Here is a 57,277-nt window from a genome sequence, read left to right as displayed (position 1 = left end):
AAACGTATTTATCAACGAGTAGTGAAAAAATCTAGATAGTTGTATTAATATTGTACAACTATCTTCAAAAAAGAAAACAGTATTTACTTTGTTAATAAAAATGTTGATGTACAACTTTGTTTTAATTGTTATTAATAAGGATATTAAATGATGGGGTTTAGGGAAATGTTTAGTGTACAACTTTGTTTTAACAACACAATAGTTAAAAGCATGACAGTATACTGTCATGCTTTTTTATTAGAACTTGGCTGCAATAAAAATAATACTAAACCAATAAAAATAACGGTAATTCCTAGTCCTTGTTGTAAAGAAATGGTCTCATGTAATATAAAGTACGCTAGTATACAAGTGCCAATTGTTTCACCTAAAATACTCATTGAAATTACAGTAGCACTTATCCATTTTAATAACCAATTAAAAATGGTTTGTCCTAAAATTGTAGCAATGAAAGCTAATCCAATAAAGCACAACCAAGTTTGTGTAGAGTAATGGATGAAAGATTCTTGTTGCGTGAAAGCAAATATGCCAAGAAAGCCAGCACTACTTCCATAACTAATTACTGAATAGGGTATAAGTGACAAATCTTTACGAACGTGTTGGCTAATGAAAAAATAAGCAGTAATGATACCGGCAGCAATAAATGCTAAAATATCTCCATATAAAGCTTCTCCACTAATTTGGAAATCTTGCCAGCCAATGATGATACTACCTGAAATAGCGATGAGGCAACCAATAACTGCTCCTTTCGTAAATCTCTCCTTAAATAAAAAATAACCACCAATCATTGAGAACAAAGGTTGTAACGTTACGATAACTGTAGAGCTTGCTACAGAAGTATATTGTAATGATTCAAACCATAGTACATAATGTGCAGCTAAAAATAGCCCAGATACGAATCCAAGTGCCCATTGTTTTTTCGTTAAAGTTTTTAGCTCATTTCGACTATTTTTATTAAATAGTAATAACGGTAACAGAATTAGTGTGGCAAAGAATAATCTGTAAAAAGCAATGATTGTCGCAGGAGCATCTGCCAATTTTACAAAAATAGCTGAAGTTGATAAGGCGAATACACCAAAAAATAAGATGCAATATGAAAGAATAGGTGATTTCAAAGTTTGTCCCTCCGATAGAATGTTTATTATAATGAACTTAATACGATATAATGTACAAAGGTAAGTATATAAGTCCCGGAGATAATAGGAAAGGATTATTTGCCTTTGTTTAGTATGTCAGCACAAAGACAATGAAATATGCATTATGATGGATGAAAGGAAGTTTTACTATGATACATGATAGGCTTGGACAAACAGTATTAAGTTATCGTAAGAAAAATAATATGACAATTCGTGAATTCGCTGATTATGCAGGAATTAGTACATCACTAATTAGCCAAATTGAAAGAGGACATGCTAATCCTTCTTTAAATGTTTTGGAGTTAATTGCAAAAGCATTAAATGTACCGCTGTTTACACTTTTTATTAACGATATCGATACAGATTCGCTCATTTCTAAGAAAAAAGATCGAAAAAAAGTATATCGGGAAAACAATGATCACATTGTATATGATGTATTAACACCTGATTTTATGAAAGCACGTATTGAAATGTTAATGATGGATTTAAATAAACAAGCAAACACAACAGAAAGCCATTATTCCCATGAAGATAAGGAAGAGATTGCTGTTATTATGAAAGGGGAAGTGTATGTGGAATTGGAGGGGAAAGAATATTTTTTAGAAGAAGGCGATGTTGTACGTATTCCACCAAATGTGAAGCATCGATTTTTGAATAAAAGTGATGAATCGAATCACATTTTATTTGTACTGACACCATCTTTAGGATGAAAATATAGTGATTTTTAATAGGGGAGAAAGAAAATGGAAAAAAGTATTTTGAAAGGCGGTCTTTCAATTATTTCTCAATGTAAAAAAGAAACAAATGATATTTGGCATGCACATTTTGGAGCAGCTGCAATTGCTAGTTATTTTTTTATGAAAGATAATAATATTGATGAAGAAACAGCTCGTAATATGTATTCGCAAACAAGGATGATGCTGAACAAGAAAAAAATTGGTGAGATGATTGATGATAAAAAAGAAATAGATTTTAAAATTGCGGAAAATATGATTATAAAATCTTTAGAACAAACGATTGATGAGCTTCATTGGGTGGGGCATAACGTCATTTATGCGTCATTAAGTTTATTAGCTATGAAAGAGCTACAAAAATGGGGTGATAATCAAGCAATTGAAGGGATTACTACTCTTATTTTATCATTTCGAAAAACAATTCCAGGTAGATCGTGGATTGGTTATACGACGAAAGAAGTAAAACAATTAAGTTTTGAAGAGGAGATACAAAGTGAATTGAGTAATCCAACACAAGTATCTCAGTTCATTTTAAATGAGTTATCGAAATTTAATAGTATTTATCGAGCGGAATCACATCATGATTTAATTGGGCATTTGCTTACATACTCCCACGCAATTAATATAATGTACGATTTAGGACATATAGATATATTTCAACGAGGGATACGTCCGCTGTTAAAACTAGTATACGTACTAAGAGCTAGCCAAAAGCTCAAGCTGAATACGGAAATAACTTTACACTCACCTATAGATCGATTACCTTTAATTCAATCTAAACGTGCAAATATTTTACCAACTGAAAATATATTTTGGATAAAAGACTATAGTGAATTCGATTGGGATTTTGGTCATGTATTTAAATTCTCGTATAGTTATTTTAATCATATACAGAGAGCTCCAAATTATAAAGATATCACATTAGAAAAATTCCGTTATGTTATTCATTCTTAATGAACGTTAATGATCTGTAAAAGGATGTTTAATCTAGTTTCTTTTTTTGTTAGTAGTATATTATTTTTTCAAATATGTAAGATTTTACATGCGTATTTTACTTTTACTAATTATGTAAGTAGGCTATACTGAAATACATACATTTTATTTTTGGAGAGATGTAAAACGACATGGAACTAGCGAAATTGGAAAAAGTAATTGAAATAAAAAAAGAAGAACTTTTATATTTAGTATCGGATTATGGAATTCAACATGAAAAAGTATTGGCATTGAGTCAAGAACTAGACAAATTAATCAATTACTTTATGTTTTTAAAATAAAGAGAACTATGACGGGGTTTGTAAATGTTATAGTTCTTTTTTATTAGGTAATTTGAAAATATATTAAAATATATTGTCTAATTTCTTACAGAATGCGCAACTTGCTAGTCGAATATAAGGACTTTTGGTTATAATAAAAAGGAATTATTAATTGTATCGGTTAGGAGCGCAGCACATATGAAAACAGTTGTTGTTATCGGTGGAGGTATAACGGGACTTTCTACTATGTTTTATTTAGAAAAATTAAAAAAGGATTATAATATCGATTTAAATTTAATTCTTATTGAGAAAGAAGAGTATTTAGGTGGTAAAATCCATAGTGTGGAAGAAAAGGATTTCATTATGGAGTCAGGGGCGGATTCAATCGTTGCTCGTAATGAACACGTTATGCCACTTGTAAAAGATTTAAATTTAGAAGATGAAATGGTATATAATGAAACAGGTATTTCTTACATATATTCTGAAAATATGTTACATCCGATTCCTTCTGATACTATATTTGGGATACCGATGAGCGCCCAGTCGTTGTTTAGCAGTACGCTAGTCTCAACGAAGGGGAAAATCGTAGCTTTAAAAGATTTCATAACGAAAAATAAAGAGTTTACGAAAGATACATCACTTGCTTTATTTTTAGAAAGCTTTTTAGGGAAAGAGTTAGTGGAAAGACAAATTGCTCCTGTGCTTTCAGGTGTATATTCTGGTAAATTGAATGAGCTTACAATGGCATCTACATTACCGTATTTACTGGATTATAAAAATAAGTATGGAAGTATTATTAAAGGTTTTGAAGAGAATAAAAAACAATTTCAATCAGCAGGAAATAAAAAATTCGTATCATTTAAAGGTGGACTATCTACGATAATCAATCGCTTAGAAGAAGTGCTGACTGAAACTGTCGTAAAAAAAGGTGCTATAACGACGGCTGTAAGTAAACAAGAAGATCGATATGAGATTTCTTTTGCAAATCATGAAACAATACAAGCTGATTATGTTGTTTTAGCAGCTCCACATGATATTGCACAAACTTTATTACAGTCTAATGAGTTAAATGAGCAGTTTAATACATTTAAAAACTCATCTCTTATAAGTATTTATTTAGGATTTGACATACTAGATGAACAACTACCAGCTGATGGTACGGGGTTTATTGTAACGGAAAACAGTGATTTACATTGTGATGCTTGTACATGGACAAGTCGAAAGTGGAAACATACTTCGGGTAAACAAAAATTATTAGTTAGAATGTTTTATAAGAGTACCAATCCGGTATATGAAACAATCAAGGATTACAGTGAAGAAGAATTAGTACGAGTCGCTTTATATGATATTGAAAAGAGTCTCGGAATTAAAGGTGAACCAGAAGTAGTTGAAGTTACAAATTGGAAAGATTTAATGCCGAAATATCATTTAGAACATAATCAAGCGGTTCAAGCATTGCAAGAAAAAATGACAAATCTTTATCCAAATGTATATTTAGCTGGTGCCTCATATTACGGTGTTGGAATTGGTGCGTGTATTGGAAATGGAAAGAATATTGCCAATGAAATAATGGCTACATTAAATAAATAATACTGTAGAATAAATAAAAACTGTTCCTTCAGCAAAATGGAGGAACAGTTTTTATTTATTTTATTTGAATGGAAATTGTATTGTTTTTTACATTGTTTTCTTTTATTGTTAATATTATTTCTCCAGACTCTTTAAATGAATACGGTGATAGTTGATAAATATCTTTTATATCAAGTTTTTCTTGTAATTTATTTACCGGTATTGATACGATATTTGGCTTCCATGTTTCTTGTTTTCCTGAAGGATATTCTATAAGTATTACCGGATTTTTTAACTTTATTGTTTTCCAAGAGACGAAATATAGTTGTACTTCTGTATCTTTTTTTAATAATTCTTCGGAGAAATAACCGAATTCGCCTACATTACCGAAAACAGTATAGTTTTGATTTTTTAATTTAATATCTAAATAACTAGGTTGATATGTTACTGCATGATAAGTTCCATATGAAAGTGAGAGTATGGCAGCGATTAAAATACCGATTGAAAATGTCTTAAAGCTATTGCCTTTAAAGCTAGTCATCATGAATGAGTTTGGTGTGAATTTTTTTGCGAATAAAAAATAAGTAATATGAGTAAGAGGGATAAGCCGATGAATATATACATAGATTTTTACACCTCCATAGCGTAAAATGGATTAACTATATTTTACCATAAATGTATGGGCTAGGGTGGTTGTTTAGAAGGAAAAAATGAAGGAACAAATTCTTTACAGTTCTTGATAATTTAAAATTTGATTTATGGAAATTATAGCGTCATGTTTGAGTCGCAATCAGAAGGTATCCAATTCGTGTATATAGAATAAAGAGGGAATGCGCCATTAGAAATGTTTGACTTATGGAACAATAAGGACTTTACTAATTATACATATTTTTTCTGATATAATGAATGAGTAGAGAGAAAGGAGTGATCCTATGGCATTTCCTATATTAGAAACAGAACGCTTACGTTTAGTTGAAATAGAACAATCTTATTGTCAAAAAATATATGAAATCTTTTCATTGGATGAAGTGACGTGTTATTACGGTATGAATTCTTTTACGGAGTTTGGACAAGCTTCACGTATGATCGAATCTTTTTCAAAAAATTACTTTGAGAAAAAGGCAATACGATGGGGAATTGTGTTAAAAGAAACGAACGTTTTAATAGGAACAATTGGACTAAACAATTTACAATTATGGAGTAAACGATCTGAGATTGGATATGATCTGCATCCTCGTTATTGGGGAAATGGTTACGCTTCGGAAGCAGCTCGAGAAATTATTGATTATGGATTTAAAGATTTAGGTTTGTTTAGAATTGGAGCTATTACATATCCTGAAAATGATACTTCTTGTAGAATGTTATCTAAAATTGGCTTCCAAAAGGAAGGTCTATTGCGTGGATATATTCATCAAGGAAATAAGCAACACGATGCATTATTGTATTCTATAGTACGAACTGATATTGAGGACATAAATTTATAATAAAAAAAACCTCTTAATTAAAAGAGGTTTTTTTTATTATAAATTAACCTAATTTAGGTAATAAACGTTCTCCGCTTTTCATGCTACTTTTACATAAAGGGCATTTAGGCTCTTCTTCAAATGAAAAGTTCTTTCTCATCCATCCTAAACAATCCTCTGATTCACATTCCCAAACAGGGGTTTGTTCTGGTGGTACTTCTGCTACATCGTTCTTTCGATTGCGATACATGTAACCACTCCTTTTATGTAAAAAATTTTAGTTATATATTAAAAAGGTTGTTAACCTTGCTGGTAACAACCTTTTTATTGTTTGAATTATAGCTTTACAACGTTTTTAGCTTGAGGTCCGCGGTTACCTTCTTCAACTTCGAAGCTAACTTCTTGACCTTCGTCAAGAGACTTGAAGCCGTCGCCAGTGATAGCTGAGAAGTGAACGAATACGTCGTTACCGTCTGCAACTTCGATGAAACCGAAACCTTTTTCGCTGTTAAACCATTTTACTTTACCTGTTAATGTCATGGTAATGCCTCCTAAAAGTAGAAAAATTACAATATGATCGGCCTTATTTGAATGAAAATAAAAGTTCACATATTATCAAAAATCCATAAGGAGTACAAAATGTCCCTGATTGATACTTGATAATATGCAAAGAAAATATAGTGTTAAATTGACCTTAATTACTATCTTACAACAAATGGTTGGAAATAGCAAGTGCTGGTAATACCACTGAGTAATCTGGGTGATAATAGTAAAGGCACAAAGGCACCTCTTTTATTTATATATTATTCCTAATTTGGATTTATGCAAAATCATGTAAGAAAAACTTAGAGTAAATATTAATATTGTATTTTTTATGGTAAAATATGGTTGTTGGCTGGTAGTAGTTAAATATTATAAAAGGAGAAAAGAAAGTGAAAAATAATTCATTTATAATAATTGAAGCAGCAAAAGCAGGGAGAAAAAAGGTGCATCCAGTCTTTGCTGTAATATTAGCCATTATATTTTTGACTTTAGGTGAACTTTTTATGTTATTTATGTTATTTTTACCAAAAGCTGAAACGATATTCATGAAAGGTATTTATGACAATGTTAGAATGGTGTTAACGTTTGGCGGAGCTATATTTATTTTATTTATATGGGTTCGTTTTGTAGAAAAAAGACCTTTTTCATCCATTGGCTTTTGGAAAGAGAAATGGATGAGAAAGTATTTAAAAGGTGCGTTAATAGGGTTTGTATTTATTTCAACGCCAGTTATTCTACTATTATTAATGGGGAGTGTGAAATTGCAAGTACAACATATTACCTCAACAGTAATAGTAGGAATAGTAGGATCTCTAGTTGCATTTTTAATACAAGGGGCAACGGAAGAAATTATTGTACGAGGTTGGTTATTCCCGGTTCTTTCTGTTAGAAGTCGTATATGGGTTGGGATTGTTGTGACGTCTTTCTTATTTGGTTTTCTTCATTTACTTAATCCAGGTATTACAATTCTTTCAATATCGAATATAATATTAGTTGGTGTATTTGCAGCTTTTTACGTTTTAAAAGACAGTAGTCTGTGGGGGATTTGCGCATGGCATTCCATTTGGAATTGGGCACAATATAACGTCTACGGTTTTGCAGTTAGCGGGATGACCATATATTCAACTCCGCTATTTAAACCTGCAACAAATGGCCCTGAATTCCTTCATGGAGGCACGTTCGGAATTGAAGGTAGTATCATTACAACAATCATGCTCACTATCGCTTCAATTGTTTTATGGAGAAAGTTATGGGGAAGAAAAGCGAACCAACGAAATTTTAGTTAATGAAAGAGGGGGAAACTATGGGGATAATAGCATTTGAGGGAGCAAGCGCTGTTGGTAAAAGTACCACGTGCCGTGAATTAGAAAAGAATTATGGTGCTTATATAATAGCTGAAGTGAATTCTTTATTTGAAAGGCCAAAAAATGAACATAGAACATGGTATTTTGAAAAACAAGTTGAGCGCTGGAATATAGCTGTTCAGAAGTCAGAGCAATATGAATTAGTAATACTCGATGGGGATATATATCAACCACTTAGTTATAATTGGTGCTTTCATTTTGATATATTTAATCAGCCATTATCTTTAATAGAAAATTTTTATAAAGAAAAGATGATAAATAGGGAAATTGGTTTTCCGGATCAATATTTTTATTTATATACGAACGATGAAGAACTTAGAAAGCGGAAAGTATCTGATGAGACGAAAAGAAGAAGAAACTTTGAAAAACATTTACATATATCAAAATCGTTTCAGCGTTATTATGAAAATTTAAATACTGTTACAGATGGGTATTGTAAATTAATTGAGGCGAAAAGTGTAAGAAATAATGAATTAGAAATAGTGAGAAACTCAAAAAATTTGAACGTGTGTGAAGAAAGACGTTTTGATGTTTCGAGGTTAGATGCGATTACGAAGTGGTTAAAAGAAAATCGTGCATAAAGTAAAAACAACGAGTGTTGTAGAACGCGCTCGTTGTTTTTTTGTTTCTTTATAAATATAAAGGGAAAATTTGTAGAATATTTTCATTATTTAACAGAATAATCTTTCAATTTTAAAGGAAAAGAAATACAATATGAGCAAGTATATATAAATAATATGATAGGGGATGCGATATTTTGAATGAAGTAACAGTTTTTATATAAGAAATAATTAGGTAGTCAGAACAGAGATATTTGGGAGGAAACAAGTGAGATGAAAACATTTTTGAAAATAATAGGTGTTATAGCTGGTATGGCGGTAATCGGAGTAGGTTTAACATATGGTATGCTGCATTATTTAAATAATAGTAAACCAACTGCGAAAAAGGCATCACCAGCTGCTCCAGCAGTAGAAGTATTAGCTGATAGTAACGTAAAAGCAGAAGATGCAAAGCTTTTAGAGAATGGCAATTATTCATTGCCAAATAGTGGTTTTAATAAAAATTTTAAATGGACAGATGAGAACATACAGACAGCATTACATGAAATGGCACATCAAAAAGCGAAAGCTGATCAAAAGTGGGGCTATATTTTTATTACACAAGAGCGGATTGAAAGCTTAATTGATATTGTAAAGAGTAATGATCTTGTGCAGGGAAGTACATATGTAGAAATTTTAGAACGATGGAAACAAGGGAAATATGAAAAGGTTGATGGGGATCACAATAAGATTTGGAAATTACAAAGTGGGAATTTAGGAGAAGGAAAAGGAGTAATGTCGGAAGCTGAGCAAAAAGAATTAATTAATCAATTGTTTATGAACAAAGGTACATATTCAGGTAGTAAATTAATTGCAGGTGGCGGACAGACTAATAAATAATATACTAATTAATGTAAGAGAGTAATTGCTTATTAGGCAATTACTCTTTTTAAATGTACTTCTTAATATCTTAATCTCGTTCAAGTAAGGAAAGAAACGACTGTAACACCGGGGAAATCCATCTAGATTTATGATAGATTACATGACTTTGAATAACTGTTGGAGTTTCGATAGGCTGAAAACATAGTTGTTCTTTTTGACAACTTTCTTGTACAACGATATAAGGAAGAATTGAAATGCCTAACTCACACATAACGGATTGTTTAATGACTTCAACATTGGAAGTTTCAAATGTTTTATCTGGAATATTCCCGCTTTGACGTAAAAAACGATCTACCATTGGCCTATAGCCGCAGCTTTGTTCTGTAAAAATGAACTGGGTGTCCTGTAATAACTGGAATGGATTTGTATGCGCAGAGGAATAAGCTGGTAAAATCCATCCAAATGTTTCATTACTAAAAGTACGCGTAATAAAATCATTATGTTCTATACTTTCTCCAATTATAAAGACAACGTCTGTTTCTCCTTCACGTAATTTTTGTAATGCTTGTTCATTTGTGTTCGTTTCAAGCATGATATTTACTTTCGGATTTTTCTGTTTATAAGTACGTAATAATTGTGGTAATCGGTATACCGCTAATGATTCATTAGATGTAATACTTAATGTACCTTCTAAATAATCTGTATTTTGGGGGATTTCTTGCGCTTTTTCATATATTGAAAGTAATTCTAATGCATAAGGATGAAATTGATGACCGGCTTTTGTAAGTAGCACTTTTTTCCCTAACCGATCGAAAAGAGGAATATGTAAATCGTTCTCTAAAGCTTTCATATGTGCTGTAACAGTAGATTGCGCATAACCTAGCGCGTGCGCAGCTTTAGAAAAATTACCATACTTCACAATGGCGCAAAATGTTTTAACATGTCTCATTTCCATAAGCGATCCCTCTTTTATTATCATGATTTGTGAATGATTATATCATGTATTTTAATTTTCCAAATGATTAAATTCTGTATAAAATGAAATTGTAGAAATATTCATTCAGGTGATATTGGAGGAGAAAAGATGATCAAAAAGGGCTATCATGTAGCTGTTGTTGGGGCTACAGGTGCGGTAGGGCAAAAAATTATTGAACTTGTTAGAGAATGAAATGAAGTTTAATATAGTTGAAGTTACATTGCTTTCGTCAAAACGATCCGCTGGTAAGAAAGTAAGATTCAAAGGACGAGAGATAATTATACAAGAGGCAAAAACAACTAGCTTTGAAGGTGTAGATATTGCCTTTTTTAGCGCTGGGGGAGAAGTATCTAGACAATTTGTAACTCATGCAGTTTCTAGTGGTGCGATTGTAATTGATAACACAAGTGAGTACCGAATGGCACAAGGTGTACCGCTCGTTGTTCCGGAAGTGAATGCGCACACTTTAAAACAGCATAAAGGTATCATTGCAGTTCCAAATTGTTCAGCACTACAGATGGTAACAGCACTTCAGCCGATTCGAAAATCATTTGGTTTAGAAAGAATTATCGTTTCAACATATCAAGCTGTATCGGGTTCTGGCATTCATGCGATTCATGAATTACGAGAGCAGGCTAAGTCTATACTTGCAGGTGAAGAAGTGAAGAGTGATATATTACCGGTGAAAAAAGATAAAAAACATTATCCAATAGCATTTAATGTACTGCCTCAAGTAGATATATTTACAGACAATGATTTTACTTTTGAAGAAGTCAAAATGATTCAAGAAACGAAGAAAATATTAGAAGATGAAAACTTGAAAATGGCAGCTACTTGTGTACGTGTTCCAGTTGTATCGGGGCATTCAGAATCGGTTTATATAGAACTGGAAAAAGAAGCAAGCGTTGCGGAAATCAAGGGAATACTAATGGATGCACCAGGTGTTATTTTGCAGGATAACCCTAGTGAACAGCTGTATCCAATGCCATTATATGCAGAAGGGAAAATAGATACATTTGTCGGAAGAATACGTAAAGATCCTGATACGCCAAACGGATTCCACCTCTGGATTGTTTCCGATAACCTATTAAAAGGTGCGGCTTGGAATTCAGTTCAAATTGCAGAGACTTTAGTGGAAAAGGGGATACTTTAATATAGTTTAAAAAACTGGGGAATCGTTAATGACTCCCCAGTTTGTATTTCATAATTGTTTTCTTTATTTCGGCCGACTTTAATTAAAATTAGTCGTTATTGAATTTTTATAAATGTCTACTTTATGTGCAGTGAAGCGTAAGGTTTTGGATTCTGCATGAATTGTAAGATTAATAATAATCGATAACGGCATTTCGACCGTTTTCACAATATCTTCTATAGCAATATACTCATTTTTTGCTTCCTTATAATAAACAACAGAACGAATTACGGCCTCGTCACCTTCAATATCAATTTCACACATCATAGGGAATTTTTCACCATTATGTAAGAATAATTCGCCTAGTACGATTGAACCGTTTAATTCTTCTGTAAAATTAGTAGTTGCCGCTGGTTTTACCCATGTTTCGTCATGTTCTTCGTTTTCCTCTTCATCTATTACCCATTCCCAAATGGGGTTTTGTTTTAGGTCCTCAATAGTTAATTTATCAATTGGTTTGCAACTACTCATACATAAATTCTCCTTTTATTTTGATAAATAAGTTTTTTGATTTCATGAATTAGATGATTGCTTATAAGTGGGTTTAACAAAGTATTTTGCTCATTTGATATCCAAACTACTTTATTTTGAAATAAAGCTATTACAGCAATATTAACAAAACTTTAATTGTCTAGTAAATAATTATTAGTGGAGATATTAAAATGGGATGGTGTTAAAGAAAGATAGTAAAAAACATCAAGGATGAATGAAATCCATTTGGTACGATATGGATATATCCAATGTGAGGGGGAGTTTGATGTATCAAGTAAAGGGGAATTTTTCATCATTAAAAGGAAGTTATTATGAGATTGGAAAGCAACAAGGGGAATTCGTGAAACAAAATCCGTATCTCATCCCGCAATTTATACACGAAGAAAATGTAATATCTAATAACCATTGGACAGAATCGAGAAATATACTAAACAAACATTGTCCAGGCATAAATGAAGAAATTGAGGGGTTTTGTGAAGTGTTAAAAATTCCTTCAAAAAATATGATGTATTACTATCAAACACTATTGAAAGCAGGTTGTAGTCATTGTGCAGTATTACCTAAAAAGACCGATTTAGAGCACACATATGTATTAAGGAATTATGATTTGTCACCAGTAATAGATGATATGCGTTTTTGTTCAACTCATGTTGAAGGTGCGTATGCACATAGTGGCTTTTCTACTCAATATTTTGGCCGAACGGAAGGGGTTAACGAGCATGGATTAGCTGTTACATTTTCAGCATGTGGTCAACCAGTAGGAAATATTGCAGGTTTAAGAAAGCCAATGGTGAGTGGTTTACAATGTTTTGCGGTAATTCGATTGTTGTTGGAGAAATGTAAAAATGTGCAGGAAGCTAAGTTACTAATAGAAGAAATCCCAATTGCTAGTAATATTAATTTAATAATAGCTGATCCTTTAAATGCAGCATATATTGAAATATTGGACGGTCATAAATCCACAATAACGATTGATGATGAAAAACAAGCTTTTATTGTATCAACAAACCATGCAGTTAGTTCATCAATTCAGAAATTAAATAATAGGAAATTAGAACAATCAACAAAGAGATATTACCTTTTACATGAGCATTTAAATAGATGTGAACAAGTAAGCATAGAGTCTTTAAAAAAGTTAGTAGAAGAAGAATATCCTGCTGGACTTACTGTGCATAACTATGAAGAATGGTTTGGAACTTTACATTCTGTATTATTCGATTTACATGATCGTACAATGAAGATTTGTTTCGGATCACCACTTTTAAACGACTGGTATTCATTGAAAGTTGGAGGAAGTATGCCGTTTTCTGAGGTGAACGTGAACTTTAAAAATAAAACTTATACTGACTTTTGGAAGGAAGATAAGAATGAATTGATACCTAAAAGATAAATGGGATAAGATGGTGATGTAAAGAGTGCATTTACACTGGAGGGATTACCAATGCTGAAAGTTATGTTACCATTTGTCCTTATCTTTTTTCTTATTATTGCGATGTATATTGCTTATCAAAAGAGAAAAAAATCTGGGATAAAAGGATTGAAAAGTGCGTTAACTTCTATTTGCTTCTTTTCACTTGCAATCTTAAATATGTTTGCATATTGGTTTCATTTTGGCGGTGCTTTTACTTGGTTATTTTCAATTGTATTATTGCTAGTTGGTGCATATTTTACAAAATATATTCCAATATCTAAAAAGGTACATTAAAGTTTATAAGAGTTAAATATAATGTTTACTTTGTTTTGAAAAGAGATTATTCTACTAGATCGTTGTGAAACGGTTTCATAGGATAATCTCTTTTGTTTAGTTTTGGAAAGAACGTACTGTGATTTTTAGTTGCTCAATAAATTTTCGAGTTGCAGCACACATATATTTATCTTTTCTATAAATTAGCCCTATTTCAATTGTTGGAGTAGGGGTTTCTATTTTAATAGATTGAATGTTTTTATTTTGTAAAAAGTCTATATATGGTTTGGGTAACACTGTAATTCCCATTCCTTTGGAAACCATTTGGATTAAAGATTCCATCGTACTAATTTCTAAAATTGGCCTTGGTTTAAAGTTGAATTTTTGACAATGAGATGTAATTAGTTCGGTTAAAAAGAAATTTTTAGGTAAAAGAATTAAAGGGTAGTTCTGTAATTCAGCAATAGATACATGATTACGTTCAGCTAATCGATGACCAGTGGGCACGACTAATGTAAGATCGCTTTTGTATAGAGGGATGGAGATAATCTCTTTATCTTGCACCGGGAGAAATGTAATTCCAATATCTAGTTCGTTTTGTAATAATTTTTCACGAATATCTCCTGTACGAAGCCCTAATACAGAAAGCTCTATATTGGGATATAAATTATTAAAATTTAAAATAGCTGGTGGTAGTAAATAATTTACGACGGTTAACAAAGCCCCTATTGTTAAGGAACCTTGCTGTAATCCGTTTAGGTCTTGAATAGCTGAACGAGCTTGTTCGACTTCATGAAAAATGGTTTTACTATGTGATAATAAAATCTTCCCTGCTTCAGTTAAAGATATTTTTTTACCAATTCGATCGAAAAGTGGCATTCCTACTTCATGCTCTAATGCACGTATTTGTTGACTTAGAGAAGGCTGTGAAATATTTAATTTCTCAGCTGCTTTTGTGAAATGTAATTCTTTTGAAACAGCTAAAAAGTATTCAAGTTGTCGTAATTCGATTGGAATCACCTCAAGTATAATAATAGGTTATACCTATCATTATTATATAAATAATTGAATTGAACAATGATTTTAGAGATTTTATAATCATCTTTATATAACAGAGAGGTTTGTAAAAATTAATCGAGAGAAAATACATGTAACACCTGTAAAGGAGGAAATAGAATGGCTAATGAATATCAATTATTATCTTTAAATATAGGATTACCAAAAGAGGTTACATACGGCGGAAAGGTAATTCATACAGGCATAAATAAGAAACAAGTAAAAGAACCGGTATATTTATCCTTTGTAAAATTTAATGGGGATGGACAAGCTGACTTAGTTCATCATGGAGGAGTAGATAAAGCAGTTTGTGTTTATACTGGTGATCACTATCCATACTGGGAAAAAGAATTGAATCAAGATCTTGTATATGGGGCTTTCGGAGAAAATATAACAGTTAGTGGTATGCGCGAAGAGGATGTTTGTATTGGTGATACGTTTGAGCTAGGACAGGCAATCGTACAGGTAACACAGCCAAGGCAACCTTGTTTTAAATTAGCAAAAAAATATAATATTCCAAAGTTACCACTATATTTTCAAGAAACAGGATATACAGGATTTTATTTTCGTGTATTAAAAGAAGGATGGGTATCATCAGTCGATACCTTAAAAAAACTACAGTCTGATCCAAAAGGTGTTTCAGTAGCGTTTGCTAATCGTATCATGCATAAGGAAAAACAAAATATTGAAGGGGTAAAAAGGATATTAGAAGTAAATGCACTTTCATGTAGTTGGAGAAAGTCTTTTGAAAAGCGTATAAGTGGAGAAGAAATTAATACGAAGGAAAGACTTGAAGGGATAAAAGAATAAAAATATTTTATTATAAATAGTGTATTTCTATTAGTAAAAGCTAATTAGAAAGCGCTATTTTTATATAATAAACTAATTAATATCCAGAAATCTTAATATCGTTTTATTCGACTTATTTTCAAATAGTCAAAACATAAAATTAATTAGACTTTTTTTTTATGTTTTGTGATAGTATATTGATTGGTAAGACCTCTATTTTTAAGAGTAGGTCATATAAGTATATCTAATTTAATGGAATTTAACATTTGGAGGTACAACATGGGGAATGTTGAAAAATTGGCAAGTCTTCTAATAGAAGAACCGAAAAGAGAGCAGTTATTTCCTTTATTTGAAGAAGTGTTTGGAATTACAACTCAAACATTGAATGATTTTTCGGATAAAGGATATTGGGATGATACATATAAAGCTTTATCATTTTTACAAGAAGATAAAGTGATTGCAAATGTTGCGGCATTTTCACTCCCATTATTAATTAATGGTGAAAAAATAAATGCGGCGGGTATTCAATCAGTAATGACACACCCTAATTTCCGTAGACAAGGGCTAATGACACAATTAATGGGTAAAATGATAGAAGAAATCGATAAGAAATGTGAATGTGCATTATTGTTTACGGAAAAACCTGAACTATATACAGCATTTGGATTTAAAGTTGTGCAGGAATATTTGATGACTATACCATATGATAAAAATATTAATAATAACGATTCACTACTTAAAAAGTTAGATTACTATAATATAGAGAATAGACAGTTAATACATGAAACTATTGATAGTAGCCAAAGACTTTCAAATAGTTTTTCAACTTTAAACTTCCATCCTTCATTTTATTTGAATATGTATGATTCGGAATGGAATGAGAAATTGTATTATTCAGAGAAACTAGATGCTTTAATCGTTTATGAGGTAGACAATGAAAAGTTGAAATTATTTGGAGTATTTGCGCCAGTAATTCCGGTTTTAGATGAATTATGTGGAGAAATCAATGAAAGGTTTACTGAAATCGAATTTTATTTTTCTCCGGATCAATTAGGGGTTGAGGATGTACAGTTTACAGAATTACAGTCTAGCAAGTATTTAATGGTGCGAAGTGATAAAGAGTTAGATTTTAAAGGTTATAAATTCCCAGTATTGGCGGAGTTTTAAATGTCTATATAAATGCTTTATTATGGAGGAGCTATGAATATATCGTATATACCAGAACGTATTGAGCAACTCACTATAATGAATGTACCTGATTACTATAAAATTAATGATAATCATGCGTTTATTGTCCGTTCGAAAGCAGAAACTGATTTTTGGCTAAAAACACATTATGGTTTTGAAGTAATGAATGGTCATGTGTTTTATAATGAGATGATGACAGACTTTCAAGCTGAAGTTCAGTTACGTATGAATCCAAATTCAAAATTCGATCAAGCAGGTCTTTTTGTTATGATTTCGGAGAACTGTTGGCTAAAAACATCTTTAGAATATATCCCCGAAGGGCCATCTCACTTAGGTGCTGTCGTAACGAATAATGGATATTCTGATTGGTCAACGCAAGATTATCCAACTGAAGCAGCTAAGCAACAACTTCGTTTTCGAATTATTCGAAAACGCGGTGATTATACAATATATGTGAAAAAGAGCCATCAATGGGAACAAATAAGAATCGCTCATTTAATGGAGGATATAGGAAATGAGCCTGTTAAAATAGGTTTTTACACGTGTAGTCCTTCTAAAAATAAGGGATTTGAGACTGAGTTTTTACATTTTACAATTGAAGAAATATAGATGAAAAACCGTATTCTTTTCATTAAGAATGCGGTTTTTGTATTTATATAATATAAAGCACATTTATTGACTAGAAAGTCATTAATACTTATCATTTAATAATGTTAAATATTAATTTACATAATATAATAGAAGTAATAAAGAAATTACAAAATATATAGCTTAAATAAGGAAGGATATGAATTATTCAGTGGTAATTTCATGGGAAAAGGAGATTATGTATGAAATCATTTCGTAAGTTATTACAGTATTTAAAACCATACATGTTCTTCGCTATTATTGGGCCGCTATTTATGGTACTTGAGGTTGCGATGGACTTAATTCAACCGACTATTATGCAACATATCATTGATGTTGGGATTGCAAATCGGGATTTAAATTATGTAATAAAAATGGGGATTCTTATGATAGGAGCAGCAGCACTCGGTTTAGTTGGAGGGCTTGGGTGTATGATGTATTCTACAAAAGCAGCTGTTAATTTCGCTACAGACATACGAAAAGATGTGTTTGCGAAAATAGAAACATTTTCTAGTAATAATCGGGACTCATTTGGAACAGGTAAATTATTAACGATCGTGACAAATGATATCACTTCCATTCAATCGGCAATGACGATGACATTACGTGTTCTCGTTCGTGGTCCACTGTTATTTATCGGAAGTATAATTATTGTTTTTGTAACAGCGCGAGAGTTATTTCCAATATTACTTGTAGTTGTTCCGATTTTATTACTTGCGATTATTTTAATTGCAAGTAAAGCAAGTGGTACATTTAAAAAGGTGCAAGAGGCATTAGACAAAGTGAATACAAAGCTACAAGAAAATTTATCTGGTGTGCGTGTTATAAAAGCGTATGTAAGACAAAAATACGAAATCGCTCAATTTGGAAATGTAAATACAAATTTAACGAAGATAAATATTCGAGCTGTGCAACTTATTTCTTTAATGATGCCAATCATTATGCTAGTTGTAAGTGGCGGGATTGTCGCAACATTATGGATTGGTGGAGAAAAAGTATTCGATGGAACGCTTCAAGTAGGAGCGATTTTGGCATTTATTAATTATTTGAATATCATTTTAATGTCACTTATGTCGATTAGCATGGTATTTATTCAAATTGCGCGAGCTTTTCCATCTGCGGATCGTGTACAGCAAGTGTTAAATACCGAGGTTGATATTATAAGCGAAGCGAATGCGATCGAACCTGAGAAAATTGAAGGAAATATCGAATTTAAAAATGTTAGTTATAGCTATACGAAAAATAATGAATACGTTTTAAAAGATATTTCGTTTAGCATACAAAAAGGTGAAAAAGTAGGGATTATTGGATCAACTGGAAGTGGTAAATCTACCTTAGCGAAACTGTTACCACGTCTATATGATGTGGATCATGGTGAAATATGTATAGATGGAATAGATGTTAAAAAATATGATTTGCAAAAACTCCGTGCTTCAATAGGGTTTGTACCTCAGAAGGCGTTGTTGTTCTCAGGCAGTATAGAAGAAAATTTACGTTATGGTAAAGAAGATGCAACACATGACGAGCTGGAAGTAGCAGCTGCATCAGCTTGTGCGACTGAGTTTATCAATAAGCTGGAAGAATCTTATCAATATAATTTAACACAAGGCGCGACAAATCTATCAGGTGGACAAAAACAACGTGTATCAATTGCAAGGGCACTTGTGAGAAAACCACCGATTCTCATATTAGATGATTCTACATCAGCAGTTGATGCAAAATCAGAGGCTACTATTCAAATAGCTTTAAAAACAAAATATAAAGGCACAACAACTTTATTAATTGCGTCTAAAATTTCTTCCATAATGGATGCGGATAAAATACTTGTATTAGATAATGGTGAATTAGTTGGCAATGGTACACATGAACAATTGTTAGAACAAAGTGAGGTTTATCAGGAAATTTATCTTTCCCAAGGTGGTAATTTGGATAAAGAAGGTGGGGAAGAACATGCGTAATTTTCAAGGGCAATTTGCTAATAAAGGTGGACGAAACACCCCAAAGATGGGAAAAGCTAAAAATGCTCAAGGAACTGTAATGCGGGTATGGAACTATATGGGCTATCAAAAAGCTGCTCTTATGTTTGTTATATTTCTAGTCGTTGTTACTACATTACTTGGATTATTAGGTCCCTATTTTATGGGAGTCATTATAGATCAATATATTGTACCGAAAGATTTAAGTGGTACAGCAAGAATGTGTATGTTACTTATCGCGATTTATGGTGTAACTGTACTTTTAACATGGTTACAAACGTTTGTCATGATTAACGTTGCATTAAAAACAATTCAAAAAATACGACAAGATATTTTTGAGAAAATCCAAACGCTTTCTTTACGGTTCTTTGATGTGCGTTCTCAAGGTGATTTAATGAGCCGTGTGACAAATGATATAGATAATTTGAATCAAGCCTTGACACAAAGCGTTGTACAAATTATTTCATCAGCATTAACTTTTATAGGTGTAACGATTGCAATGTTCGCCTTAAATTGGATTTTAGCAATTGTAACTTTAATTACAGTACCTATTATGTTTTACGTTACAAAAAAACTAGTTGCATATAGTGGTAAAAACTTTGCGAAGCGTCAAAAAGATTTAGGTGAATTAAATGGATTTATTGAGGAAGCAATTACAGGTGCGGATGTTACAACGTTGTACGGAAAAGAAAAAGAAACTGTACAAAATTTCAATAAAATTAATGAACAGCTAAGAGTTTCAGCTACGAAGGCTGATACATTTTCAGCTTTTATTTTTCCAAGTATGAACTTTATTAATAATTTAGGTATGGGCCTTGTCATTGGGACTGGATCAGTTATGGTCTTAAACGGAATGACAACAGTAGGAGTTATTGCGGCTTTTATTAATTATTCTCGTCAATTCTCAAGACCGCTAAGTCAATTTGCGACTTTAATGAATACAATTCAAGCGGCAGTTGCTGGTGGAGAACGTGTTTTTGAAATTATGGATGAGGTACCAGAAATTCAAAATAAAAAAGACGCATTCGTTGTACAAAATTTACAAGGGCATGTTGCACTTGAGAATGTTTCATTTGGCTACGCAGAAAATAAAACGATTTTAAAAGAAGTGAGTCTTAAAGCGCAGCCAGGAGAGACAATTGCTTTAGTTGGTCCGACTGGATCAGGGAAAACAACAATCATTAATTTGTTAACTCGCTTTTACGATATACAGCAAGGACAAATTCATATTGATGGAAAAGATATAAAAGATTATGATATTAATTCTTTACGAAGTAAAATAGGAGTAGTTTTACAGGATACGTATTTATTTGCTGGTTCGATTATGGATAATATCCGTTATGGACGCTTAGATGCTACTGATGAAGAAGTTATCACTGCAGCTAAGGCAGCATCTGCACATTCTTTTATTAAGCATTTGCCAAATCAATATGAAACAGAAATTACTTCAGAAGGATCGAATTTAAGTCAAGGACAAAAACAACTTCTAGCGATTGCACGAGCAATTTTAGCAGATGCAGATATATTAATTCTCGATGAAGCGACATCAAATATTGATACAAGAACAGAATTACAAATACAAGCAGGACTAAATAATTTAATGAGAGGTCGCACAAGTTTTGTGATCGCTCATCGACTTAAAACAATTGAAAAAGCAGATCAAATTCTTGTTATAAAAGATGGAAATATTTTAGAAAGAGGGAATCATGAATCTCTCATGGAAGATAGAGGGTTTTATTTTGATTTGTATACGAGTCAGTTTAAAATATAGTAAAAGCATTGATATGTTGCGGTTTCTCTTGAGAGGAGAAACCGCATTTTTTATATTTGCAAATATTACTATCCAAATGGTCTTTCACTACATATTTTAACAGCATCCACCTGCATTCCAGGCAAAACATGTGAATAGCGATTTAATGTTATGAACATATCTTTATAACTGAAGTGTTCACTTACAGTCTTTGGATGTATACCTTGTTTCAAAAGTAGCGTAGCATGTGTATAATAACGTAAATCATAAAATCGAACTTTAAAAATCGGAGTTTAAATAAAAAGAGCGCTGTTAAAAGCGCTCTGAGACAAACCATACATTTAGAGAGGAATCAAGATAATATATGGATATTGTGTGAGGATGTTGTAGGTTTTAATGAAAAATAAAGCACACATATAAGTGTGCTTTTATGAACGCTTTAGATTTGTATGACTATATAGTCAACATACAATAAAATATGCTTGTTTGATATAAATGTGTGTCAAATCTATAAAAATATTTTTTAGTGTGTATAAGGAACATTAAATGTTAGTTAGCCAAGTCTTTTGTTTTTATCCCGCATTAACGGGCAACCCAATTGGTGAGGGCTAATAATTATGGGGGGATGAACTAAAACCCAATGATTAAAGTTTCACTTTATTAACGAATTTGTGCAACTGTTAACGCTGCAGAACGAATATCTACTGTACCTATTACTTCAACGGGGACAATTTGAATTAAATCACCTGGGTTTAAGTTAATTAGAATGACGCCACTTGATACATCGACTTCACCAGTTCCAATAATATTAGAACGGACTGCGGTTCCGGATCCTGCAATAACATTAGTCGATGAATTTAATGTCAAGAAAAAGCGTGCTGCTTCTGGGGCTACTGGAACGTTATCAAGACTAATCGTTAATGTATAGCTAATTTGATAAATACCAGCTACCTGAATTTTAATACCAGTTCCAGTACTAATTGTATCATTGATTACAGGGACAGTAATGTTAGGATTTGGGCCTGTACTAGGTAATAGTAGTGGTGTAAATAATGTTGCAAATTGAGGTGAAGTAGCATTGAATGCAAAACCTAGGGCAGGTAGTGTACTAGGTGCTTGTGCTTCACAATTAAAATTAGCAAATTTACGAATGGATGAGCGCATATTTTCACTCCTTTCTTGTATTTAGATTTTGTGAGTATTAACTTCACATTTTGGACAAGCATAATACAATATATGAAAATTTATAGTAGATAGTGCATAAGCGTTACTATTACGAATAAGGCAATGAATAATAATAAATACTATATGGAAAAAGCAGTTAGGTAACTGCTTAGTAGGTTCTCCAAGAGCAAATAGGCGCAAAATTATTGCACTCTCAAAAAGATCACTATAGATAAGTGCTCTTTTTGAGAGTGAGTATAAATTTCTATCATTCTATCTAGTATTTGCACTGTATTATGTAGTTGCTACTAAAATTGATGTGAATTTTTAAAATTAGAGGTTTCTTTTAATGAAACCTCTAAAAAGACAACTAAATTTACGTTATAGTAAATTCAATTGCGATAGGAGTGCCTCCATCTAGGACTGCTCCTCCTACAATAGTAGCAGCTGTAGTAGTCACACCAGTAATAGTATCACCTGTTTGAATAACACCATTAATATAAAGTGTTAAAAAGGCATAAGAAGCAGGGAATGTTGTTACAGCACCAGTGTCATCAGTGAAGTCTGTGTTAGCAAAAGTTAAATCTGCACCAGCAGCAGTTCCTGTTGCTGCTGTACTTACAAATCGTCTTCCTGCTATAAAAGGTTTAACGATAGGCATTTATATTCACCCCTTTTTGAGAATTAACTTAGACAAGTTTTTTGAAAGTTTTGTCCTGTATCGTATATTATGCTGTGCTTCTACTAAGAGATACGGCTTGTATACTAGGAAAAAAGTATAATTCTTATGTGTTTATTAGATGTCGTATAAATTTAAACAAAATAATCCTTTTAAAGTAAAGCAAACAGAATATAATCCGGCTAGAAAACTAGAGGGCACTGATTCATTAAAGCAGTTTTAGGAATAAGTGTCCTTTTTATTTTGAAAAGGGAGATGGGAGAATGAAGGCGTTAAAGGATCAGTTACGTGGATGGAAAAAGCAATCCAAGCAAGGAAAGAAGAAAAACAAGAAAAAACAAAAGAGAAGTTAGGCACTCGTGAAATTGAGGATTTAATGGGGATACATAGACCTTGTTACGAGCGTAGACGTGGAGCATTAAGACAAAAGTAATTAAAAAATAAAAAGGAGTGGTCTTGCATGACTAAACAATTATCTTTCTTACCAAAAATCGATAGAGTAGCAACGCAGAAAAAATTAGAAGGTGTTCTCGAAAATGTACGTTTATATAGACAGTTTGGAATGATGCGTGAAGAAATGAAAGTCACTCCTTCTTATGAAATTAGATATCACGGACCTACAAATGATGTAGGAAAGCCATTAGAAGATGTAGCGATGGCTAATATCCAACAAAGTAAAAGAGAAGAGTGGATTAAGCAAACATCATTTTGTATTGACCAGTTTCTTAGTCGTTTGGGTAATGGACGTGTAGGAAAGGATCAAAGAGACATCATCATTAAGCGTTATTTAGAAGATGAAGATGTATGTGATTATATGATATATAACGAAATCGGCATGAGCGAGCGTACTTATCGACGTGTTAAGGCAAGAGTATTTTATAAACTTGCTTTTGCTCTTAGATTAGAAGTTTATGAGACTGAAGAAACTGGAGGTAATGAATAATGAATTTTGTTCAGCCAATACGTGATCTAGAGCAGATACAGCAACTAAAAGATTATTTTAAAGAAAAGAGCTTACGTAATTACATTCTCTTCATTATGGGGATTAATACAGGTCTTAGAATCTCGGATATTTTGAAACTAAAGGTAGGAGATGTCAAAGGTAGTCATATATCTATGAGAGAAAAGAAAACAGGAAAACAGAAACGAATACAAATTACTGCAGCACTGAAAAGAGAACTTAAATAGTTTATTGAAGAAAGAGAAGATAATGAGTACCTATTACAAAGTAGACAAGGTAGGAATCGTCCGATTGGTCGTAGCATGGCATATAAGATATTAAGCGGAGCAGCGGCAGAGTTTGGATTAGATGAAATCGGAACGCATACCCTAAGAAAGACGTACGGGTACCATATGTACATGCAAACAAAAAACATAGCATTACTCATGGAGATATTCAATCACTCGTCAGAGAAGGTCACGTTACGTTATATAGGTGTAAATCAAGATGCAATGGATAAAGCAATGACTAGGTTTAAAATCTAATCATTGCTTATTTCTTTTTTTATTTAGGGGTATCGCACATACCTATCAACTTAAGAATTTTATAACACCCCAAAACAAAAAATGTACATTTTTACATGAAGATGTCAATTTTCTTGTTTTTGGGGAAATCTGTACTGTTAAGTTAATGGACATGGGGTATACAGCCAATGTACTAACATAAAACCCACGCTAAGGAAAAGAAAACTTAATATAAAAGGATTCCTTGTGTAATAAAAAGGATTACGATTAATAATGTTACAGTGATTACATAACAAATTCTACTTTATAAAAAAGCAGGAAAGTTAAAAGCTCCAGTTACTCTATGCTACAATCGATCCATCTTGAGTAAGAGAAGTAATTTTTAGATAATTAGCTATATTATTTGTTAATTAAAAATACATAATATTGTATATTTATAACTTAAAAGGAGGGATATTCTTGGAGATAAAATTTGCTAAGGTATCAGATGCACAGACTATACACAACTTAATGATTAAGGCGTTTATGGAATATAAAGACGAAGTACCACCTTCAAGTGCTTTGGAGGAAACTGCACAGTCCCTTTTAAGTGCTTTAAAAAACGATGAGCAGGCTTTAATAAGTTATGTTGATAATCAGCCAGTTGGAATGGTTCGTTTTCAATTAAAAGAAGAGGGTTTATATTTTTATAGACTTTCAGTAGTTCCAGAAAAACAGGGTTTTGGTATTGCGAAAAAAATATTAAGATTTTTAGAAGAATTCGCAATAAAAAAAGGAGTGGCTATGATATTTTGCAAAGTTCGTATGACTGTGCCTAAAAATATAAAGTTATATAGTTCAATTGGTTATGAAATCTATAATGAGGAAGTTGTAAATAAACCAAACGGCATAAATATAAAAGTTGTTTCTATGATAAAAAATCTCAAATAGGGGTCACTATATATGCCCATCAACTTAAGAGATTTTAATACTCCTAATTACAAAAAAACGTTATTCTTTCTAAACAAGCTAGATTAGAAAGAATGACGTTTTCATATAAATCTTTCGATTAAAGATGAACTACAACCATTTGTGGAAGAATTACAGCGATATGTTACACCTGTATTTTTAGAAGAACTAGCAAGAGAAATATTTGCGTTTTTTGATGTAGAAGACGGTGTTGATGAAGCTGTACTTGTTCCAATTTCATTAAGAGAAGCTGAGCGTTTAATCTGTAGAGGAGCAAGACGATGTACAGTTATTAATAGATAAGAGTAAGCCTTTTGGGAGCTAAAGAGGTTTCATTTTGTGTAGCTTCTTTTAAGAATAATGATGTAAATATGAATATCCTCTAGAGTACTTAACTGGAGGATATTTTTGTAGACTTCTAGATGTATTAACTACCAATAATCAATAATTATGTAAATCAGCTTTCCATATGGGAAGCTGATTTTATTTTTCCGCATAGCGTAGGTTATTTTGCAAAATGCTGGAGGTATCCCTATACAGTTACTCATAATTTTTGTACTGTGTAACTCAAAAGGGAAAATTAAATGAAATCAATGATACCAAGGGATTCAGTGAAGGGGTCAGTTACACACAATATAAGATATGGGTAATTCATAGAGAACTTGAAATAATATATTAATTACTTAATGAAAATAGTATGGATTAAGACAATAATGATTTTGAATTGCTAAATTAGAGTAAGAAGATATAAAAGATTGAGTTTAAATAGAAAACTTTAAAACTATTAATCTGTATGTAACGATTAACAAATTGGATAACGGCATTTTTATCAAAAATGGAAAAGTTGATATAAAAGCACATAACCGTTTACGGCCCAATACATATAGTGTCAGTGTAGTGATAAGCAAGTACAAAGTGATTGCAATGAAAAAAGTCATTTTTATATTAACTTGTTTTCATTACAAGCAGCATTAATAGAACTTCTGTTAGAATTATGAAATTTACCTTTATATAGGATAGGGGGGAGTATCTTGGCTACAGGAAAAGGGTATGGCTATGGTTATGGTTGTGGCGGTGGATTTGCATTACTAGTCGTGTTGTTTATTTTGCTTATTATCGTTGGTGCTGCTTGTTTTTGTTAGTTTATAAAGTTTATTTTTTCTAGAAGGGAGAAGTGTATCTTGGCTGCAGAAAAAGGGTATGGTTATGGTTGTGGCGGCGGATTTGCATTACTAGTCGTGTTGTTTATTTTGCTTATTATCGTTGGTGCTGCTTGTTTTTGTTAGTTTATAAAGTTTATTTTTTCTAGAAAGGAGGAGAGTATCTTGGCTGCAGAAAAAGGATATGGACATGGTTGTGGTTTTGGCGGCGGATTTGCATTACTAGTCGTGTTGTTTATTTTGCTTATTATTGTTGGTGCAAGCTGTTGGGGTGGGGGATATGGTGCTTAAGTAAATCCTATTCTAAGATTAAACTGTGGATTACTTCACATCATGTGAAGTAATCCCTTATTAATATAATATAATATATGTTTAGAACTATCAATATGTTCGTTGTGAAAGGAGAAAAAAATGGAATCTAATCCATATTTTCACAAAGATGTTTCGTACCAAACTATAGCTATTCCAACAAACGAGGTAATTCAGAAAAAAATTCGTATTATAACGGTCGAAACCATTACACTTCCTCAACAGACTAACGAATTAACTAATGAAACTCCAGATAAAACTCCAGATGAAACCCCAGATAAAACCCCAGATGAAACCCCAGATGAAACTCCAGATGAAACTCCAGATGAAACTCCAGATAAAACCCCAGATGAAACCCCAGATGAAACTCCAGATAAAACCCCAGATGAAACCCCAGATAAAATTACAGATGAAACCATTAATAAACAGAAAAATAACCCATCAGATTCTTCGCCATTTCAAATTAACATTCCGTATTTTAATATAAAAATAACTTCAACAGAGATATTAAGTGTTGCTAAATCTGTATTTATGCAAACGCTACTTAAAAAAATTCAAGATCCGGTATTTTTAATGAATCTAATGAATAGTGAAGGCGGAAAAAAACTACTTAATTTAGCAGGTAATTTTTTTAAAGATAATGGTACGAAATCAGAAAACGATAATGATGAAAAATGAACTCATTCTATATTAATTCGAATCTTTCGACATCTCTGTTTTTATGGATACTATATTAAAAAGAAGATGGAAATTTTAAAAAAACTTCTTTTATTAAGGTAATATTGTTTATTTCCTTTGTTATTATAAAGGTATCTTATACTATGAATCTAATAAAAAAAAGTGACAGGATAATGGCCGTTTTTTGGCAGAAAATGTGTCGGTTGTTTTGGAGGTAACGTGTTATATTTGTATTGTGAGTAATGTGAAACATTGCTCGAGATCCTTTTGATAATTGAAATTGGATAGTTATAACTAACAAGGGTGATTGCATATTGGACGGACAGTATTTCTTGCTTTTACATTCAATTGTAAATTACGTTACGTAGGTGAAGGACAGTGGAAGAGAAGATTAAAGAATATGTAGATGGGATTTATGAATCTGTTAAAGAGTGGGTAATTACAAGGGAGATAATATCAACGACAATGTTACAACGTAGATTTAGAATCGGGTATACGAGGGCTGCTCGAATTATTAATAAATTAGAAAAAAATAATATTATCGAGCCAAGAGAAGATAGAGGACCGAGAAAAGTTTTAGCAAATAAATAGCATCCAGTGGGTGCTTTTTATTTTGTATAGGAATGAGGGATGGGAAGTGAAATAATAACATTTAAACTTTTAAAGCAATATAAAATTGATCCAAATAAAATCCAATCGTTAGATGATGTAATTACTACTTTAAGAAATGTAACGATAAATGTTAATGATGAAGAAGTATTTTAAGGTATTGACTATCTAATTGAAAAGGATGATGAGTAAATGGGATTAACTAAACAAGAACAAGCAATTATAATTGACATGTTTATTTCGATGTTGGGACCAGGCGTTGTAAATAAACGCATCAATAAACAGAAGTTAGAAAGTGTCGTTCCGATCTTTAATGAAATAGATGGAAGATAACACAACGCCAAAGCAAAGAAGAGAAGCAATGGTTAGTTAGATAAAACTATGGATGAGTGCCTGAAGAGCAAGGAGTGAGACAAATGGATGAAAAACAACCTTTGTTAAACATTATATTATCAGATATAGATGCTAAACCAATAGTTCATTACAAAGGTAAACAGATAGATAGAAAGTTACGGGTTGCATTTGATTGGGAATCACAATCGATTGATAAGATTACTAGGACATACATTCATATTGAACATGTACCATCTAATAATAAACGCTGCAATACTAAGATCATTCAACATAATCATCCTATTGTGGAAGAACAGGTAGAGCTTTATCGGTTATGAAAGAGTTTAAATCCAAACAACAGAAGCGTAAGTTCTATGACAGTGTCGAGTGGAAGAAGCTACGTGAACAAGTAAAGAAGCGTGACAACTATGAGTGTCAGGAATGCAAAAGAAATGGGCGAGTGCAAACAGATACCAATGAATACAGTGAGAGTGCAAAACGTAAGAAAATCCAACTCGTTGTCCATCATATAAAAGAACTAGAACATCATCCAGAACTTGCACTTGAAATAGATAACCTTGAAACCGTCTGTGTTAATTGCCACAATAAAGAACACGGTAGAACATTCAAAAAGAATCAGAATAAATGGGAACATGATGAAAAGTGGTAAAAATGATTCATTAATAATCCCCCCCTTAAAATATTTCATAAAAAATTGCTCTAAGGGGCACCGGAGGAGGGGGTCGTTTTTCCGGATTTTTAAGTTGTATCGTATAGGACCCCTACCCAGTATGAAAATATGATTGAATCGAGGTGATATTATGGCGGATATTGATGAGCGTGAGGTGCTAGTTAACAAAGAAAAAAATCGTTTGAAAAGATTATTTAAAGACATCCCACCTAGTAAGTTAAAAGTGGTTGAAGGATTAATTATTCAGGCAGCAAGATTACGAGTTTTATTAAATGAGATGTGGATGGATATATCTGAGAATGGTGACTATGAAATGTTCTCACAATCTGATAAAACAGAGCCGTATGAAAGAGAACGACCTGTTGCCCGGTTATATAATACCCGTGATCAATCATATCAAAGGGTTATTAAACAACTAACGGATTTGTTGCCAGAAGGAAATAATAAAAAAGAAATTAAGAAATATTCGGCAAGTGATTTAATATGATTGTTCATAAGTATGTAAGTGAATATATAGAACTATATGAAATAGGAACAGTGGTATTAAATAAAGAACGTATCATGCTTATAAATTATTTAAAGCAAGATATATTAACCCGAAATGATTTACATTTTGATGTGGAATTAATTCATAAATGTGTAACTTTCATAGAAAAGTGGCATTTCAAATTAAACTCCTTTCAGAAATTTTTAATAGCATTTGTGTTTTTGTTTGATGAATATGAGGATGTTTATTTTGATCAACACTTCTGGATGATGGCAAGGGGTGCTGGTAAAAACGGATTGATTAGTACATTGACACACTTCTTTATTAGCGAATTGCACGGTATTGAGCATTACAACGTATCAGTAGTTACTAATACAGAAAGGCAGGCTAAAACTTCTTTTATTGATGTTTATGAAAAGAATAAAAAACATGAAATATTAGACGAGTTATTTGTATCAACAAAACAATTGATAACAAATAAAGCTACTCGTTCGACTTTTGAATTTCATACGTCTAATGCAGGGAGTAAAGACTCGTTAAGGGATGAGTGTGTTATTTACGATGAGATACATAGATATGAAAATAGCGATGTTGTAGAAGTGTTCTCTAGTGGTTTAGGTAAAGTTCCTAACTCTAGGGGATTTTTTATTACCACAGATGGATTTGTTCGTGAGGGTTATCTTGACAAAATGAAAGAGCGAGCTATGAATATCCTGAAAGGGAAAAAAAGAAGATAGATTGTTTCCTTTTATTTGTAAGCTTGATAACGCTGAAGAAGTTGATAATCCTGATATGTGGGAAAAAGTAAATCCGATGTTTAGTAAGCCAATGAGTCAATACGCTAGAGGATTGTTTAAGAAAGTTATGCGTCAGTATAAAAATCTAGAAAACGATTCGTCTAATAGAGAAAATTTCATGACTAAGAGAATGAATATACCAGAAGTAGATTTAACAAAGTCTGTAGCTTCATGGGAAGAAATCATGCGTACTGGTTTTGAAGAAGATGGAGAAACGCTCAGAGAAGTTCCTGATTTAAAACATAAAGTAGCTGTAGGGGGACTCGACTTTGCCAGTATCAAAGACTTTGCTGCGGTTGGTTTACTATTTAAACAGGGTGAAGATTATATATGGAAAGGTCATTCATTTGTACGTAAAGGATTCTTGGACAAGGTGAAATTAAAAGCACCTATATATGAATGGGCTGAAAATGGTTTACGTGGTATGGTAATAAATTCAAGCGCAATTTGCTTTGGATAAAAAAGTATTTGAGTTAAATCTAGAGCATGTATTAATAGTATCATGAAGCTTGTAAGAATGATAAAACTACCCCAAAAGAAACTTTTTGAAGTGTTGCGGAAATCTTTTATTAAAGAAAAGAATGAAAAAAATGCGGTAACAATGAGAATAAAAAATTTATACTTATCAGCCATTGTGATCCTCTTAAAGAGCAGTAATTTATAGTATATCGTATTTTTCAATATTATTATAAAAAGATTTTAAAGTGAATAATAAGAAAAAAATAAAGCCATAACTTAAAATCTTAGTTTAGGTTCTATTGTTTGAATTCTTTGTTTTATAAGGTATAAAATCTGAAATTGAAAATTTTCCAAATGAACTACCATTTTTTATTTCTGATCCAACATCAAGTGCTTAATGAAATGGTATCAAAGATTATAGGTTAGTGATACGAGATTAAATAAGAGGAATTTCCGTGCAGCAAGAGTTCTAGCTCAGATTTCTACTAGAGAAAAGTATTTAGTTGGAGTTGGTATGTTAATAAAAAACGGATGGATGTCGAAACTAAATATTCATGACATTAAGGACAAAGATCAGGAAATATAATTTGGTATTCTGGGAATAACCGGAGATCCGTAGTTAAGGTTGCATAGTATTTGTATTTTTTTTTCTAATTTTTCAATTGTTGTTAAGTGATGAGAACCTAATCCGCGTCGTACACTATGTTGAGAAAGAGTCGGCCCGATTTGTAATTTTCGTTTTTTCATTGCATCGTTCCATGGACTATAAAAAAATTTAAAAATAAAAGTAGGTTCCATGTAAATGCTATAAGGATAATGCGAACCATGTCTCCCGACTCTATAGTTCCCGTGCGAATTATTGTAAATTAATCTACCGTTAAGATATAGTTGGTTTGGATTAGGTTGAATTATTATGCCGTGATAACGTTGTTTAACAAGCGGAGAGCTATATCTTGGATTAGTGTAGCCATGAGTCGGTTCATCAATCATCATAATCATTCTTATTGAAAACATATTGCCGCCCATAGTGTTAAGTGATTTGAAAAATTGTTCTTTATTATAACAGCACAGGAATTCTGTCGTATTCAATACCATTTTCCATCCTGTAATCTCTCTTTCAATTTCCATAACTTCTTGATCAACTAAATAAGCATCAAATTCGAGTGATTTTGAGTTTCGTATTTCCCAATTAGGAGCGAATGTTTTACAGATTTCAACTGAACGATCAGTGGATCCACGGTTAATAAGAATGCCATGATCAAATAGCTTTGTATGGTGCATTAACCACCATGGAAGTAGATATTCTTCATTGTAAAAATGAGAAATTAAAGTAGTCTTAATCAAAATCACCTCCGTATTTAACCTGCTTCTTATTTAATATGATATGGAAGGAAACCTATTGTTAGAAGGTTTCCTCTTAAAAGTTTTAAACCACATAGGGTATGTGGATGGATTAGTATGTAAAGTAGTCTGATTGATAAAGAGTGGTATTAAAAAGTACAAAATCTAAAATGAGCATCGAATTAGTGTATAACGATTGAAACGGCACTGAAAACTAATAAAACAGCCATGATGATGTTAAATAATTGATTATGTTTTAATAAAAGTTTTTGGAACATGGCACCAAAAAGGCTCCAACTAAATGTACTCAGTAAACCGACTATACCTAGAAATAATGAGAAAAGCAGAAAACTTGAATATGAATTGTAGTAGGGGAGTATAAAAGTAGAGACTACTGTGAGTCCGAATAATATTCCTTTTGGATTAACAAATTGAATGAAAATACCCACTGTAAATAAGTTTTTATTATTTTTTTCATTGTGATCTGCACCGCCTTTACTAGTGATTATTTTAAAGGCTAAATATAGCATATACGCGACACCTAAAATTTTTAAAGGAAATTCAATTATAGGGATAATATTAATTAATACAATATTAAAGAAACTGCATAAAGAAATAAGGATGAAAAAACCGAATGCTACTCCAAAGCAAAAGTTTATGCTTCTCTTTAATCCATGTTGATTTGCGTATGTCATAGCTAAGAAATTGTTGGGGCCAGGTGTGAAGCTACTTATAAATACAAATAACAAAAAAGAAAATATAGGCATTTCAAAACCCCCATTTTTTGTATGTTATAATGACCAAAAAGAACAATATGACGTGTGCTTTTTATTATACATAACGGTCGTTATATTGTATACAGTGTAGGAGTGTTTTTTATGGAAGAAATTCAACTTATTCTGGCAAAAAATTTAAAATCAATACGTGAAAAAGAAAAATTAAGTTTAGAAAAGGTCTCTCAATTAACAGGTGTAAGTAAAACAATGATTGGACAAATAGAAAGAGGAGATTCAAGCCCGACACTAACAACAATATGGAAAATTGCTAATGGTTTGAAAGTATCATTTACCTCTTTAATCAATAATCCACAGCCTGATACGAAAGTAGTTTTACGAAATGATGTTCAAGTATTGTCTGAAGACAATGGGAGATATAAGGTGTATCCCTCATTTCCTTTCCAAGATGATAGGAACTTTGAAATCTATATGGTTGAAATTGATACAGAAGGGAAATTAAGTTCAGAAGCGCATAGAGAAGGAACAGAAGAGTTTATAACGGTATTTGAAGGGAAATTGACAATTGACATAAATGATTGTCAATATACGTTAAATAATGGAGACTCAATTCGCTTTAAGGCGGATAGACCGCATACTTATACTAATTCAGGAAGAACATTAACTCGGTTAAGTATGACTATTTATTATCCAGCTTTATAAGCTGGCAATAATATAAAGAGTAAAAGTAAATGTGTATTGTTAAAACCATCTATAAGAGATGGTTTTATTTTTTTGAATATAAAAAAAGACACTCAATTGAGTGTCAATGTAGTATTGCTCTCGCGTATAGGATTGGAGATGTTCCTCAAATACATATTGAGATGGTCTGTAAAAAAGAAACGATCTTCATCTTTAATGTAACATCGACATGGGGGAAGTGTAAATTGATAATATATATACGGAAAATTTAGTATAGATGTTTTCTACTATGGATATAGTACAATTTACTTTTATTACGTAATCACTATCGTAATATTTACCAATTGAGTATTTAAGTTGTTTATTATAAAAAGAATGAATCATTTTTTAATCGATTCGTATAATTGTAAGAGAGGCACCTGTTGATCCACCTCCAACTAAATTCACGACAGATAATATACCAAATAATTGTAGTGAAATTGTATTACCAGCATTTAAATTAGTAATTAAATTATTACTATAATTTGAAGTTGATAAAGCGGGAGAAAAAATAGAGCCAGAAATTGGCGTAGAAGCGTTTAGTAGTAGTCTAGTTCCAGCAAGTAGAGCGGTTGTCGTATTAACTTGGTAGGTTAAATGATATCTTCCAGTTACAGGAATTGTAAATACGTCATTTGAAGCGTTAACTGTAAAATTACCAAGACTGTGGTTATTTGAAAGTGGAATGTTTGTTCCTCCTAATATGACTGAAACAGGACCACCTGATGTATTATTAGCGAACATAGAGTTTGTTGTAACGATTGACCCAGTACTTCCGGTAGGTCCAGTACTTCCGGTAGGCCCAGTACTCCCGGTAGATCCAGTACTTCCGATAGGTCCAGTACTCCCGGTAGGTCCAGTACTTCCGGTAGGGCCAGTACTTCCGGTAGATCCAGTATTCCCGGTAGGCCCCGTAAGCCTGTAAGGGAAAATAATGTCAAGAGCCATTGACATTAATTCCTTTTTTCTAATTTCATTATTATCTTGAATATAAATCACCTCAACTTTTTAAATAAGAATGTTATAGATTTAGTACTTTTTAAATAGAATGATTAATTTATTATATTAATTAAAGCGGTTATAGCAACGGTAAAATGTTTAATATATGTAATAATTCTTTGGGAAGAAAAAAGAGAATAGTTATAAAGTTATTCTTTAATGATAGGGTCATAATGATGTGTATAAATTAAAAAACATGTGGAATGAGGTATTAAATTGAAACGCAATGACAATTTATCATTGAATAAGGGGATGATAGGACCAGAAAATATTGGACCTACATTTCCGATTCTTCCACCAATTTATATTCCAACCGGAGCAACAGGACCAACTGGAATAACAGGACCGACGGGAGCAACCGGACCGACTGGAATAACAGGAGCAACAGGGATAACAGGACCAACTGGAGAAACGGGAGCAACCGGAATAACGGGACCGACTGGAATAACAGGAGCAACCGGAATAACAGGACCAACTGGACCGACTGGAATAACAGGAGCAACAGGGATAACAGGAGCAACAGGGATAACAGGACCAACTGGAGAAACGGGAGCAACCGGAATAACGGGACCGACCGGAATAACAGGAGCAACCGGAATAACGGGACCGACCGGAATAACAGGAGCAACCGGAGAAACGGGGCCGACCGGAGAAACGGGGTCGACCGGAGAAACGGGGCCGACCGGAGAAACGGGGTCGACCGGAGAAACGGGGCCGACCGGAGCAACAGGAGCAACCGGAGAAACGGGACCGACCGGAGCAACAGGACCAACCGGAGCAACAGGTCCAACTGGGGGTAATGGCCCTATAACAACAACCAATTTGTTATATTACACTTTTGCGGATGGAGAGAAGCTTATATATACAGATGCTGACGGGATACCTCAATATGGTACAACGAATATTTTGTCTCCTATTGAAGTTTCTTACATTAATTTGTTTGTTAACGGAATACTGCAACCACAACCATTATATGAAGTGAGTGCTGGTAAATTAACTTTATTGGATACGCAACCACCATCGCAAGGATCTTCAATTATATTACAATTTATCATTATTAATTAAAAGGACAGATCCTTAATGAAAAGGAATCTGTCCTTTTTGTTTTATATTTAAATAGTTAAAATTAAGTGAAGGTACATTCAATTTCTAGTTGTCATAAATGGTTGACTGATAGGAATTTTAACTTCAATCCTTTTTATAGTGTATGGGAATAAAATATAGAATGAATTTTTCAATATATTTTATATGAGAGTTCTCTATAATACAAACGGCTTCATGTTTAAAAAGAGAACACAATCTTAGTAAAGAAATAATGTATATTTATATAAAAAAATGGCACTGTTAATTGTTTAGTATATTCAAATTAATATGTGTATTTAAACCTAAGAGATAAACGTGGAAAAATAAAATAAACCCGTAAGTTTAGGTATTTAATCTAAGCAGTCAATTATTAAAAACATATAATTAATATGTGAGTCATGAACATAATTAAATAACGTTTTTAAGTTTAATTATATTTCATGTTTCCTATTTTAAGTCAATATATAACATATTTTTTTACAACTTTATGATCCTTATAATAGGAAAAACTCAAATATAAAACAAGTAAGGAGGACATAAATGACAAACAATAATTGTTTTGGTCATAACCACTGCAATAATCCGATTGTTTTCACTCCAGATTGTTGTAATAATCCACAAACAGTTCCAATTACTAGTGAGCAATTAGGTAGATTAATTACTTTACTAAACTCTTTAATAGCGGCTATTGCAGCGTTTTTTGCAAATCCAAGTGATGCAAACAGATTAGCTTTACTCAATTTGTTTACTCAACTATTGAACTTACTAAATGAATTAGCACCTTCTCCAGAAGGGAATTTCTTAAAACAATTAATTCAAAGTATTATTAATTTACTACAATCTCCTAACCCAGATTTAGGTCAATTGCTTTCTTTATTACAACAATTCTATAGTGCTCTTGCACCATTCTTCTTCTCTTTAATTATTGACCCTGCAAGTTTACAACTTTTATTAAACTTATTAACTCAATTAATTGGTGCTACTCCAGGAGGAGGAGCAACAGGCCCAACAGGTCCAACAGGTCCAGGAGGAGGAGCAACAGGTCCAACAGGTCCAACAGGTCCAGGAGGAGGAGCAACAGGTCCAACGGGAGACACAGGTCTAGCAGGAGCAACTGGAGCAACAGGTCCAACAGGAGATACTGGAGCAGCAGGCCCAACAGGTCCAACGGGAGACACAGGTCTAGCAGGAGCAACGGGCCCAACAGGTCCAACGGGAGACACAGGTCTAGCAGGAGCAACAGGCCCGACAGGAGCAACAGGTCTAGCAGGAGCAACAGGCCCGACAGGAGCAACAGGTCTAACGGGAGCAACTGGAGCAACAGGTGCAACTGGTGGCGGAGCTATTATTCCGTTTGCTTCAGGTACAACACCAGCGCTGTTAGCTAACGCGGTATTAGCTAATACAGGAACTCTACTTGGATTTGGATTTAGTCAGCCAGGTATAGCTCCAGGGGTTGGAGGAACTCTCACAATACTACCAGGTGTTGTAGGTGATTATGCATTTGTAGCACCACGTGATGGAATTATCACGTCATTAGCAGGTTTCTTTAGTGCAACAGCTGCATTAGCTCCATTAGCACCTGTTCAAATTCAGATGCAAATATTTATCGCACCTGCTGCAAGTAATACGTTTACACCAGTAGCGCCACCTCTATTATTAACACCAGCATTACCAGCAATAGCAATTGGTACTACAGCAACAGGAATCCAAGCATATAATGTTCCAGTAGTTGCTGGGGATAAAATATTAGTATATGTTTCATTAACAGCAGCAAGTCCAATAGCAGCAGTTGCCGGATTTGTAAGTGCAGGTCTTAATATCGTTTAATTTGTTACAATGTTTAGTAGGAAATTAAACAGGGGTTTGTATATAGTCCTTCCTAATAAATTTAGGAAGGACTATATTTTTGGGGGAAATAAGTAATAAATCAATTGAACAATTACTCTTTGTTAAGTTCGTATAAAAAAGTATAATTTACCCTTTCTTATTTAATGAATAAGTTATGTAACTTAAAAAATTTTCACTCAGCAAAAAAGATGAATTCTTTTAAAAGAATTCATCCATAAAATAAACTATTTATTTTTATTACAGTTACATCCTTTTTTCTTTACATAGCCTTGCTCGGCTAAGTCTCTTTGCGATTGGGAATTGGAAGATTGAGAATTGGAAGATTGAGAGGATGCTGAAGAGCTACTATTTTTATTATAAGAGTAGTTTTTTCGATAGTTATAATTACTCATAGTACTATCACCTCCAATTTAATATATAAATATTATATGTATGTACACTATCAATTGTTACTATTTTTAATAGGAAGAGAAGATACAATAAAAAAATCTCCTTGGTATTTTCCTAGGAGATAAATGATGATTCTTTTGAAAATTCACAAATTAATAGCCCCAGTAAAGAGGAAAGTAATAAGAATCTTGGTGATGCGGATTCTGTTGTTGAGCGAGGGGCTGGGTTGGATAATTTTTCGTTTCACGGTTTTGATTGCAGTTTGCCGGAGGACCAATTACAGTAGTTGATTGAATAGGGGAAAGCGCTTGTTTCCATTGTTGTTCATTGAGGCAGTAAGTATGGGCCATCATATGAGCTGGAGTTAATCTTAAAATGTCAGAACCGAAAATAACTTCTGGAGTTGGAGCGTTGAAAATAGCTAATAAATGAGTATTATCTGCTGTAGCAATTTCATAATGCCACCACGCTTGTGGAATGTTGGCAACTTGCCCGGGTTTTATCGGTAAGTTTAATATTTGATTCGTAAATGGATTAAGTAAAGAAACAACAGCAGACCCTGAAATACAATAAACAAGTTCAGCTGCATTTTGATGAATATGTGGTTCTACAACATTTCCTGTACTTAAATAAATATCTAATAAAGAAGTATTTTCTAAAGTGTTTAATTGTTTAATACCAAGTACATTTATATAATTTTGGGCATCTTTCCGAAAAAAATTACTTTTATTTACATCATAAGTAAAATTGGTTGAAGGGGAGGTATAGTCGATGTTGGCAGTCAATTGTATTACCCGCCTTTCTATAGGTAAGTTAGGTTACAAAATTAGGATATGTGTCTAGTCTTTGTTTTGTGCTGTTGTCAGTAGCTTAATAAATTCACTTATTCCATAAAGAATAAAGTATAAAGATTAAACTATATTCGTATTCCCATTCATACTTTGGATTGATGGAAAAAAGTAATGAAAATGTTAATTTAAAAGTACATCAATCATTTATAAGGAGTGAATGTTCATGTCATTTAGTGAAATGATTAGAAATGAAGTACTCAGCTGGGCGGGTGTTTCTGAAAAACCGCATCGATTTGGTGGTATTGAAATAAATTATGGTAAGAAAGAACTTGGCCATCTTCATGGTGATAAATTAGCTGATTTACCATTTCCGAAGTTAAAGCGAGATGAATTAGTGAAGCAAGGATTGGTAAAACCACATCACGTATTACCTGAATCAGGATGGATCAGTTATTATATAAAGAGTGAAGAGGATATTCCATTTGCAATTGAGTTATTTCGTATGCAATATGACCGAATTAAAAAGTAATGAAATATAGTAGGGTAATAAAAATTTATTTTCATGTCACATCCCTCCTTAATCGTTCGTCTTGTATGTAGAACGATAAGGAGGGATTTTATTATGAATACATTTGATGTAGCAATTGTTGGCGGTGGGCTTGCTGGATTAACAGCATCTATATATTTAGCGAAAGCTGGAAAGAAAGTGATTGTATTAGAAAAATCCAGTCAATTCGGTGGCCGAGGGATGACTATAAATAAAAATGGAATCTGCATGAATCTTGGTGCACATGCTTTATATAGAGGCGGGGCAGCGTTTATAACTTTTAATGAGCTCGGTTTGAATCTTCCAGGTGGAATACCATCTACAAAAGCACATGGAATATGGAAAGGGGATATATTCACCATCCCAACAGATTTTCGCTCAATTTTATCAACACCACTACTTTCTTGGTCTGCAAAAGTACAATTCTCACGTCTTATGATTCGTTTAGGAAATTTAGATGTAGGAGAAGTTCCGAAAATGAGTCTAACTACATGGGCAGAAAATGAAATAAAAGATCCAATGGTTCGCAATATATTTTATGCGCTATGCCGGACAACAACATATACGTTTGCTCCTACAATACAATTAGCATCATCTGTACTAAAGCAAATACAGCTTTCTATAAAAGAAGGAGTGCTTTATGTAGATGGTGGTTGGGAGACGATAATAACAAAATTAAGAGATTTAGCGAATGATGTCGGGGTAAAATTTTTGGCTAAAAAGCATGTTTTGGAAATAGAGCATTATGAAGATAAACAAAGAATACATTGTGTTGATGATGAGGTTTTTGAAGTAGGTACAGTCATCGTGACGACTCCGCCGAAAGAGGCTTGTAAAATAATAAAAGGTGCAGAAGGAACAAGTTTGCATAAATGGAGTGAACAATCGGTACCGGTTACTGTTGGTGCATTAGATATTGGCTTGAGACAATTACCTAATCCTACACATCAATTTGTATTAGGATTAGATCAACCTATATTTTTCACAAATCAATCGAGAGCAGCTAAATTAAGTGAAGACGGATCAATTGCAGTGAGTCTAATTAAGTACCATAATCCTGTGCTAGAGATGAATCATATTCATGAAGATAAAGAACAGTTGGAAAGTACGATGGAGTTGTTACACCCAAATTGGAAAAGGGAAGTTGTTGCACAGCAATATTTACCGAAAATAACAGTAGTACATGATTTTCCTCATATTGACCGTGTTGAAAAGCCGGGTCCTAATATACCTGAAATGCCAGGTGTTTATGTTGCAGGAGATTGGGCAGGGCATGATGAAATATTAGCTGATGCTGCCGTAGCAAGCGGGAAACGTGCAGCGTTACACATTTTAAAGCAATATGAAAGTGAGGCAGTTCATCATGGAAACGGAGCAGTTATATGAAGCGTATCAACCATTATTATTTTCGTTATCATACAGAATCCTTGGGAGTGTTATGGATGCTGAGGATATCGTTCAGGATGTATTTATCTCGCTAAATAATATAGAAGATCCACAATCTATAGAAAATATGAAAGCATATTTATGTAAGATGGCGACAAATCGTTCAATTGATAAATTACGATCGGCAGCGCATAAACGTAACGTGTATGTAGGGATGTGGTTACCAGAGCCACTTGTAGAAGATAGTGATGAGCCATCAAAGTCATTTATAATGAAAGAATCCCTTTCCACCGCATATTTATTACTTTTACAACAACTATCTGAGGTAGAAAGGATTGTTTTCATATTAAGAGAGGTTTTCAGTTATGAATACGAAGAAATAGCTTCAATTGTTGATAAGAGTAGTGTGAACTGCAGGAAGATCTTTCAACGTGCACGAAAAAGCATGTTGGAGAAACCGAAGCAATCAAAATTAAGCACGGAGAAAATGGCTTCTTATGTTGAAAAGTTTGTAGCATCATTACAGTGTGGGGATACGGAAGGTATGTTGGAAGTATTAAAAACAGATGCTATACTCAAAGCTGATGGTGGCGGTAAAGTTACGACTGCGATCAATCCAATTTATTCTGCAGATCGAATTATACGTTTGTTCTTTGGGATTGCACAACGATTGACAGAAGAGTACACTGTTGATTTCAAAATGGTAAATGGTATACCAGGAGTTATAGTTACAATAAATAATAAAGTAACATATGTTCTTTCGTTTGCATTTGAGGATGAGAAGATTTCAAATATTTATATGATGGTTAATCCTGAAAAACTTATGCATTTGAATGTAAAAATATAAAAAAGCGCATTTCTTCAGAAATGCGTTTTTTATTATTTTTCTAACATTTCAAGAGGTACATCTTTTTCGCCAGCTACCTCAAATTTAATTTCCCCGTCTTCTTCATAAATACGTGTAATAATCGGTATAGTAATCATTAATTTTTTATGCTGCTTTCGTTTTCGAGCAGCATCTAAGCTAATCACGTTCATTTGTAAGCATCCTTTCTTCTGGAAATATATAAACAAAGAAAATGCGTCCGAAAAGGGCGCTTAATTGAATTTGAAATACCGATTCATTTAAATGGGGTTTATATAATTTAATAACTGCAATTTTTATATGAAATAATATGAATGGAATAATTGCACGTAGAAATTAACTTTACCAAAAAACGAAACAATATGCTATAAAAAATTATAAATCTTTGTCATATAACGGGAAAAAGGATTTCGTTTCGCATATAATAAAAGTAGACGGGCAGCAAGAGCTTTTTCATCATATTGCTTGGAAAGGCGATGAAAAGAATGGATACGTTAGATTCATTATTACTTCAACTTGAACAATATGGAGAAGAGCATGATCGGAATAAAAAAATACGGGAAGAAAAATTACGGAATATTTCTCGTGAGATGGGGCAATTTTTATCAATTTTAGTAAAAGGGTGTAATGCAAAAAACATTTTAGAAATCGGAACTTCTAATGGTTATTCTACATTGTGGTTAGCTAATGCGGTAGAAGAAACAAATGGAAATGTAACAACTGTAGAGCTTTCTTCAGAACGAGTTGGAGAGGCACTTGTCAATTTTGAAAAGGCAAACCTTTTACAAAGGATTGATGTTCACAATCAAGAAGCAGGGGCATTTTTAGATTCCCAATTAGATCATTCATTTGATTTTATTTTCCTAGATTCAGAGCGCACGCAATACATGTGGTGGTTTGAGCATATAAAACGTATGTTACAGCCAAAAGGTTTTCTTGTTGTTGATAATGCAACTTCTCATGCAAGTGAATTAGATGAGTTTATAAAAATGATTGAAGAAGATGATACGTTTGAAACAGTGTTATTAGCGTTTCAAAAGGGAGCATTTGTAGCTCGCAAAAATAAATAGAAGTGAGTGTAATAGAATTATCACATTGAAAACGGGTGAATGTCAAAAGATTGAGTGTAGCACGATTAAAAGAACGTAAATTATTTAGGAAATATATGAAGAATCCGCCTTCAGCATGTAGTTCTCTAGGTCTTAAGTCTGAGGAAAATTATGTTGATTACAGGTATACTTATAGTAAGAAACAGGGAATGACTGCATAAACAGACATTTCTAAAAAAATCGATTTCAAGCAATCAGAATGTGTATGAAATACGATATAATTGATGAAATATAGTGCATATAAATTCGCACATATAAATAAAGGAGCGATTTTGTTGACTGAACTCGAGAAAAAAGAACCTGTATCCATTGTGAAAGATAATAATGTAGAAGTAGTGGTTGATACAGTTATAAAAGATGAAGAACTTGATGAATTAAATAAAGAAGCCGATCTTTATGTACAAAAGTTAAATAGCGAGCAAAATACAGATTTATCGAAAGTATTGTCGCAGCTAGGAGATTTAGGAGATAAAGAGCAACAAGCAGCAGGACAAACGTTATCAGCTTTAAAACGCCCTGTAACAGCGATGATGAATGGAAAGAATGAAGAAATTCCAAATACATTGTTAGAATTACGCAAAGTAGTATCAGAGCTTGATCCGAATTCATTAAAAGCAAGTGGTATGAAGAAAATTATGTTTAAAGTATTTAAGAAAAATCCACTTGAAACATATGTGCATAAATACCAATCTATAGATAAACAAATCGAGGAAATTATTAGATCCCTTCTAATTGGCCGTGATAACTTACAAGAGGATACAGTTGGTCTTGAAATGTTAAAAGAACAATCGCACGATAAAATTCATGCGCTTGATAAACAAGTATACTTAGGGAAAAAGCTTGCTGGCATGCTTGAAGCTGAGAAACAAAACCCAGATCGTCAAAGGGATATTCCGTTAATTAACGATGCGTTAGAAAAGATACTTGTACGTACACGTAATATGCAGCAAGCGAAAAGTGTATTATTACAATCTATAGCTTCTGTAGACATCATTAAGAAAAATAATGAAAAATTAACAGAGGCAATACGTAATGCAATTACGATGACGCAAAACGTTGTAACAGTTTCAGCTGCTATTCAGCTTGCATTAACGAATCAACGTAAAACAATTGATGCGGTAAATGCAACGAATGAAGCAATTGAATCGATGGTATTAAGTAATTCTCAAGCGTTAAAACAAAATACAGAAGAAACGACGAAATTGCTTGAAAACCCTGCTATTAGCATGGATAAATTACGTGAATCATTCCAAAATGTGTTCGCTGCAATTGAAGCATCTGAAAAATCGTCAGAACGTATTATCGAGTCAAGTAAGAAGTTCGTTATTGAACTAGACACATTTAATGATGAGATGAAGCAGAAACTCATTCAGCGTCCAAGGAAATAACGGATTATTAGAGGAGGTGAACAAATGAGTTTCATTCAAACAGTACTATTACTACTCGGTACATTGCTTTTAATAGCATTTACTGTTGTTGTTTTAGTCGTATATTTCGGACGGAAGCTGTATTTTTCATGGACGAAGCCATATAAAAGAGCGCAAGATTCTTTAGATAAGTTATCAAACAAATCAATACCGTTTCTACAAGAATTTACACAACATCCACTGTTTTATCGCTGGATTCGCACCGAAGGGAAGAAAGAACAAAATACATTAAATACTCTATTTTGTGCATCAGGTCAACGTACGAGAGAACAAGTCTTCTCGATGTTACCGAAAGAAAAGCAGAAAAAAGTGCATGTAATGGCAAAAACTACGAAAAAGCTTACGAATGAAGATATTGATGTGGCTGCGATGAAAGTGAAAGATTTCTTAAGACAAGAAACGCAGCAAACTGTAAAACCGACAGACTTATCATTTTACAAATTGTATTTTTATGACCGTTATCCAGACGCATTAAATACAATTCAAGCGTATAAACGCTCAATAAATCCTTCATTACAAAGAACGGTTGATGATATTACAATTTCGGTATTAAATGCACTTCCGTACTATCAAGAGCAACGCATGTTTGAACAACAACATAAACTTGAAACATTCTTAATGAAAGATTTAACGGCCATGTTATCGTTGGTAGTACAATTACCACCTTCACAAAGACCAGAGAAGGAAGAAGAACTGAAGATCTACTTGGAAAATTTCAAAAAAGAAATGGAAGTAGTAGAGCGAGATATTCGCGACTCGATTGATCACGATTTAAATGTGAAGATGAGGGCAGCGACTGAGAAGTTTAAGAATAAATAACAAAAAGCGCCTTAAAAGCTAAGTATCACGGCTTTAAGGCGCTTTTTTTATGAGGTTTTATTTTGCTCTAACGGTAGTATGACTAGAAGCCACACTTTCATTATGCAATCGATCAACTGCAGTTACGACATACGTATACGTTTCTCCGGAAATAGCGGTTTTATCTACATAAATTTCTCCAAGTTTTGTTTTTCTTACAGTAGTAAGTAAATTTTTTGGGTTTTGTATATCCACTTCATTTTTCCCATTCACGCGGTAAATAGCGTAATAAGCAGAATCATTATCTCTATTGTCAATGATACCGATTGCAATACCTTCATTTCTTGGAATGGCACCTTTTAAAGTCGGTTGTTTTGGTGGATCATGATCAATCCAAGGCATAGGCGGGATTATTGCAGGATGTTTATATATGTTTTTTGAAAGTCTATCTTTAACTCCGAGTGGATTGTTATTAATATCTTTTAAGCTAAAATGCATACTACCTTTTATATCAGGATATAGCCGGTTTAATGCAATTTGTTTTGGATATTCTTCTGGATCAGACCAAGCAGGGACGGAGTTATTATTAATTTTATAGGCCGCTTGACCGATGTATAGGTGAAGCGGTTTGTTATTTGTTTCTTTAACCCACCAATCTACTAATATGTCATATGCAGCTGGGGTGAAACCTATATTCCAATATATTTGCGGTGTAATGTAGTCAATATATCCTTTTTGTATCCACTCACGTGTGTCAGCATAAAGGTCATCATAGTTTCTTTGGCCTGCGGTTGTGTTAGAGCCAGTGGGATCGTCAGCTATATTTCGCCATACGCCGAACGGACTAATGCCAAACTTTACATATGATTTTTCTTGTTTTATAGCAGTATTTAAATCTTTTACAAGTTCATTTACATTGTTACGTCGCCAATCTTCTATATTTGTAAATCTACCATTATTATATGTTTCGTACGTTTTCTGATCTGGAAATTCTTCACCGGCTACTTTATATGGGTAAAAATAATCATCCATATGCAGCGCATCAATATCGTAATTTTGTACGATTTCTAAAGCGCCTTCTGTTATAAATTTTTTCACTTCCGGAATACCGGGATTGTAATATAACTTTCCGCCATAAGGGACAACCCAATCGGGATGTTGCCTTGCAGGGTGATTATTTGATAATCGACTTATATCGGTGTGATTCATCGTTATTCGGTATGGGTTAATCCAAGCGTGGAATTCTATATTTCTTTTATGAGTTTCTTCAATCATAAATGCGAGCGGGTCATAACCAGGATCTTTTCCTTGTGTTCCTGTAATGTATTCAGACCAAGGACCGTAATTTGAAGGATAGAAAGCATCAGCGGTTGGTTTAATTTGTACAACAACTGCATTCATACCAGTGCTTTTTACATCGTCTAATAATCTTATAAATTCTTGCTTCTGTTTTTCAATAGGTAAGCCAGTTTTTGAGGGCCAATCAATATTCAGAACTGATGCGATCCATACAGCACGTAATTCATGTTTTTTGTACGTAGTATTTACTTCAGCATAAGTAAAGTGAGGGGGAATGAAAGAGAAAGGGATGAACAAGATAACAATACAACATATCATTAATAAACGTTTAACGATCATTTATACGCCTCCCTATCATATGATTATTTAAAATAATATATGAGGCGAGGTTGACTTTGCAATAGAGAAAATTGCATATTGAAACATTAATTTAATAGGAAAAATATTTATAATGAAATTTACTTTCATTATAACTAAATTCATTTACTACTTCATATGCTTGTTAGTAAAGTGAAACTTCCTTTCATTTGAAGGGTAATAAATTATAAGTATAGGAGGATTAATAAATGAAAGTTTTGTTCGTCTGTTCTGGAGGAATGTCCAGTGCAATTGTTGTAAACGCTTTAAAAAAAGAAGCGGAGAAAAATGGTGTGAACATGGAAGTGCATGCAATTGGAACGAATGAGGTAGAGGAAGAAGTAAAGAATGGCTGGGATGTCGTAATGGTGGCACCTCAAATAAGACACCGATTTGCCTCTGTAAAAAAATTTGCAGAGGAGGAATCTATTCCGTGTGGCATCATACCGCCGCAAGCATACACACCGCTTGGCGGCCCGACTTTATTAAAAACTGTAAATGAATTAATCAGTTAGGGGGAAACGTTATGAATAAGTTTGTCACGTTTCTTGATAAAAACTTATCTGGACCGATGGCAAGGCTTTCTGAGCAGAGACATTTACAAGCAATCCGTGATGGAGTTATTTCGGCGTTACCATTTATTATAGTAGGAAGCTTCTTTTTAATAGTAGCATTTCCACCACTGCCGAAAGATAGTTTTATATCAGTTTGGGCATTAAAGAATCAAACAAGTATATTGATACCATATCGTTTAACCATGTTTATTATGTCCTTATATATCGCATTTGGAATAGGATATAATTTAGCGAAAAGTTATAAATTAGATGCTTTATCAGGAGCACAGCTCGCGGTATGTTCACTACTTTTAACATTAACGCCTGAGTTAATTGATAAAAAAGGATTCATGCTTCCGATGACAAATCTCGGAGGTCATGGATTATTTGTGACGATGATTGTTTCTATTTTATCCGTAGAGATTTTAAGGTTTTGTAAGAAGAAAAATGTAATGATTAAAATGCCAGAACAAGTACCGCCATCTGTATCGCGTTCATTTGAAGCACTTATACCTGCAGCATTCGTTATTATTATAATGAGTCTAGTAACTGTCGTTTTTAGCATTGATTTACACCATGTTGTTGATAAATTAGCAGCACCATTAGTAAAAGCTGGGGATAGTTACTTCGGTGTAATGATTCCAGTGTTTTTAATTACGTTTTTTTGGTCATTCGGAATCCATGGTGTGTCGGTTGTTGGAACTGTTGCTCGGCCATTATGGGAAGTATACCTAGGGAAAAATGGTGAAGCAGTTGCTAGTGGAGCAGATCAGTTGCCATTTATTTCACCAGAGCCGTTATATCAATGGTTTATATGGATTGGCGGTTCTGGTGCGACGTTAGGGCTTGTATTAGCTATGATTGTATTTGGTCGATCGAAATATTCGAAAGCATTGTCAAGAACTTGTATTGTTCCGGGTATTTTTAATATTAATGAACCAGTCATATTCGGATTACCGATTGTACTAAATCCAATTTTAATTATCCCATTTATCATTACACCACTTGTAACAGCAACTGTTGCATATTCAGCAACTGCGATGGGATTTGTAACACCAACGCATATTATGCCGCCATGGACACTACCTGCTCCAATTGGTGCATATTTAGCAACAGGAGGAGATTGGCGTGCGATTGTATTAGTTTTTGTAAATATAGCAATATCGTTCCTTATTTATTTACCATTCTTTAAAATGTACGACAAAAATATGCTTGAAATTGAAAAAAATGGTGACGGGGAATCTGTTAATCCTTAATCTGCACGCTGTTATTTTGAGTGATAGACTTTTTGTCTATCACTTCTTTCACATTAAAACTAGAAAGGGGGAAATAGAATGAATATAAAATTTAGTTATAAAGGCGTATTTTTATTATTATTTGGAGTGATTTGTGCAAATTTACTTTTTGTCCCTTTATTAGGCATGCTAAATCTATCACAAATGCATAGTATCTGGCTTGTTACAAGTATTGCGGCAAGCGTTTTGCTTACGGTAGTTGTTTCTTTCATTGATGGATCGTTTGCATCGAAAGCTCAGTTGTTTTTTAGATTTATATTGTTTTCGATTGGTTGTACGTTCGTTACTTACATGATTGTTTTTTAGTAAATAGGAGGTCATGCACGTTATGTATATTGCAGGGGTAATGTCTGGTACTTCGTTAGATGGAATAGATGTAGCGCTCGTTCATATAGAAGGAAGTGGTGTAGATTCTAAAATCCAACTCATCCATTTTACTACTGTTCCATTTTGTAATGATATGAAAAATGAGATTCAACAAGCGTTATCAATTGAAACTTCGAATGTCCAAATTATATGTAGTTTAAATTTTAAACTTGGTTTATGCTTCGCCAATGCTGTAAAGGAAGTTTGTAAAGAGGCCAATTTTCCTTTGAGACAATTAGATTTAATAGGCTCTCACGGACAAACGATTTATCATCAGCCAAAGCAAGAAGGGAATATTATTTCTTCAACATTGCAAATTGGGGAACCAGCAGTAATAGCATATGAAACGAACACGACGGTTATCTCGAATTTCCGAACGATGGACATAGCGGCAGGGGGACAAGGTGCACCACTTGTACCATATTCAGAGATTATTTTATATCGGCATCAAACTAAAAATAGACTACTACAAAATATTGGTGGGATTAGTAATGTTACAGTGGTTCCAAGTAAACGAAGTAAAGAGAGTGTTATTGCTTTCGATACTGGACCAGGCAACATGGTAATCGATGAAGTATGTCAAAGATTATTTCATGTACCATATGATCAAAATGGTTGGATTGCAAAGCAGGGGGTAGTTGTAGATGAAATTTTAACATACTGTATGAACCATCCATTTTTGAACATGAAACCACCAAAATCAACAGGTAGAGAACAGTTTGGAGAAGCGTTTGTGACTGAATTATTGAATCGATTTAAAAAGCATAGTAAAGAAAATATATTGGCAACTGTCACGATGTTTACAGCATGTTCAATTGTTCATCATTATAAGGCGTTTATTTTGCCGTATTATGAAATTGATGAGGTGATTTTAGGTGGTGGTGGAAGTTATAATAATACACTTGTTGAAATGTTACGGAATGGATTAAGAGAAGAGAAATGTAGCATATGTATACAAGAAGATATTGGTCATTCTTCAGCAGCGAAAGAAGCAATTGCATTTGCTATTTTAGCAAACGAAACGTATCATCGTAATCCGAGTAATGTGCCGAGCGCAACAGGTGCTAAGAATTCCGTAATTTTAGGGAATATAACATTCCCTCCATACGCAGATGAAAATGAGGCGAACATATGAAGTATATGATTGGAGTAGATGGCGGGGGAACAAAGACCGAGGCAATTGCATTTGATAAAGACGGAAATGAACTTGTAAGAGCTACCAGTGGTTTTGGAAACATATTAATAGATTTTGAAGAAGCTCTTGTGCATATTATGGAAGCAATTAATCAATGCCAGAAGAGTTTAATAAATGGGCATTGTGTTTGTGTTTGTTTAGGATTAGCTGGTATAAGCGGAGCGAATACAAATGAATTAACATTACGTTTAAAAAAGAAATACGGAACAAAAATTGAAATTTTTAATGATGCAATGATCGCACATGCAGCTGCTTTAAAAGGTAAGGATGGAATATTAACTATAGGTGGTACAGGTGCAATTTGTATAGGAAAAAAAGGAGAAGTATATCAGTATAGCGGTGGATGGGGACATATTTTAGGAGATGAGGGGAGCGGATATTGGATTGCATTACAAGCTTTAAAGAAAATGGCAATTCAGCTCGATCAAGGAATCAGTCTTTGTCCATTGAGTTTGAATATTCAAAGGCAGTTTCAACTTTTGACACCGTCTCATATAAAAAGCTTAGTATATACTTGTTCTAAAGATAAAATTGCAGCAATCGCCCCATTAGTTATTCAGGAAGCGAGAGATGGCAATGATGATGCGCATGAAATTATGATGCAAGCTGGAAAGGAATTAGCAAGGATTACAGTAAATGTTTATAACAAGTTGAACTTTAAGCACTCAACGCCAATTGCAGTAAGTGGCAGTATATTGCGTTTAGTTCCTGAAATATTTGCTGTATTTAAGAAATGGTGTGAAGAAAGTATGAAAGAAATTACATTCGTATCACAAGCAGAAATGGCAGTGAAAGGAACATATTATTTAATGAGGGATATATATTTTTAAAAATAGGTATGAGAATTTTTGTATGATTTGTAAAAATATGATGTTAAAATGTATAAAGGGATGTATGTTAAAAACGTACAATATACGTAGTAATTGAATATTGTATATGTATTCCCATGTAGAAAGTGAATGATTACATGATTAATAGTATGCAGTTTTTATATTTGGTGGCTTCTTATTTAATTGGAAACATATTGACCGCTTATATAGTAACAAAATTGAGACATAACGTTGATATTAGGGATGAAGGAAGCGGAAATCCTGGCGCAAGAAATATGGGGCGCGTATATGGAAAAGGGTATTTCATCGCTACATTTTTAGGTGATGCAATTAAAGGGGCAATCGTTGTTGCTGTAGCAAAATACCTTTTTGAAGATCCTACATTCGTAATGTTAACATTATTGGCCGTTATTATTGGACATATTTATCCAGTTTTATTTAAAGGCAAGGGCGGTAAAGGTATTTCAACATTTATAGGAGGACTAATCGCATTTGATTATTTGATAGCGCTTACCCTCTTAGGCATTTTTATTGTATTTTATTTAATATTTAAAGGGTTTACGAAGCCAGGACTAATTACGATTGCTTGTTTACCAATTTGTATGATTCTTTATTCTTATTCTATTGTTACCACTATATTAAGTGGAATAATTATTGTACTCATTCTATATGTAAATCGAGAATAAAATGAATGTTTAATAAGTGGGGATAATCTCCACTTATCATTTTTTATTAAATAGATAAAGGAGATAAGGCATGGGGTTAATTTATAAAGTTGCTGATCAAGATTGGGAATTTGAAAGTATACATAAATTGAATTATAAAACTTTTGTAGAAGAGATACCACAACATGAAGAAACGAAAGAACGGTTTCGTATAGATCGGTTTCATAAAGAAAATACATATTTAATTTGTTTAGATGAGGATAGATTAGTAGGTATGGTCGCAGTGCGGGGAAAACGACCATTCTCGTTAGATTATAAAATTTCAAATTTAGATATTTATTTGCAAGAGCATGGAGAAAAAGTGTATGAAATTCGTTTACTTTCAGTAGAACGTGAATATAGAAATGGAAGAGCGTTGTTAGGATTAATTCGTTTTCTACATCGTTATTTGCTTCTAAATGGATATGAATTAGCACTCATTTCTGCAACAACACGTGAACTAGCTTTATATGAGCAAATGGGATTCAAATCTTTCCATACGTTAGTTGGTACAGAAGAAGCAGCCTTCCAGCCAATGTATGTTACCCCTGCTATGTTTGAAGAGTCGAGTGTTGGGGGGATTATGACGAAAGAATATACGTTTTTACCTGGTCCAGTAGATATTGAAGAGAACGTTCGAAAGGCATTTTCTACGCGACCTATTTCCCATCGCTCTAAGTCATTTCAAGTGATGATGGACAATGTGAAAAAACGGTTACTTCACATGACAAAAGCAAAACATGTACAGCTTATGTTAGGAACAGGAACGTTAGCAAATGATGCGATTGCTTTACAGTTACGTTCTTTAAAAGGGAAAGGACTAGTATTAACAAATGGGGAATTTGGTAATAGATTAGTTGGACATGCAAAACGAGCACGGTTACATTTTGATACGTATAAAAAGGAAATGGGAGATCCATTTATTTATACCGAATTAGAAGAAATTATGACAACTGGAAATTATGAATGGATTTGGTTTGTTCATCATGAAACATCTACTGGAATGTTAAACGATTTAAACGAGCTAAATACTCTTTGTAACGAGAATCAAATGAAACTGTGTGTAGATTGCATAAGCTCAATTGGAGCAATACCATTAGACTTGAAGGATGTGTATTTTGCAAGTGGTGTTAGCGGTAAAGCGATTAAATCATATACAGGAATTTCTTTCGTTTTTCATAACCACATTGTAAAAATAAACGAGGCTGTGCCGGCCTATATGGACATTGGCATGTATGAAGAAAATGAAAGTATTCCATACTCACAATCATGGAATTTAATTTATGCATTGCAAGAAGCGTTGAAGAGATTTGAAGATGAAAAGGCATTTGTAAAAATTAAAGAGACATATGATTATGTTGAAGAAGTTATTACTGATATGGGTTTAAAGCTTGTTTCACCTAAAGAACATGCCGCGCCAATTATACTTACTATTGTATTGAGCGAAGATTATTCTTCTAAAGTAGTAGGCGATACATTAGCATTACAAGGATACATCGTTCATTATGAGTCATCTTATTTACAAAAGAATAATTGGATCCAAATTGCATGTTTAAATCATTATAAAGAACGCGATATGAAGAGGATGTTAAATTGTTTGCAAATGTGTTTATTTCAGAGTGGGGTACATATATAAAGACTTTTTCTTTTCGTATAAAGGAGCTACGACTTACGAAAACTTAGGAATAGAACATTGGAAGAGGTGTCAGTATGATAACTAGAAAACTACCATTACATATAGACGATATTAAAAAAGCTCACAAAATTCTAGATAGAAATGCTCGTAAAACGCCATTAGTAAAATCTTTTTACTTGACTAGTAAAACGGGTGGAGAAATTCATTTGAAATTAGAAAATATGCAATTAACGGGTTCTTTTAAATTTCGTGGCGCATTTAATAAAATGTCGCGGCTCACGGATCAAGAAAAAGAAAGAGGTGTAATTGCATGTTCAGCAGGTAATCATGCACAAGGAGTTGCATTATCTGCTCATTTACTCGGTATTAAGAGTAAAATTGTTATGCCAATTTCTGCACCTCAGGCAAAAGTTGAAGCAACAAAAGGATATGGATCTGAAGTGATTTTACATGGTGAAACCTTTGATGATGCAAAGGTAAAATGTGAAGAAATTATAAGGGAAACAGGTGAAACATACTTACATCCATATGATGATGTAGAGGTAATGGCTGGTCAAGGTACAATTGGATTAGACATTCTTGATGATATGTGGGATGTAGATACTGTCATTGTACCAATAGGTGGAGGCGGAATTATTTCTGGTATTTCTGTAGCATTGAAATCTTTTAATCCATCCATTAATATAATTGGTGTCCAAGCAGATAATGTTCATGGAATGAAGGCATCTTACGATAAAGGAGCAATCGTAGAACACTATGAGGCGCCTACTATTGCAGATGGTTGCGCAGTTAAAATACCAGGTGAATTAACATTTGAAATTGTAAAAGAATTAGTAGATGATATTGTAACTGTATCAGAAAAAGAGCTGGAAGTAGCGATGAAAGATTTATTACAACGTGGGAAAGCTGTTGTAGAAGGTGCAGGTGCATTAGCAACTGCTGCACTTCTTGCAGGAAAAGTTGATAGTTATATAAAAGGGAAAAAAGTAGTGGCTGTTATATCTGGTGGGAACGTGGACTTACAGCGCATATCAAGTGTATGTGAGCACTTTTTTGTCGCTAATGAAGTGAAATAGTTTTATGAAAGAAGAGCTAAGAGAAATGATCTTAGCTCTTACTTTTTGTCTACCGTTTACTGTAAGTAGAAATAAACTTGCAAAATTTGCTGTTTAAAAATTATTTTATTTAAGCGCCTATTTTTACACATATCTTTAATGTTATAATAATTATTTCAATATTGTCGAAACGTAAGCAGAAATTTAATATAATAGTTTTAATGTGCTAATGAGCGGTGAGGAGGGCAGGGCATGAATAAAGAAGAACAGGTCATGAACGGTTTCAGGGAATTATATAATAAGCTGGTTTGGCTTAATAAAGATAAGATGGAAGAGGGTCTTAAAGGTTTTAAGTCTTCTGAAGTCCACTGCATTGAATATATTGAAAACAATGCAGATTCTAACGTGACACAACTCGCAGAGGCTTTTTATGTGACTCGCGGTGCTATAAGTAGAATGACTAAGAAGCTCATACAAAAAGGCCTTGTTGAAAGCTACCAAAAGTCAGAAAATAAGAAAGAAATTTATTTTAGGCTTACCGAACAAGGGAAAGAAATTTATAAAATCCATGAAAATCTGCACAAAGAGTTTCAAGAGCGAGATAAAGCTGTATTTGAACAAGTAACTGAAGAAGAATTCAACAGTATAATTAGCTTTGTGGAAAAGTATAGTAGACATTTGGATGCAGAAATAAAGAAACAAGGTATACATATTAAATCGTAATATATTTTAATAATAAAGTGAAACTTTAATCAGTGGGGGGTCTTCATCTCCACTGATTATCAGCCCTCACCAATCGGGCTTTTACGGGCAGCCTTACTCTAATGAGAATAGGCTGCTTTTTTATTATTTTATTTTTGTTGACTAATCAACAAAATAGAGTTATTATTTTGTTGACAAAGCAACATTTTTTTAGGAGAGAAGTTAAATGTCTATATTTAGATCACAAAATGAAAGGAAAACTGAAAAAAACATAGATAAACATGCTTTACTATTCGGACTTATTTCTGTATTTCTTTGTGGTATAGGTTTCAGTATCATCATGCCTGTAGTGCCATTCTTAGTACAGCCATATATAAGTAATCCGGAAGAACAAGCATTAGTTGTTACACTACTAACTTCCGTATATGCGGCTTGCGTGTTTTTAGCTGCCCCAGTACTCGGGGCTTTAAGCGATAAGCATGGCCGTCGTCCATTACTTTTAATATGCTTATTTGGTTCTGCAATTGGGTACTTAGTTTTTGGAATAGGAGGAGCTTTATGGGTACTATTTGCTGGACGCATAATAGAAGGAATAACAGGCGGGAGCATAAGTACTATCTTCGCATATTTTGCAGACATCATTCCAAAAGAACAGAGAACGAAATGTTTTGGATGGGTGAGTGCAGTTGTAGGTGCGGGAACTATCATTGGCCCAACCATTGGGGGAATACTTGCCAAGTTTGGTGATACTGTACCTATATATTTTGGTGCAATCATAACGTTAATAAATGTTGTATATGGGATCAAATATATGCCTGAGAGCCTTGAAAAAAATAATAGGTTGAAAGAGATTACTTTTGTAAGGTTAAATCCTTTTGTACAGCTAGCAAACATACTTTCCATGAAAAATTTAAAGTGGTTACTTGTCTCAGCGTTTTTACTTTGGATACCTAACGGATCTTTACAAGCAATTTTCACGCAATTTACAATGGATACTTTCAGTTGGAAACCTGCATTAATCGGACTTATGTTTTCAATTTTGGGCTTTCAAGACATTGTTTCACAAAGTTTTATCATGCCAAAGCTTTTGATCAAGCTTAGTGATAAACAAATAGCAATTCTTGGGATGGTTTCGGAGATTATAGGATACAGTTTTATTGCGGCATCAGCTTTGTTTTCACTCTATCCACTACTTATCGCTGGGATGCTGATGTATGGTTTTGGGGATTCAATTTTCGGACCTTCATTCAACGGGATGCTTTCAAAGTCTGTCAGTTCTAGTGAACAAGGAAGGATTCAAGGTGGAAGCCAATCTATTCAAGCTTTAGCAAGAATGATTGGTCCTATTCTTGGAGGACAAATCTATGTATCACTTGGTCATGCCGCACCTGCTTTTATGGGTATGATTCTTATAGTAGCGGCAATAGCAGTTTTATATAAGGGAACGCATGAAACTGTATAACAGATAGATATAAGAATAAATAAAAGGGAGTCGGAACTTAGGAATAAGTGCTGATTCCCTATTTGTTTACGGTTTGAGAGCTAAGAGAAAAGCTTTTGTTTAGGAATTTATTCTGCTATGCTCTCATGGTGAAGGGTAATATTCAGTGAGGTGGAACTATCATTAATTACAGTTAGCTTTATTTGAAAGTAAAAAGGTAGGTAAATGACTAGATAGTTTCATTATGCTTGTGCTGAAGTAAATAATGACTCCATCTTTATTTTGCTCTTTTCTCGAATTTCAGCATCTGCGTGTCTCATCACGTATTTATGCGCTACAGCGATTGCTAAAACATCATCTAATAAGCCGATCCCAATAATAGCAGCTATATCTGGAATGAAATCGATTGCTAATACGTAATAAGATAAAGCGGCTAATATTATGAATTTCGCTTTAGTAGGTAATTCTTTCTTTTTCATTGTGTAGAATAAAATAATACTTTCATATACGCTGGATTTACCGAGGTTTACAGAGCTTTTTTTGAACTTTTTCCAAAGTGTCTGTTTCTCCATATAAACACTCCTTTTACAAAAACATAGATTTTTTAAAAGGATGGACAAAGAAGTGAGAGATTAATCAATTTTATTGTTTTTCTTAATTATATATTTCCATAAAAATAGGGGAATACCTGTTCAAAATAATATAATGTGGATTATGCAACGATTCACAGTGTTCCGCTAAATAGTATATATATTGTAAGATGTATGTGGATCATTTAGTTATTATTATGCATTTTATAAGCGGTATGGGGGAA

At 33.2% G+C, this 57,277-nt stretch carries 61 protein-coding genes and 7 pseudogenes; 51 read left to right on the top strand and 17 right to left on the bottom strand.

The window, feature by feature from the left end:
* Window positions 1-224: 224 nt before the first annotated feature.
* On the bottom strand, window positions 225-1,112 hold the full coding sequence (locus ACTFO4_RS18435; protein ID WP_440014048.1) for a DMT family transporter: 888 nt from the start codon (window positions 1,110-1,112) through the stop codon (window positions 225-227).
* A gap of 170 nt (window positions 1,113-1,282) precedes the next feature.
* Here ACTFO4_RS18435 and ACTFO4_RS18430 point away from each other — a divergent pair, with 170 nt between their 5' ends.
* From ACTFO4_RS18430 to ACTFO4_RS18415, 4 genes are all read left to right on the top strand, one after another.
* Window positions 1,283-1,843 carry a helix-turn-helix domain-containing protein gene (locus ACTFO4_RS18430; protein ID WP_000581029.1) on the top strand — a complete coding sequence of 187 codons (561 nt, stop codon included), beginning with the start codon at window positions 1,283-1,285 and terminating at the stop codon, window positions 1,841-1,843.
* A 33-nt stretch (window positions 1,844-1,876) separates the two neighbouring features.
* Window positions 1,877-2,821, top strand: a complete 945-nt coding sequence (locus ACTFO4_RS18425; RefSeq protein ID WP_000415694.1) for a hypothetical protein — start codon at window positions 1,877-1,879, stop codon at window positions 2,819-2,821.
* A 170-nt stretch (window positions 2,822-2,991) separates the two neighbouring features.
* Window positions 2,992-3,141 carry an aspartyl-phosphate phosphatase Spo0E family protein gene (locus ACTFO4_RS18420; protein WP_000417698.1) on the top strand — a complete coding sequence of 50 codons (150 nt, stop codon included), beginning with the start codon at window positions 2,992-2,994 and terminating at the stop codon, window positions 3,139-3,141.
* A gap of 177 nt (window positions 3,142-3,318) precedes the next feature.
* Window positions 3,319-4,710 carry a protoporphyrinogen oxidase gene (locus ACTFO4_RS18415; RefSeq protein WP_326235646.1) on the top strand — a complete coding sequence of 464 codons (1,392 nt, stop codon included), beginning with the start codon at window positions 3,319-3,321 and terminating at the stop codon, window positions 4,708-4,710.
* Window positions 4,711-4,765: 55 nt separating this feature from the next.
* Here ACTFO4_RS18415 and ACTFO4_RS18410 read toward each other — a convergent pair.
* Window positions 4,766-5,313, bottom strand: a pseudogene (locus ACTFO4_RS18410) (hypothetical protein).
* A 308-nt stretch (window positions 5,314-5,621) separates the two neighbouring features.
* Here ACTFO4_RS18410 and ACTFO4_RS18405 point away from each other — a divergent pair.
* Window positions 5,622-6,173 (top strand): GNAT family N-acetyltransferase, encoded by a 552-nt coding sequence (locus tag ACTFO4_RS18405; protein WP_000885396.1) that lies wholly within the window; start codon window positions 5,622-5,624, stop codon window positions 6,171-6,173.
* Between the two features lie 43 nt (window positions 6,174-6,216).
* On the opposite strand, the gene ACTFO4_RS18400 is transcribed toward ACTFO4_RS18405, so the two are convergent.
* Together ACTFO4_RS18400 and cspD are read right to left on the bottom strand one after the other, a co-directional pair.
* Window positions 6,217-6,402, bottom strand: a complete 186-nt coding sequence (locus ACTFO4_RS18400; RefSeq protein WP_000286203.1) for a cold-shock protein — start codon at window positions 6,400-6,402, stop codon at window positions 6,217-6,219.
* A gap of 86 nt (window positions 6,403-6,488) precedes the next feature.
* Window positions 6,489-6,692 carry a cold-shock protein CspD gene (gene cspD, locus ACTFO4_RS18395; RefSeq protein ID WP_000176366.1) on the bottom strand — a complete coding sequence of 68 codons (204 nt, stop codon included), beginning with the start codon at window positions 6,690-6,692 and terminating at the stop codon, window positions 6,489-6,491.
* A 392-nt stretch (window positions 6,693-7,084) separates the two neighbouring features.
* Here cspD and ACTFO4_RS18390 point away from each other — a divergent pair, with 392 nt between their 5' ends.
* The 3 genes from ACTFO4_RS18390 (at window position 7,085) to ACTFO4_RS18380 (ending at window position 9,498) form a co-directional block, all read left to right on the top strand.
* Window positions 7,085-7,981, top strand: a complete 897-nt coding sequence (locus tag ACTFO4_RS18390) for a CPBP family intramembrane glutamic endopeptidase (RefSeq protein WP_061457178.1) — start codon at window positions 7,085-7,087, stop codon at window positions 7,979-7,981.
* Entirely contained in the window at window positions 7,981-8,640 is a 660-nt protein-coding gene (locus ACTFO4_RS18385) for an AAA family ATPase (protein WP_031312342.1), read from the top strand. Before ACTFO4_RS18390 ends, ACTFO4_RS18385 begins: the two co-directional genes overlap by 1 nt.
* Before the next feature lie 252 nt (window positions 8,641-8,892).
* A complete protein-coding gene (locus ACTFO4_RS18380; protein WP_017674077.1) occupies window positions 8,893-9,498 on the top strand; it encodes a PRK06770 family protein in 606 nt (201 codons plus the stop codon).
* Between the two features lie 70 nt (window positions 9,499-9,568).
* Here the strand turns inward: ACTFO4_RS18380 and ACTFO4_RS18375 are convergent, their stop codons facing one another.
* A complete protein-coding gene (locus ACTFO4_RS18375) occupies window positions 9,569-10,435 on the bottom strand; it encodes a LysR family transcriptional regulator (protein WP_098584005.1) in 867 nt (288 codons plus the stop codon).
* A gap of 129 nt (window positions 10,436-10,564) precedes the next feature.
* On the opposite strand from ACTFO4_RS18375, the pseudogene ACTFO4_RS18370 reads away from it, so the two are divergent.
* Window positions 10,565-11,609, top strand: a pseudogene (locus ACTFO4_RS18370) (aspartate-semialdehyde dehydrogenase).
* A 78-nt stretch (window positions 11,610-11,687) separates the two neighbouring features.
* Here ACTFO4_RS18370 and ACTFO4_RS18365 read toward each other — a convergent pair.
* Window positions 11,688-12,119: a hypothetical protein gene (locus tag ACTFO4_RS18365; protein ID WP_017674076.1), complete on the bottom strand. Its 432-nt coding sequence runs from the start codon at window positions 12,117-12,119 to the stop codon at window positions 11,688-11,690.
* A gap of 286 nt (window positions 12,120-12,405) precedes the next feature.
* Here ACTFO4_RS18365 and ACTFO4_RS18360 point away from each other — a divergent pair, with 286 nt between their 5' ends.
* Both ACTFO4_RS18360 and ACTFO4_RS18355 read left to right on the top strand, forming a co-directional pair.
* On the top strand, window positions 12,406-13,530 hold the full coding sequence (locus ACTFO4_RS18360) for a C45 family peptidase (protein ID WP_017674075.1): 1,125 nt from the start codon (window positions 12,406-12,408) through the stop codon (window positions 13,528-13,530).
* A 51-nt stretch (window positions 13,531-13,581) separates the two neighbouring features.
* Entirely contained in the window at window positions 13,582-13,845 is a 264-nt protein-coding gene (locus ACTFO4_RS18355; RefSeq protein WP_016122487.1) for a hypothetical protein, read from the top strand.
* Between the two features lie 96 nt (window positions 13,846-13,941).
* Here the strand turns inward: ACTFO4_RS18355 and ACTFO4_RS18350 are convergent, their stop codons facing one another.
* Entirely contained in the window at window positions 13,942-14,844 is a 903-nt protein-coding gene (locus ACTFO4_RS18350) for a LysR family transcriptional regulator (RefSeq protein WP_000612236.1), read from the bottom strand.
* A gap of 156 nt (window positions 14,845-15,000) precedes the next feature.
* Here ACTFO4_RS18350 and ACTFO4_RS18345 point away from each other — a divergent pair, with 156 nt between their 5' ends.
* The 5 genes from ACTFO4_RS18345 (at window position 15,001) to ACTFO4_RS18325 (ending at window position 21,231) form a co-directional block, all read left to right on the top strand.
* Window positions 15,001-15,690 (top strand): MOSC domain-containing protein, encoded by a 690-nt coding sequence (locus ACTFO4_RS18345; protein WP_001262997.1) that lies wholly within the window; start codon window positions 15,001-15,003, stop codon window positions 15,688-15,690.
* A 258-nt stretch (window positions 15,691-15,948) separates the two neighbouring features.
* Entirely contained in the window at window positions 15,949-16,836 is an 888-nt protein-coding gene (locus ACTFO4_RS18340) for a GNAT family N-acetyltransferase (protein WP_017674074.1), read from the top strand.
* A gap of 33 nt (window positions 16,837-16,869) precedes the next feature.
* On the top strand, window positions 16,870-17,466 hold the full coding sequence (locus ACTFO4_RS18335) for a DUF1349 domain-containing protein (RefSeq protein ID WP_017674073.1): 597 nt from the start codon (window positions 16,870-16,872) through the stop codon (window positions 17,464-17,466).
* A gap of 221 nt (window positions 17,467-17,687) precedes the next feature.
* Window positions 17,688-19,442, top strand: coding sequence for an ABC transporter ATP-binding protein (locus tag ACTFO4_RS18330; protein ID WP_440014045.1), 1,755 nt, complete (start codon window positions 17,688-17,690; stop codon window positions 19,440-19,442).
* The gene (locus tag ACTFO4_RS18325; protein ID WP_063220080.1) at window positions 19,435-21,231 is read left to right on the top strand and encodes an ABC transporter ATP-binding protein; all 1,797 of its coding nucleotides are present in this window, start codon (window positions 19,435-19,437) and stop codon (window positions 21,229-21,231) included. Before ACTFO4_RS18330 ends, ACTFO4_RS18325 begins: the two co-directional genes overlap by 8 nt.
* A gap of 639 nt (window positions 21,232-21,870) precedes the next feature.
* Here the strand turns inward: ACTFO4_RS18325 and exsF are convergent.
* Window positions 21,871-22,374: an exosporium protein ExsF gene (gene exsF / locus ACTFO4_RS18320; protein WP_001257877.1), complete on the bottom strand. Its 504-nt coding sequence runs from the start codon at window positions 22,372-22,374 to the stop codon at window positions 21,871-21,873.
* 376 nt (window positions 22,375-22,750) lie between these two features.
* Complete coding sequence (locus ACTFO4_RS18315; protein ID WP_001123247.1) at window positions 22,751-23,035, bottom strand: DUF4183 domain-containing protein; 285 nt, start codon at window positions 23,033-23,035, stop codon at window positions 22,751-22,753.
* Between the two features lie 310 nt (window positions 23,036-23,345).
* Here ACTFO4_RS18315 and ACTFO4_RS18310 point away from each other — a divergent pair, with 310 nt between their 5' ends.
* From ACTFO4_RS18310 to ACTFO4_RS18235, 16 genes and pseudogenes are all read left to right on the top strand, one after another.
* A complete protein-coding gene (locus ACTFO4_RS18310; RefSeq protein ID WP_170879407.1) occupies window positions 23,346-23,486 on the top strand; it encodes a hypothetical protein in 141 nt (46 codons plus the stop codon).
* A gap of 27 nt (window positions 23,487-23,513) precedes the next feature.
* Window positions 23,514-23,996 carry an ArpU family phage packaging/lysis transcriptional regulator gene (locus ACTFO4_RS18305; RefSeq protein WP_061457184.1) on the top strand — a complete coding sequence of 161 codons (483 nt, stop codon included), beginning with the start codon at window positions 23,514-23,516 and terminating at the stop codon, window positions 23,994-23,996.
* Window positions 23,996-24,538: pseudogene (locus ACTFO4_RS18300) on the top strand (site-specific integrase). Before ACTFO4_RS18305 ends, ACTFO4_RS18300 begins: the two are co-directional and overlap by 1 nt.
* 438 nt (window positions 24,539-24,976) lie before the next feature.
* The gene (locus ACTFO4_RS18295) at window positions 24,977-25,447 is read left to right on the top strand and encodes a GNAT family N-acetyltransferase (RefSeq protein ID WP_061457186.1); all 471 of its coding nucleotides are present in this window, start codon (window positions 24,977-24,979) and stop codon (window positions 25,445-25,447) included.
* Between the two features lie 141 nt (window positions 25,448-25,588).
* The gene (locus ACTFO4_RS18290; protein ID WP_017674070.1) at window positions 25,589-25,768 is read left to right on the top strand and encodes a hypothetical protein; all 180 of its coding nucleotides are present in this window, start codon (window positions 25,589-25,591) and stop codon (window positions 25,766-25,768) included.
* 728 nt (window positions 25,769-26,496) lie between these two features.
* Window positions 26,497-26,607 carry a YjcZ family sporulation protein gene (locus ACTFO4_RS18285; protein ID WP_017674069.1) on the top strand — a complete coding sequence of 37 codons (111 nt, stop codon included), beginning with the start codon at window positions 26,497-26,499 and terminating at the stop codon, window positions 26,605-26,607.
* Window positions 26,608-26,646: 39 nt separating this feature from the next.
* On the top strand, window positions 26,647-26,751 hold the full coding sequence (locus tag ACTFO4_RS18280; RefSeq protein ID WP_153016481.1) for a YjcZ family sporulation protein: 105 nt from the start codon (window positions 26,647-26,649) through the stop codon (window positions 26,749-26,751).
* Window positions 26,752-26,790: 39 nt separating this feature from the next.
* Window positions 26,791-26,916, top strand: a complete 126-nt coding sequence (locus tag ACTFO4_RS18275; protein ID WP_153016482.1) for a YjcZ family sporulation protein — start codon at window positions 26,791-26,793, stop codon at window positions 26,914-26,916.
* 120 nt (window positions 26,917-27,036) lie between these two features.
* Window positions 27,037-27,612 (top strand): hypothetical protein, encoded by a 576-nt coding sequence (locus ACTFO4_RS18270; protein ID WP_061457187.1) that lies wholly within the window; start codon window positions 27,037-27,039, stop codon window positions 27,610-27,612.
* 378 nt (window positions 27,613-27,990) lie between these two features.
* Window positions 27,991-28,203 carry a DNA translocase FtsK gene (locus tag ACTFO4_RS18265; protein WP_017674065.1) on the top strand — a complete coding sequence of 71 codons (213 nt, stop codon included), beginning with the start codon at window positions 27,991-27,993 and terminating at the stop codon, window positions 28,201-28,203.
* A gap of 39 nt (window positions 28,204-28,242) precedes the next feature.
* Window positions 28,243-28,377, top strand: a complete 135-nt coding sequence (locus ACTFO4_RS18260; RefSeq protein ID WP_017674064.1) for a hypothetical protein — start codon at window positions 28,243-28,245, stop codon at window positions 28,375-28,377.
* Between the two features lie 36 nt (window positions 28,378-28,413).
* Window positions 28,414-28,632, top strand: a pseudogene (locus ACTFO4_RS18255) (hypothetical protein).
* A 17-nt stretch (window positions 28,633-28,649) separates the two neighbouring features.
* Window positions 28,650-28,892, top strand: a pseudogene (locus tag ACTFO4_RS18250) (hypothetical protein); the annotation flags it as partial.
* Entirely contained in the window at window positions 28,889-29,224 is a 336-nt protein-coding gene (locus ACTFO4_RS18245) for an HNH endonuclease (RefSeq protein WP_017674061.1), read from the top strand. The pseudogene ACTFO4_RS18250 and the gene ACTFO4_RS18245, both read left to right, overlap by 4 nt.
* Before the next feature lie 151 nt (window positions 29,225-29,375).
* Window positions 29,376-29,732: a hypothetical protein gene (locus tag ACTFO4_RS18240; protein ID WP_000763336.1), complete on the top strand. Its 357-nt coding sequence runs from the start codon at window positions 29,376-29,378 to the stop codon at window positions 29,730-29,732.
* Window positions 29,729-30,959, top strand: a pseudogene (locus ACTFO4_RS18235) (terminase large subunit domain-containing protein); the annotation flags it as partial. The gene ACTFO4_RS18240 and the pseudogene ACTFO4_RS18235, both read left to right, overlap by 4 nt.
* Here ACTFO4_RS18235 and ACTFO4_RS18230 read toward each other — a convergent pair.
* From ACTFO4_RS18230 to ACTFO4_RS18220, 3 genes and pseudogenes are all read right to left on the bottom strand, one after another.
* The gene (locus tag ACTFO4_RS18230; protein WP_078421179.1) at window positions 30,869-31,162 is read right to left on the bottom strand and encodes a hypothetical protein; all 294 of its coding nucleotides are present in this window, start codon (window positions 31,160-31,162) and stop codon (window positions 30,869-30,871) included. The pseudogene ACTFO4_RS18235 and the gene ACTFO4_RS18230 sit on opposite strands and share 91 nt — an antisense overlap.
* 386 nt (window positions 31,163-31,548) lie before the next feature.
* Window positions 31,549-32,332 (bottom strand): annotated as a pseudogene (locus ACTFO4_RS18225) (glycosyltransferase family 2 protein).
* Window positions 32,333-32,511: 179 nt separating this feature from the next.
* The gene (locus ACTFO4_RS18220; RefSeq protein WP_078421177.1) at window positions 32,512-33,096 is read right to left on the bottom strand and encodes a LysE family transporter; all 585 of its coding nucleotides are present in this window, start codon (window positions 33,094-33,096) and stop codon (window positions 32,512-32,514) included.
* 54 nt (window positions 33,097-33,150) lie between these two features.
* Here ACTFO4_RS18220 and ACTFO4_RS18215 point away from each other — a divergent pair, with 54 nt between their 5' ends.
* Window positions 33,151-33,765, top strand: a complete 615-nt coding sequence (locus ACTFO4_RS18215; protein ID WP_440014042.1) for a helix-turn-helix domain-containing protein — start codon at window positions 33,151-33,153, stop codon at window positions 33,763-33,765.
* Window positions 33,766-34,131: 366 nt separating this feature from the next.
* Here the strand turns inward: ACTFO4_RS18215 and ACTFO4_RS18210 are convergent, their stop codons facing one another.
* Entirely contained in the window at window positions 34,132-34,782 is a 651-nt protein-coding gene (locus tag ACTFO4_RS18210; protein ID WP_103622401.1) for a BclA C-terminal domain-containing protein, read from the bottom strand.
* A gap of 216 nt (window positions 34,783-34,998) precedes the next feature.
* Here ACTFO4_RS18210 and ACTFO4_RS18205 point away from each other — a divergent pair, with 216 nt between their 5' ends.
* A complete protein-coding gene (locus ACTFO4_RS18205) occupies window positions 34,999-35,847 on the top strand; it encodes a DUF4183 domain-containing protein (protein ID WP_440014039.1) in 849 nt (282 codons plus the stop codon).
* Between the two features lie 558 nt (window positions 35,848-36,405).
* Window positions 36,406-37,695, top strand: coding sequence for an exosporium glycoprotein BclB-related protein (locus ACTFO4_RS18200; RefSeq protein WP_440014038.1), 1,290 nt, complete (start codon window positions 36,406-36,408; stop codon window positions 37,693-37,695).
* A 563-nt stretch (window positions 37,696-38,258) separates the two neighbouring features.
* Here ACTFO4_RS18200 and ACTFO4_RS18195 read toward each other — a convergent pair.
* Complete coding sequence (locus ACTFO4_RS18195; RefSeq protein ID WP_017674054.1) at window positions 38,259-38,891, bottom strand: cupin domain-containing protein; 633 nt, start codon at window positions 38,889-38,891, stop codon at window positions 38,259-38,261.
* A 229-nt stretch (window positions 38,892-39,120) separates the two neighbouring features.
* On the opposite strand from ACTFO4_RS18195, the gene ACTFO4_RS18190 reads away from it, so the two are divergent.
* The 3 genes from ACTFO4_RS18190 to ACTFO4_RS18180 all read left to right on the top strand — a co-directional run bounded on the left by ACTFO4_RS18190 (window position 39,121) and on the right by ACTFO4_RS18180 (window position 41,677).
* On the top strand, window positions 39,121-39,426 hold the full coding sequence (locus ACTFO4_RS18190) for a luciferase domain-containing protein (protein ID WP_000010317.1): 306 nt from the start codon (window positions 39,121-39,123) through the stop codon (window positions 39,424-39,426).
* A gap of 93 nt (window positions 39,427-39,519) precedes the next feature.
* The gene (locus tag ACTFO4_RS18185; protein WP_001091209.1) at window positions 39,520-40,830 is read left to right on the top strand and encodes a phytoene desaturase family protein; all 1,311 of its coding nucleotides are present in this window, start codon (window positions 39,520-39,522) and stop codon (window positions 40,828-40,830) included.
* Window positions 40,808-41,677: a sigma-70 family RNA polymerase sigma factor gene (locus ACTFO4_RS18180; protein ID WP_017674052.1), complete on the top strand. Its 870-nt coding sequence runs from the start codon at window positions 40,808-40,810 to the stop codon at window positions 41,675-41,677. Before ACTFO4_RS18185 ends, ACTFO4_RS18180 begins: the two co-directional genes overlap by 23 nt.
* A 32-nt stretch (window positions 41,678-41,709) precedes the next feature.
* On the opposite strand, the gene ACTFO4_RS18175 is transcribed toward ACTFO4_RS18180, so the two are convergent.
* Window positions 41,710-41,868, bottom strand: coding sequence for a hypothetical protein (locus ACTFO4_RS18175; RefSeq protein ID WP_001100984.1), 159 nt, complete (start codon window positions 41,866-41,868; stop codon window positions 41,710-41,712).
* A 303-nt stretch (window positions 41,869-42,171) separates the two neighbouring features.
* Here ACTFO4_RS18175 and ACTFO4_RS18170 point away from each other — a divergent pair, with 303 nt between their 5' ends.
* From ACTFO4_RS18170 to ACTFO4_RS18160, 3 genes are all read left to right on the top strand, one after another.
* Window positions 42,172-42,765, top strand: a complete 594-nt coding sequence (locus tag ACTFO4_RS18170; protein ID WP_016124554.1) for an O-methyltransferase — start codon at window positions 42,172-42,174, stop codon at window positions 42,763-42,765.
* Window positions 42,766-43,079: 314 nt separating this feature from the next.
* The gene (locus ACTFO4_RS18165) at window positions 43,080-44,192 is read left to right on the top strand and encodes a toxic anion resistance protein (protein WP_061457196.1); all 1,113 of its coding nucleotides are present in this window, start codon (window positions 43,080-43,082) and stop codon (window positions 44,190-44,192) included.
* A gap of 24 nt (window positions 44,193-44,216) precedes the next feature.
* Window positions 44,217-45,050 carry a DUF3974 domain-containing protein gene (locus ACTFO4_RS18160; protein WP_000008377.1) on the top strand — a complete coding sequence of 278 codons (834 nt, stop codon included), beginning with the start codon at window positions 44,217-44,219 and terminating at the stop codon, window positions 45,048-45,050.
* A 57-nt stretch (window positions 45,051-45,107) separates the two neighbouring features.
* Here ACTFO4_RS18160 and ACTFO4_RS18155 read toward each other — a convergent pair whose 3' ends face one another.
* Window positions 45,108-46,667, bottom strand: coding sequence for a family 10 glycosylhydrolase (locus ACTFO4_RS18155; protein WP_017674050.1), 1,560 nt, complete (start codon window positions 46,665-46,667; stop codon window positions 45,108-45,110).
* A 227-nt stretch (window positions 46,668-46,894) separates the two neighbouring features.
* Between ACTFO4_RS18155 and ACTFO4_RS18150 the strand changes: the two genes are divergently transcribed.
* The 10 genes from ACTFO4_RS18150 (at window position 46,895) to ACTFO4_RS18105 (ending at window position 56,484) form a co-directional block, all read left to right on the top strand.
* Window positions 46,895-47,200 (top strand): PTS sugar transporter subunit IIB, encoded by a 306-nt coding sequence (locus tag ACTFO4_RS18150; protein WP_103622405.1) that lies wholly within the window; start codon window positions 46,895-46,897, stop codon window positions 47,198-47,200.
* A gap of 11 nt (window positions 47,201-47,211) precedes the next feature.
* Window positions 47,212-48,495: a PTS sugar transporter subunit IIC gene (locus ACTFO4_RS18145; RefSeq protein WP_103622406.1), complete on the top strand. Its 1,284-nt coding sequence runs from the start codon at window positions 47,212-47,214 to the stop codon at window positions 48,493-48,495.
* Window positions 48,496-48,573: 78 nt separating this feature from the next.
* Window positions 48,574-48,840, top strand: a complete 267-nt coding sequence (locus tag ACTFO4_RS18140) for a hypothetical protein (protein WP_001021963.1) — start codon at window positions 48,574-48,576, stop codon at window positions 48,838-48,840.
* Window positions 48,841-48,862: 22 nt separating this feature from the next.
* On the top strand, window positions 48,863-50,035 hold the full coding sequence (gene anmK, locus ACTFO4_RS18135) for an anhydro-N-acetylmuramic acid kinase AnmK (RefSeq protein WP_000274977.1): 1,173 nt from the start codon (window positions 48,863-48,865) through the stop codon (window positions 50,033-50,035).
* Complete coding sequence (locus tag ACTFO4_RS18130; protein WP_440014033.1) at window positions 50,032-50,925, top strand: BadF/BadG/BcrA/BcrD ATPase family protein; 894 nt, start codon at window positions 50,032-50,034, stop codon at window positions 50,923-50,925. Before anmK ends, ACTFO4_RS18130 begins: the two co-directional genes overlap by 4 nt.
* Window positions 50,926-51,062: 137 nt before the next feature.
* Window positions 51,063-51,611: a glycerol-3-phosphate 1-O-acyltransferase PlsY gene (gene plsY, locus ACTFO4_RS18125; protein WP_000610870.1), complete on the top strand. Its 549-nt coding sequence runs from the start codon at window positions 51,063-51,065 to the stop codon at window positions 51,609-51,611.
* Between the two features lie 70 nt (window positions 51,612-51,681).
* Complete coding sequence (locus tag ACTFO4_RS18120; protein WP_000523061.1) at window positions 51,682-53,265, top strand: aminotransferase class V-fold PLP-dependent enzyme; 1,584 nt, start codon at window positions 51,682-51,684, stop codon at window positions 53,263-53,265.
* A 74-nt stretch (window positions 53,266-53,339) separates the two neighbouring features.
* Window positions 53,340-54,341: a bifunctional threonine ammonia-lyase/L-serine ammonia-lyase TdcB gene (tdcB, locus tag ACTFO4_RS18115; RefSeq protein WP_000632959.1), complete on the top strand. Its 1,002-nt coding sequence runs from the start codon at window positions 53,340-53,342 to the stop codon at window positions 54,339-54,341.
* 231 nt (window positions 54,342-54,572) lie between these two features.
* A complete protein-coding gene (locus ACTFO4_RS18110; protein WP_001030904.1) occupies window positions 54,573-55,043 on the top strand; it encodes a MarR family transcriptional regulator in 471 nt (156 codons plus the stop codon).
* 205 nt (window positions 55,044-55,248) lie between these two features.
* Window positions 55,249-56,484, top strand: coding sequence for an MFS transporter (locus ACTFO4_RS18105; RefSeq protein ID WP_440014032.1), 1,236 nt, complete (start codon window positions 55,249-55,251; stop codon window positions 56,482-56,484).
* A gap of 221 nt (window positions 56,485-56,705) precedes the next feature.
* Here the strand turns inward: ACTFO4_RS18105 and ACTFO4_RS18100 are convergent, their stop codons facing one another.
* Window positions 56,706-57,035 carry a YkvA family protein gene (locus tag ACTFO4_RS18100; protein ID WP_000415082.1) on the bottom strand — a complete coding sequence of 110 codons (330 nt, stop codon included), beginning with the start codon at window positions 57,033-57,035 and terminating at the stop codon, window positions 56,706-56,708.
* Between the last annotated feature and the right edge of the window lie 242 nt (window positions 57,036-57,277).

Source organism: Bacillus cereus group sp. MYBKT14-1, assembly GCF_051915185.1.
Taxonomy (GTDB): Bacteria; Bacillota; Bacilli; order Bacillales; family Bacillaceae_G; genus Bacillus_A; species Bacillus_A cereus.
The sequence above is the reverse complement of the archived record's forward strand: the minus strand, read 5'-3'. Positions and strand labels throughout refer to the sequence as shown.

Coding starts and splice junctions, on each gene's coding strand:
- ACTFO4_RS18430 (WP_000581029.1), top strand. CDS start 1,283: ATGATACATGATAGGCTTGGACAAACAGTATTAAGTTATCGTAAGAAA.
- ACTFO4_RS18425 (WP_000415694.1), top strand. CDS start 1,877: ATGGAAAAAAGTATTTTGAAAGGCGGTCTTTCAATTATTTCTCAATGT.
- ACTFO4_RS18420 (WP_000417698.1), top strand. CDS start 2,992: ATGGAACTAGCGAAATTGGAAAAAGTAATTGAAATAAAAAAAGAAGAA.
- ACTFO4_RS18415 (WP_326235646.1), top strand. CDS start 3,319: ATGAAAACAGTTGTTGTTATCGGTGGAGGTATAACGGGACTTTCTACT.
- ACTFO4_RS18405 (WP_000885396.1), top strand. CDS start 5,622: ATGGCATTTCCTATATTAGAAACAGAACGCTTACGTTTAGTTGAAATA.
- ACTFO4_RS18400 (WP_000286203.1), bottom strand. CDS start 6,402: ATGTATCGCAATCGAAAGAACGATGTAGCAGAAGTACCACCAGAACAA.
- cspD (WP_000176366.1), bottom strand. CDS start 6,692: ATGACATTAACAGGTAAAGTAAAATGGTTTAACAGCGAAAAAGGTTTC.
- ACTFO4_RS18385 (WP_031312342.1), top strand. CDS start 7,981: ATGAAAGAGGGGGAAACTATGGGGATAATAGCATTTGAGGGAGCAAGC.
- ACTFO4_RS18380 (WP_017674077.1), top strand. CDS start 8,893: ATGAAAACATTTTTGAAAATAATAGGTGTTATAGCTGGTATGGCGGTA.
- ACTFO4_RS18375 (WP_098584005.1), bottom strand. CDS start 10,435: ATGGAAATGAGACATGTTAAAACATTTTGCGCCATTGTGAAGTATGGT.
- ACTFO4_RS18365 (WP_017674076.1), bottom strand. CDS start 12,119: ATGAGTAGTTGCAAACCAATTGATAAATTAACTATTGAGGACCTAAAA.
- ACTFO4_RS18360 (WP_017674075.1), top strand. CDS start 12,406: ATGTATCAAGTAAAGGGGAATTTTTCATCATTAAAAGGAAGTTATTAT.
- ACTFO4_RS18355 (WP_016122487.1), top strand. CDS start 13,582: ATGCTGAAAGTTATGTTACCATTTGTCCTTATCTTTTTTCTTATTATT.
- ACTFO4_RS18345 (WP_001262997.1), top strand. CDS start 15,001: ATGGCTAATGAATATCAATTATTATCTTTAAATATAGGATTACCAAAA.
- ACTFO4_RS18340 (WP_017674074.1), top strand. CDS start 15,949: ATGGGGAATGTTGAAAAATTGGCAAGTCTTCTAATAGAAGAACCGAAA.
- ACTFO4_RS18335 (WP_017674073.1), top strand. CDS start 16,870: ATGAATATATCGTATATACCAGAACGTATTGAGCAACTCACTATAATG.
- ACTFO4_RS18330 (WP_440014045.1), top strand. CDS start 17,688: ATGAAATCATTTCGTAAGTTATTACAGTATTTAAAACCATACATGTTC.
- ACTFO4_RS18325 (WP_063220080.1), top strand. CDS start 19,435: ATGCGTAATTTTCAAGGGCAATTTGCTAATAAAGGTGGACGAAACACC.
- exsF (WP_001257877.1), bottom strand. CDS start 22,374: ATGCGCTCATCCATTCGTAAATTTGCTAATTTTAATTGTGAAGCACAA.
- ACTFO4_RS18315 (WP_001123247.1), bottom strand. CDS start 23,035: ATGCCTATCGTTAAACCTTTTATAGCAGGAAGACGATTTGTAAGTACA.
- ACTFO4_RS18310 (WP_170879407.1), top strand. CDS start 23,346: ATGGAAAAAGCAATCCAAGCAAGGAAAGAAGAAAAACAAGAAAAAACA.
- ACTFO4_RS18305 (WP_061457184.1), top strand. CDS start 23,514: ATGACTAAACAATTATCTTTCTTACCAAAAATCGATAGAGTAGCAACG.
- ACTFO4_RS18270 (WP_061457187.1), top strand. CDS start 27,037: ATGGAATCTAATCCATATTTTCACAAAGATGTTTCGTACCAAACTATA.
- ACTFO4_RS18260 (WP_017674064.1), top strand. CDS start 28,243: ATGGGAAGTGAAATAATAACATTTAAACTTTTAAAGCAATATAAAATT.
- ACTFO4_RS18245 (WP_017674061.1), top strand. CDS start 28,889: ATGAAAGAGTTTAAATCCAAACAACAGAAGCGTAAGTTCTATGACAGT.
- ACTFO4_RS18240 (WP_000763336.1), top strand. CDS start 29,376: ATGGCGGATATTGATGAGCGTGAGGTGCTAGTTAACAAAGAAAAAAAT.
- ACTFO4_RS18230 (WP_078421179.1), bottom strand. CDS start 31,162: ATGGCTGATAAGTATAAATTTTTTATTCTCATTGTTACCGCATTTTTT.
- ACTFO4_RS18220 (WP_078421177.1), bottom strand. CDS start 33,096: ATGCCTATATTTTCTTTTTTGTTATTTGTATTTATAAGTAGCTTCACA.
- ACTFO4_RS18200 (WP_440014038.1), top strand. CDS start 36,406: ATGACAAACAATAATTGTTTTGGTCATAACCACTGCAATAATCCGATT.
- ACTFO4_RS18190 (WP_000010317.1), top strand. CDS start 39,121: ATGTCATTTAGTGAAATGATTAGAAATGAAGTACTCAGCTGGGCGGGT.
- ACTFO4_RS18185 (WP_001091209.1), top strand. CDS start 39,520: ATGAATACATTTGATGTAGCAATTGTTGGCGGTGGGCTTGCTGGATTA.
- ACTFO4_RS18180 (WP_017674052.1), top strand. CDS start 40,808: ATGGAAACGGAGCAGTTATATGAAGCGTATCAACCATTATTATTTTCG.
- ACTFO4_RS18175 (WP_001100984.1), bottom strand. CDS start 41,868: ATGAACGTGATTAGCTTAGATGCTGCTCGAAAACGAAAGCAGCATAAA.
- ACTFO4_RS18170 (WP_016124554.1), top strand. CDS start 42,172: ATGAAAAGAATGGATACGTTAGATTCATTATTACTTCAACTTGAACAA.
- ACTFO4_RS18160 (WP_000008377.1), top strand. CDS start 44,217: ATGAGTTTCATTCAAACAGTACTATTACTACTCGGTACATTGCTTTTA.
- ACTFO4_RS18155 (WP_017674050.1), bottom strand. CDS start 46,667: ATGATCGTTAAACGTTTATTAATGATATGTTGTATTGTTATCTTGTTC.
- ACTFO4_RS18150 (WP_103622405.1), top strand. CDS start 46,895: ATGAAAGTTTTGTTCGTCTGTTCTGGAGGAATGTCCAGTGCAATTGTT.
- ACTFO4_RS18145 (WP_103622406.1), top strand. CDS start 47,212: ATGAATAAGTTTGTCACGTTTCTTGATAAAAACTTATCTGGACCGATG.
- ACTFO4_RS18140 (WP_001021963.1), top strand. CDS start 48,574: ATGAATATAAAATTTAGTTATAAAGGCGTATTTTTATTATTATTTGGA.
- anmK (WP_000274977.1), top strand. CDS start 48,863: ATGTATATTGCAGGGGTAATGTCTGGTACTTCGTTAGATGGAATAGAT.
- ACTFO4_RS18130 (WP_440014033.1), top strand. CDS start 50,032: ATGAAGTATATGATTGGAGTAGATGGCGGGGGAACAAAGACCGAGGCA.
- plsY (WP_000610870.1), top strand. CDS start 51,063: ATGATTAATAGTATGCAGTTTTTATATTTGGTGGCTTCTTATTTAATT.
- ACTFO4_RS18120 (WP_000523061.1), top strand. CDS start 51,682: ATGGGGTTAATTTATAAAGTTGCTGATCAAGATTGGGAATTTGAAAGT.
- tdcB (WP_000632959.1), top strand. CDS start 53,340: ATGATAACTAGAAAACTACCATTACATATAGACGATATTAAAAAAGCT.
- ACTFO4_RS18110 (WP_001030904.1), top strand. CDS start 54,573: ATGAATAAAGAAGAACAGGTCATGAACGGTTTCAGGGAATTATATAAT.
- ACTFO4_RS18105 (WP_440014032.1), top strand. CDS start 55,249: ATGTCTATATTTAGATCACAAAATGAAAGGAAAACTGAAAAAAACATA.
- ACTFO4_RS18100 (WP_000415082.1), bottom strand. CDS start 57,035: ATGGAGAAACAGACACTTTGGAAAAAGTTCAAAAAAAGCTCTGTAAAC.